Annotated in this window: 46 protein-coding genes (1 of these 46 running past the window's edge); 24 read left to right on the top strand and 22 right to left on the bottom strand. The window is 73.9% G+C overall.

The window, feature by feature from the left end; translation table 11 throughout:
• From OO57_RS15580 to OO57_RS15565, 4 genes are all read left to right on the top strand, one after another.
• Positions 1 to 383, top strand: the end of a protein-coding gene (locus OO57_RS15580) for a discoidin domain-containing protein (RefSeq protein WP_033253054.1). The gene continues 1,567 nt to the left of window position 1, outside the view; the window shows 383 of its 1,950 coding nt (coding positions 1,568-1,950); its start codon lies off the left edge, out of view; the stop codon is at positions 381 to 383.
• 116 nt (positions 384 to 499) lie between these two features.
• Positions 500 to 1,831 (top strand): hypothetical protein, encoded by a 1,332-nt coding sequence (locus OO57_RS15575; protein WP_033253053.1) that lies wholly within the window; start codon positions 500 to 502, stop codon positions 1,829 to 1,831.
• Positions 1,832 to 1,944: 113 nt separating this feature from the next.
• A complete protein-coding gene (locus OO57_RS15570; RefSeq protein WP_033253052.1) occupies positions 1,945 to 3,705 on the top strand; it encodes an ABC transporter transmembrane domain-containing protein in 1,761 nt (586 codons plus the stop codon).
• Complete coding sequence (locus OO57_RS15565) at positions 3,702 to 5,459, top strand: ABC transporter ATP-binding protein (RefSeq protein WP_033253051.1); 1,758 nt, start codon at positions 3,702 to 3,704, stop codon at positions 5,457 to 5,459. Before OO57_RS15570 ends, OO57_RS15565 begins: the two co-directional genes overlap by 4 nt.
• A gap of 122 nt (positions 5,460 to 5,581) precedes the next feature.
• Here OO57_RS15565 and glgP read toward each other — a convergent pair whose 3' ends face one another.
• Entirely contained in the window at positions 5,582 to 8,266 is a 2,685-nt protein-coding gene (gene glgP / locus OO57_RS15560; RefSeq protein WP_033253050.1) for an alpha-glucan family phosphorylase, read from the bottom strand.
• A gap of 1,045 nt (positions 8,267 to 9,311) precedes the next feature.
• Between glgP and OO57_RS15555 the strand changes: the two genes are divergently transcribed.
• From OO57_RS15555 to pyk, 7 genes are all read left to right on the top strand, one after another.
• Positions 9,312 to 11,267: an alpha-1,4-glucan--maltose-1-phosphate maltosyltransferase gene (locus tag OO57_RS15555; protein WP_033253067.1), complete on the top strand. Its 1,956-nt coding sequence runs from the start codon at positions 9,312 to 9,314 to the stop codon at positions 11,265 to 11,267.
• Positions 11,264 to 12,982, top strand: coding sequence for a maltose alpha-D-glucosyltransferase (treS, locus tag OO57_RS15550; protein WP_033253049.1), 1,719 nt, complete (start codon positions 11,264 to 11,266; stop codon positions 12,980 to 12,982). The genes OO57_RS15555 and treS overlap by 4 nt, the downstream gene beginning before the upstream one ends.
• A 335-nt stretch (positions 12,983 to 13,317) precedes the next feature.
• Entirely contained in the window at positions 13,318 to 14,742 is a 1,425-nt protein-coding gene (locus tag OO57_RS15545) for a maltokinase N-terminal cap-like domain-containing protein (RefSeq protein ID WP_033253066.1), read from the top strand.
• Between the two features lie 200 nt (positions 14,743 to 14,942).
• Positions 14,943 to 17,405, top strand: a complete 2,463-nt coding sequence (gene glgB / locus OO57_RS15540; RefSeq protein ID WP_081973696.1) for a 1,4-alpha-glucan branching enzyme — start codon at positions 14,943 to 14,945, stop codon at positions 17,403 to 17,405.
• A gap of 149 nt (positions 17,406 to 17,554) precedes the next feature.
• Positions 17,555 to 19,699, top strand: a complete 2,145-nt coding sequence (pta, locus tag OO57_RS15535) for a phosphate acetyltransferase (protein WP_033253064.1) — start codon at positions 17,555 to 17,557, stop codon at positions 19,697 to 19,699.
• Positions 19,696 to 20,901 carry an acetate/propionate family kinase gene (locus OO57_RS15530; RefSeq protein ID WP_033253048.1) on the top strand — a complete coding sequence of 402 codons (1,206 nt, stop codon included), beginning with the start codon at positions 19,696 to 19,698 and terminating at the stop codon, positions 20,899 to 20,901. Before pta ends, OO57_RS15530 begins: the two co-directional genes overlap by 4 nt.
• A 112-nt stretch (positions 20,902 to 21,013) precedes the next feature.
• A complete protein-coding gene (gene pyk / locus OO57_RS15525) occupies positions 21,014 to 22,444 on the top strand; it encodes a pyruvate kinase (protein WP_033253047.1) in 1,431 nt (476 codons plus the stop codon).
• An 89-nt stretch (positions 22,445 to 22,533) separates the two neighbouring features.
• On the opposite strand, the gene OO57_RS43840 is transcribed toward pyk, so the two are convergent.
• The 4 genes from OO57_RS43840 to OO57_RS15505 all read right to left on the bottom strand — a co-directional run bounded on the left by OO57_RS43840 (position 22,534) and on the right by OO57_RS15505 (position 26,624).
• Positions 22,534 to 23,724 (bottom strand): hypothetical protein, encoded by a 1,191-nt coding sequence (locus OO57_RS43840; protein WP_033253046.1) that lies wholly within the window; start codon positions 23,722 to 23,724, stop codon positions 22,534 to 22,536.
• Entirely contained in the window at positions 23,721 to 24,269 is a 549-nt protein-coding gene (locus OO57_RS15515) for a DUF6114 domain-containing protein (RefSeq protein ID WP_033253045.1), read from the bottom strand. The genes OO57_RS43840 and OO57_RS15515 overlap by 4 nt, the downstream gene beginning before the upstream one ends.
• Positions 24,270 to 24,417: 148 nt before the next feature.
• Positions 24,418 to 25,065, bottom strand: coding sequence for a DUF6230 family protein (locus OO57_RS15510; RefSeq protein WP_033253044.1), 648 nt, complete (start codon positions 25,063 to 25,065; stop codon positions 24,418 to 24,420).
• A gap of 578 nt (positions 25,066 to 25,643) precedes the next feature.
• Positions 25,644 to 26,624: a tetratricopeptide repeat protein gene (locus tag OO57_RS15505; protein ID WP_051777673.1), complete on the bottom strand. Its 981-nt coding sequence runs from the start codon at positions 26,622 to 26,624 to the stop codon at positions 25,644 to 25,646.
• 536 nt (positions 26,625 to 27,160) lie between these two features.
• On the opposite strand from OO57_RS15505, the gene OO57_RS15500 reads away from it, so the two are divergent.
• Positions 27,161 to 27,718 carry a TetR/AcrR family transcriptional regulator gene (locus OO57_RS15500; RefSeq protein WP_051777675.1) on the top strand — a complete coding sequence of 186 codons (558 nt, stop codon included), beginning with the start codon at positions 27,161 to 27,163 and terminating at the stop codon, positions 27,716 to 27,718.
• A 10-nt stretch (positions 27,719 to 27,728) separates the two neighbouring features.
• On the opposite strand, the gene OO57_RS15495 is transcribed toward OO57_RS15500, so the two are convergent.
• Positions 27,729 to 28,601 (bottom strand): sigma-70 family RNA polymerase sigma factor, encoded by an 873-nt coding sequence (locus OO57_RS15495; protein WP_033253042.1) that lies wholly within the window; start codon positions 28,599 to 28,601, stop codon positions 27,729 to 27,731.
• Between the two features lie 94 nt (positions 28,602 to 28,695).
• Here OO57_RS15495 and OO57_RS15490 point away from each other — a divergent pair, with 94 nt between their 5' ends.
• Entirely contained in the window at positions 28,696 to 29,439 is a 744-nt protein-coding gene (locus tag OO57_RS15490; protein WP_033253041.1) for an SDR family oxidoreductase, read from the top strand.
• Between the two features lie 38 nt (positions 29,440 to 29,477).
• On the opposite strand, the gene OO57_RS15485 is transcribed toward OO57_RS15490, so the two are convergent.
• From OO57_RS15485 to OO57_RS15475, 3 genes are all read right to left on the bottom strand, one after another.
• Positions 29,478 to 31,178: an acyl-CoA mutase large subunit family protein gene (locus tag OO57_RS15485; protein ID WP_033253040.1), complete on the bottom strand. Its 1,701-nt coding sequence runs from the start codon at positions 31,176 to 31,178 to the stop codon at positions 29,478 to 29,480.
• 177 nt (positions 31,179 to 31,355) lie between these two features.
• Complete coding sequence (locus OO57_RS15480; protein WP_051777671.1) at positions 31,356 to 31,697, bottom strand: DUF3817 domain-containing protein; 342 nt, start codon at positions 31,695 to 31,697, stop codon at positions 31,356 to 31,358.
• Between the two features lie 77 nt (positions 31,698 to 31,774).
• On the bottom strand, positions 31,775 to 32,314 hold the full coding sequence (locus tag OO57_RS15475) for a MarR family winged helix-turn-helix transcriptional regulator (RefSeq protein WP_033253039.1): 540 nt from the start codon (positions 32,312 to 32,314) through the stop codon (positions 31,775 to 31,777).
• 461 nt (positions 32,315 to 32,775) lie between these two features.
• Here OO57_RS15475 and OO57_RS15470 point away from each other — a divergent pair, with 461 nt between their 5' ends.
• Positions 32,776 to 34,410, top strand: coding sequence for a M4 family metallopeptidase (locus tag OO57_RS15470; RefSeq protein ID WP_033253038.1), 1,635 nt, complete (start codon positions 32,776 to 32,778; stop codon positions 34,408 to 34,410).
• An 82-nt stretch (positions 34,411 to 34,492) separates the two neighbouring features.
• On the opposite strand, the gene OO57_RS15465 is transcribed toward OO57_RS15470, so the two are convergent.
• Positions 34,493 to 34,825 carry a DUF3817 domain-containing protein gene (locus OO57_RS15465; RefSeq protein ID WP_033253037.1) on the bottom strand — a complete coding sequence of 111 codons (333 nt, stop codon included), beginning with the start codon at positions 34,823 to 34,825 and terminating at the stop codon, positions 34,493 to 34,495.
• 176 nt (positions 34,826 to 35,001) lie between these two features.
• Here OO57_RS15465 and OO57_RS15460 point away from each other — a divergent pair, with 176 nt between their 5' ends.
• From OO57_RS15460 to OO57_RS15445, 4 genes are all read left to right on the top strand, one after another.
• Entirely contained in the window at positions 35,002 to 35,778 is a 777-nt protein-coding gene (locus tag OO57_RS15460; RefSeq protein WP_033253036.1) for a DUF2127 domain-containing protein, read from the top strand.
• 135 nt (positions 35,779 to 35,913) lie between these two features.
• A complete protein-coding gene (locus tag OO57_RS15455) occupies positions 35,914 to 36,552 on the top strand; it encodes an AIM24 family protein (RefSeq protein WP_033253035.1) in 639 nt (212 codons plus the stop codon).
• A complete protein-coding gene (locus tag OO57_RS15450; protein WP_033253034.1) occupies positions 36,552 to 37,202 on the top strand; it encodes an AIM24 family protein in 651 nt (216 codons plus the stop codon). Before OO57_RS15455 ends, OO57_RS15450 begins: the two co-directional genes overlap by 1 nt.
• 110 nt (positions 37,203 to 37,312) lie before the next feature.
• Positions 37,313 to 38,170, top strand: a complete 858-nt coding sequence (locus tag OO57_RS15445; RefSeq protein ID WP_063737567.1) for an AIM24 family protein — start codon at positions 37,313 to 37,315, stop codon at positions 38,168 to 38,170.
• Between the two features lie 81 nt (positions 38,171 to 38,251).
• On the opposite strand, the gene OO57_RS15440 is transcribed toward OO57_RS15445, so the two are convergent.
• The 6 genes from OO57_RS15440 to OO57_RS15415 form a co-directional block, all read right to left on the bottom strand.
• The gene (locus tag OO57_RS15440; protein WP_033253033.1) at positions 38,252 to 39,439 is read right to left on the bottom strand and encodes a cytochrome P450; all 1,188 of its coding nucleotides are present in this window, start codon (positions 39,437 to 39,439) and stop codon (positions 38,252 to 38,254) included.
• Complete coding sequence (locus tag OO57_RS15435; RefSeq protein WP_033253060.1) at positions 39,436 to 39,984, bottom strand: GTP-binding protein; 549 nt, start codon at positions 39,982 to 39,984, stop codon at positions 39,436 to 39,438. Before OO57_RS15435 ends, OO57_RS15440 begins: the two co-directional genes overlap by 4 nt.
• A gap of 70 nt (positions 39,985 to 40,054) precedes the next feature.
• Complete coding sequence (locus OO57_RS15430) at positions 40,055 to 40,408, bottom strand: DUF742 domain-containing protein (protein ID WP_033253032.1); 354 nt, start codon at positions 40,406 to 40,408, stop codon at positions 40,055 to 40,057.
• Positions 40,405 to 40,824, bottom strand: coding sequence for a roadblock/LC7 domain-containing protein (locus tag OO57_RS15425; RefSeq protein WP_033253031.1), 420 nt, complete (start codon positions 40,822 to 40,824; stop codon positions 40,405 to 40,407). The genes OO57_RS15430 and OO57_RS15425 overlap by 4 nt, the downstream gene beginning before the upstream one ends.
• Positions 40,821 to 42,248 carry a sensor histidine kinase gene (locus OO57_RS43835; protein ID WP_051777669.1) on the bottom strand — a complete coding sequence of 476 codons (1,428 nt, stop codon included), beginning with the start codon at positions 42,246 to 42,248 and terminating at the stop codon, positions 40,821 to 40,823. The genes OO57_RS15425 and OO57_RS43835 overlap by 4 nt, the downstream gene beginning before the upstream one ends.
• Positions 42,249 to 42,294: 46 nt before the next feature.
• Positions 42,295 to 43,275: an MBL fold metallo-hydrolase gene (locus tag OO57_RS15415; RefSeq protein ID WP_033253030.1), complete on the bottom strand. Its 981-nt coding sequence runs from the start codon at positions 43,273 to 43,275 to the stop codon at positions 42,295 to 42,297.
• A 135-nt stretch (positions 43,276 to 43,410) separates the two neighbouring features.
• On the opposite strand from OO57_RS15415, the gene OO57_RS15410 reads away from it, so the two are divergent.
• A complete protein-coding gene (locus tag OO57_RS15410; protein WP_033253029.1) occupies positions 43,411 to 43,929 on the top strand; it encodes a MarR family winged helix-turn-helix transcriptional regulator in 519 nt (172 codons plus the stop codon).
• 192 nt (positions 43,930 to 44,121) lie between these two features.
• On the opposite strand, the gene meaB is transcribed toward OO57_RS15410, so the two are convergent.
• Positions 44,122 to 45,075 carry a methylmalonyl Co-A mutase-associated GTPase MeaB gene (meaB, locus tag OO57_RS15405; RefSeq protein WP_033253028.1) on the bottom strand — a complete coding sequence of 318 codons (954 nt, stop codon included), beginning with the start codon at positions 45,073 to 45,075 and terminating at the stop codon, positions 44,122 to 44,124.
• 82 nt (positions 45,076 to 45,157) lie between these two features.
• Positions 45,158 to 46,348 carry an acetyl-CoA C-acetyltransferase gene (locus OO57_RS15400; RefSeq protein WP_033253027.1) on the bottom strand — a complete coding sequence of 397 codons (1,191 nt, stop codon included), beginning with the start codon at positions 46,346 to 46,348 and terminating at the stop codon, positions 45,158 to 45,160.
• Positions 46,349 to 46,589: 241 nt separating this feature from the next.
• Here OO57_RS15400 and mce point away from each other — a divergent pair, with 241 nt between their 5' ends.
• The 3 genes from mce (at position 46,590) to OO57_RS15385 (ending at position 52,805) form a co-directional block, all read left to right on the top strand.
• On the top strand, positions 46,590 to 47,024 hold the full coding sequence (mce, locus tag OO57_RS15395) for a methylmalonyl-CoA epimerase (protein ID WP_033253026.1): 435 nt from the start codon (positions 46,590 to 46,592) through the stop codon (positions 47,022 to 47,024).
• A gap of 339 nt (positions 47,025 to 47,363) precedes the next feature.
• Positions 47,364 to 51,767, top strand: a complete 4,404-nt coding sequence (locus OO57_RS15390) for a hypothetical protein (protein ID WP_033253025.1) — start codon at positions 47,364 to 47,366, stop codon at positions 51,765 to 51,767.
• Positions 51,768 to 51,875: 108 nt separating this feature from the next.
• Positions 51,876 to 52,805 carry a cellulose-binding protein gene (locus tag OO57_RS15385; RefSeq protein ID WP_033253024.1) on the top strand — a complete coding sequence of 310 codons (930 nt, stop codon included), beginning with the start codon at positions 51,876 to 51,878 and terminating at the stop codon, positions 52,803 to 52,805.
• A gap of 114 nt (positions 52,806 to 52,919) precedes the next feature.
• Here the strand turns inward: OO57_RS15385 and OO57_RS15380 are convergent, their stop codons facing one another.
• Positions 52,920 to 53,711 carry an alpha/beta fold hydrolase gene (locus tag OO57_RS15380; protein ID WP_033253023.1) on the bottom strand — a complete coding sequence of 264 codons (792 nt, stop codon included), beginning with the start codon at positions 53,709 to 53,711 and terminating at the stop codon, positions 52,920 to 52,922.
• A 96-nt stretch (positions 53,712 to 53,807) separates the two neighbouring features.
• Between OO57_RS15380 and OO57_RS15375 the strand changes: the two genes are divergently transcribed.
• Positions 53,808 to 54,785 carry an ABC transporter ATP-binding protein gene (locus OO57_RS15375; protein WP_033253022.1) on the top strand — a complete coding sequence of 326 codons (978 nt, stop codon included), beginning with the start codon at positions 53,808 to 53,810 and terminating at the stop codon, positions 54,783 to 54,785.
• A 1-nt stretch (position 54,786) separates the two neighbouring features.
• A complete protein-coding gene (locus tag OO57_RS15370; protein ID WP_033253021.1) occupies positions 54,787 to 55,554 on the top strand; it encodes an ABC transporter permease in 768 nt (255 codons plus the stop codon).
• A gap of 7 nt (positions 55,555 to 55,561) precedes the next feature.
• On the opposite strand, the gene OO57_RS15365 is transcribed toward OO57_RS15370, so the two are convergent.
• The 3 genes from OO57_RS15365 to OO57_RS15355 form a co-directional block, all read right to left on the bottom strand.
• Positions 55,562 to 55,876, bottom strand: coding sequence for a hypothetical protein (locus OO57_RS15365; protein ID WP_033253020.1), 315 nt, complete (start codon positions 55,874 to 55,876; stop codon positions 55,562 to 55,564).
• A 124-nt stretch (positions 55,877 to 56,000) separates the two neighbouring features.
• The gene (locus tag OO57_RS15360; protein ID WP_033253019.1) at positions 56,001 to 56,393 is read right to left on the bottom strand and encodes a hypothetical protein; all 393 of its coding nucleotides are present in this window, start codon (positions 56,391 to 56,393) and stop codon (positions 56,001 to 56,003) included.
• Positions 56,390 to 57,178, bottom strand: coding sequence for a hypothetical protein (locus tag OO57_RS15355; RefSeq protein ID WP_033253018.1), 789 nt, complete (start codon positions 57,176 to 57,178; stop codon positions 56,390 to 56,392). Before OO57_RS15355 ends, OO57_RS15360 begins: the two co-directional genes overlap by 4 nt.
• Positions 57,179 to 57,671: the final 493 nt, after the last annotated feature.

Here is a 57,671-nt window from a genome sequence, read left to right as displayed (position 1 = left end):
GCCACACCCAGGCCTACGGCTCCGGCAACGCGGTGGACGGCGACCCGAACAGCTACTGGGAGAGCGCCAACAACGCCTTCCCGCAGTGGCTGCGGACCGACCTCGGCTCCACCCTGCCGGTGCGCCGGATCGTCCTGTCCGTCCCGCCCGCCGCCGCCTGGGCCGCCCGCACCCAGACCGTCGAGGTGCAGGGCAGCACCGACGGCACGGCCTTCACCCGCCTGCTGGCCCCCACCGGCTACGTCTTCGACCCGGCCACCGGCAACAGCGCGACCCTCACCCTCCCGACCGGCTCCAGCACCCGCCACCTCCGCCTGGTCTTCACCGCCAACACCGGCTGGCCGGCCGGCCAGGTCGCCGAACTCCAGGTGTACGCCTCGTAGTCCAGCACCGCTCCCCGCGAGCGGAATTATTCGCTCCGGCCGGTCGATCGTATGCGCTACGCTCCCCGGTGCCCGGGCACACCGCACGTCAGCCCGGGCCTTCCGGAGGGGAATCCATGACGCACACCCCGGCCCGGCGCCTGCGCGCCGGCCTGACGGCGGCCTCCGCCGTCGCCCTGACCCTGCTCGTCCCCGGCACCGCGGGGGCGGTCACCGGCACCCCGCTCACGCCGACCGATCTGCTGAACGGCGGCCGCCCCTGCGCCACCGACCCGGCCGACCCGGCCGTGCTGCACGACAGCCCCTACGGCGGCCCCTCGGTCTCGGGCACCACGCACCACAGCGACCCGTCGGTGCGGCAGTTGGACGAGGAGTTCGCGTACTGGCCGACCGCCGACCCGGCGCAGGTCAACACCCTCGTCCGCCACGGCGCCTGGCCGGATTCGCCCACCACCACCTACCTGCCGCACGTCGCCGACGGCCAGGGCTACGGCTGGCAGGCCCGCACCGTCGACCCGGCCACCGGCGCGGCCTCCGACTGGTCGGCCGCCTGCTACCTGACGGCCGACAACACCGCCCCGGCCACCAAGCCCACCGTCACCTCGTCCAACTACCCGGAGAACCAGTGGACCGCCGGCGGCAGCCCGGTGCGGTTCACCTTCACCGCGAACGGTACGGCCGACGTGGTCGCCTTCCGGTACACCTGGCTGACCGGCCAGTCGGGCACCGTCCAGGCGGACGCCCCCGGCGGCTCGGCCACCGTCGACCTGGTCCCGCCGGCCGGCACCGAGGGCACAACCCTGTTCCGGGTCCAGAACGTGGACCGGGCCGGCAACTCCTCCCTCCCCAGCGACTACTGGCTGCTGATCCTCCGGACCTCGCCGACCGTCACCAAGACCTCCCACTCGCCGATGTTCGGCAAGCCCGCCACCTTCCGGCTCACCCCGGACGCGGGCGTGCAGGCCGTCTCCCCGGTGGTCAGCTACACGGTGACCAACACGACGACGTACGAGACGACCACCGTCCCGGCCGACCCGGACGGCACCGCCGAGCTCACCCTGGCCCTGAAGAGCCCCCGGGGCGACAGCCTGGAGGTCACCTCCACCAGCGCCAACGGCTGGATGAGCAGCCGGGCCAGCTGGTCCGAGGGGATCGACACCACCCCGACGGTCACCTCCGCGGACTTCCCGGAGGAGAACTACGGCGGCGCGGCCGGCACCCCCGGCACGTTCCACTTCGCCCCGAAGATCAAGGACGCCCAGATCGCGAGCTACACCTACCGCTTCGGCTGGTCCGCGGAGTGGACCACCGTCCCGGCCGGTCCGCACGGCGAGGCCGACATCAGCTGGACCCCGCAGTACGGCGACTGGTACGTGCTGGAGTCCTACGCGACCACCAAGGACGGCACCGAGCTCAGCCACGGCAACTACTACTTCGCCGTCAACTGACGCCCCGGCGGGCCCCGGCACCCGCCGGGGCCCGCACCCCGTCCGCCGCCCCTCCCTCCCACCGGCCCCGAATTCGTTCGAGCCGCCCCGGAGCCCGCCGCTACGCTCGCTCCGTGAACGACCCGACCGCCGGCGATCCCGGCGAACCAGACGTCCGCAGCCCGCTGCGCTACCTGGGCTGGCTGGCCACCAGCCAGCTCCGCCGTTCGCTGGCCGGCACCTTCTTCGGCACCGCGTGGATGCTCGGACTGACCGTCCAGCCCTACCTGCTCTCCCGCGCCGTGGACGACGGCCTGCGCGCCGGCCGGACCGGCCCGGTCCTCGGCTGGGCCGCCGCGATGCTCGCCTTCGGCCTGCTCAACCTGCTGCTCGCCTGGCACCGGCACCGCGTGATGACGCTGGTCCGCAACGACGCCACCTTCCGCACCGTCGCCGTGGTGCTGCGGCACAGCACCCGCCTGGGCGCGGAGCTGCCCCGGCAGGTGACCGCGGGCGAGGTGGTCACCATCGGCATCTCCGACGTGGTCCGGATGTCCCTGGCGCTGACCTTCATCGGGCCCGGCGTCGGCGCGGTGGTCTGCTACCTGACGATCGCCGCGGTCCTGCTCACCCTCTCCCCGCTGCTGGCCGCGGTCGTCCTGCTCGGCCTGCCGCTGCTCGGCCTGGCCCTGCGCCCGCTGCTCTCCCGCCAGCAGCGCGCCGAGGACGCCTACCGCGACCACCAGGCCCGCCTGACCGCCCGCTTCGAGGACCTGGCGGGCGGGCTGCGGGTGCTGAACGGCCTCGGCGGCAAGGACGTGTACGCGGCCCGCTACCGGGACGACTCCCAGCGGCTGCGGGCCGCGGGCTACCGGGTCGGCGCCGTCACCAGCTGGATCCAGGCGCTCGGCGCCGGGCTGCCCGTCCTGCTGCTCGCCGCCGTGACCTGGCTCGGCGCCCGCCTGGCCGTCGCCGGGGAGCTGACGCCCGGCCAGCTCGCCGCGGTCTTCGGGTACACGGCCGTGCTGGTCGCCCCGGTCTACTTCCTGCTGGAGAACACCCAGGACATCGGCCGCGCCCTGGTCTGCGCCCGCCGGGTCGTCGACTTCCTCTCGCTCGCCCCCGCGGCCGACCCCGGCACCGCCGCGCCCCCGCCCGGGCAGGCCGAGCTGACCGACCCCGGGTCCGGCGTCCGGCTCGCCCCGGGTGCCCTCACGGTGCTCGCCTCCGCCCGCCCGGCCGAGAGCGCCGCCGTCGCCGAACGCCTCGCCCGGCTCGACGCCGCGACCCGCCCCGGCACCGGACCGGCCGGGCCCGCCGCCGAGTGGGACGGCGTCCCGCTCACCGACCTGCCGCTGACCGCCGTCCGCGACCGGATCACCCTGGCCGAGAACGAGGCCGCCCTGTTCGCGGGCACCCTGCGCGAGACCGTCCGCGGCCGCACCGGCGCCGACGACGCGGCCCTGCTCGCCGCGATCGACGCCGCCGCCGCCCGCGACGTCCACGACGCCCTGCCCGGCGGCCTGGACGCCCCGCTCGCCGCCGACGGCCGCACCCTCTCCGGCGGCCAGCGCCAGCGCCTGCGCCTGGCCCGCGCCCTGACCGCCGACCCCGAGGTGCTGCTGGCCGTCGAACCCACCTCCGCGGTCGACGCCCACACCGAGGCCGCGATGGCCGCCGGCCTGCGCGCCGCCCGCACCGGCCGCACCACCCTGCTCACCTCCACCTCCCCGCTGCTGCTCGACCGGGCCGACACCGTCCACTACCTGGTCGACGGCAAGGTCGCCGCCACCGGCACCCACCGCGAGCTCCTCCGCTCCCACCCCGGCTACCGCACCCTGGTCACCCGCGACGCCGACGCCCGCTCCGAGACCCCCGCCGAGGAAGCCAGTTGAGCACCCTGCCGATCGCCTCCCCCCGCCAGGTCCGGCGGGCCGCCGTCGCCCTGGTCCGGTCCGACGGCCGGGCCTTCGCCGCCGTGCTGGCCCTCAACGCCGCGGCCGCCCTGCTCGGCCTGGCCGGGCCCTGGCTGCTGGGCCGGATCATCGACCGGGTCGCCGACGGGGCCACCACCGGCGACGTCGACCGGTTCGGCCTGCTGCTGCTCGGCTGCGCCCTCGTCCAGGTCCTGCTGAGCCGTCAGGCCCGCTACCTGGCGCACCGGTTCGGCGAGCGCTCCGCCGCCAAGGTCCGCGAGCAGCTGCTCGACCGGGTCCTCGCGCTGCCCGCGGGCACCGCCGAGCGGGCCGGGACGGGCGACCTCACCGCCCGCGGCACCGCCGACTCCACCGCCGTCGGCGAGACCCTGCGGGACGCCGCGCCCGAGCTGCTGGTCGCCTGCGCGCAGATCCTGTTCATCCTCGGCGCGATCCTCACCGTCAGCCCGCTGCTGGGCAGTTGCGGCCTGCTCGGCGTCCTCGGCATCGCGCTCGGCTCCCGCTGGTACCTGCGCCGCTCCCGCCCGGCCTACCTCGCCGACCGGGCCGCGACCGCGGGCCTGGCCGAGACCCTGTCCGCGACCGCGGGCGGCGCCCGCACGGTGGACGCCCTCGGCCTGGGCGCGCAGCGCCTGGCCGCCGGGCGGGCGGCCGTCGCCGGGGCCCGCCGGACCAGGCTGCGCACCCTGCACCTGCGGCTGCGCTTCTTCGCCGCCATCAACCTCTCGTACACCGTCCCGGCCGCGCTGGTCCTCCCGCTGGGCGCCGTCCTGGTCGCGCACGGCACCGTGTCCCTGGGCGCCGCCGTCTCCACCGCGCTGTACCTGCAGCGCATCACGGACCCGCTGGACACCGTGGTCGTCCTGCTGGAGGGCCTGCAGAGCAGCACCGCCGCGTACGCCCGGGTCGAGGGCCTGGCCCCCGCCCCCGTCCACGCCCCAGTCCCCGCCCAGGCCCGCACCGGGGAGCACGCCGGGGAGCACGAGCCCGCCGACGACCGGATCCGGGTGTCCGGCGTCCGCTACGCCTACCCGGACGGGCCGGACGTCCTGCACGGCCTGGACCTCGACCTGACCCCGGGCGAGCGCCTCGCCGTGGTCGGCCCCTCCGGCTCCGGCAAGACCACCCTGGGCCGCCTGCTGGCGGGCGTCGAGCGCCCCCGCACCGGGGCCGTCACGGTCGGCGGCGTCCCGCTCGCCGAGCTCTCGCCGGAGCGGCTGCGCCGCCAGGTCGTCCTGGTCACCCAGGAGCACCACGTGTTCCTCGGCACGCTGCGCGACAACCTGGAGATCGCCGCCCCCGGGGCCGACGACGCCGCGCTGACCGCCGCCCTCGACGCGGTCGGCTGGCAGCACGACCTCCCGGACGGCCTCGACACCGACCTCGGCCCGGCCGCGACCCGCCTGGACGGCGCCCGGGCCCAGCAGCTCGCCCTCGCCCGGGTCATCCTCGCCGACCCGCACACCCTGGTCCTGGACGAGGCCACCGCCCTGCTCGACCCGGCCACCGCCCGCCACACCGAGCGCGCCCTCGCCGCGGCCCTCACCGGCCGCACCGTGATCGCGATCGCCCACCGCCTGCACACCGCCCACGACGCCGACCGCGTCGCCGTCCTGGACCGGGGCCGCCTGACCGCGCTGGGCCCGCACGAGGACCTGCTCGCCGCCGGGGGGCCGTACGCCGCCCTCTGGCACACCTGGCGCACGGCCTGACGCCGCGACGGCACGACGGCACGACGGCACGACGGCACGACGGCACGACGGCACGACGCAGCACGACGGCGGGGCCCGGAGCGACCCACCGCCCCGGGCCCCGCCGCACCGCCGCCGGACGGCTACCTGAGCACGCCCGCGTCCATCCCGCCGGTCTCCGCGGGGGCGGCCAGCAGGCCCAGCTCGGCGACCGAGGCGAGCCTCGGGTGGGTGGGCAGGACGCGGACGGTGTAGCCGAAGGGGCCGGTGCGGGAGAGTTCGAGGTGCCCCTCGTAGCGGATCCGGCCGTCGAGGTCGGTGCCGCCGCCCGCGGGCTTGAGCGCGAGGGTGGTGGCCTCGGAGATCCGGTCGCTCCCGTCGACCCGGCCGGAGACGACCTGCACCTCGACGTCCTCCGGCCGGAGCCGCCCGAGGTTGACCTGGACGCGCAGGGCGAGGGTCGCGCCGAGCTCCTGGGCCTCGCCCGCCCCGTCGGCCTCGACGTGCTCGACCCGCACCGCGGACCAGGCCTCCCGGACGCCCGCCTTCCAGCCCGCGAGGTCGCGCGCGGCCGCGTAGTCGCCGTCCGCGCCCGCCAGCCGGCGCTCGGCCGCGGCGGCGGGGGCGTACAGCCGCTCGACGTACTCGCGGACCATCCGCCCGGCCAGCACCTTGGGGCCGAGGGTGACCAGGGTGTGCCGGACCATGGAGATCCAGCGGTGCGGGAGGCCGTCCGCGCCGCGGTCGTAGAACCGGGCGGCGACCTGGTGCTCGATCAGGTCGTAGAGCGCGGCGGCCTCGATGTCGTCGCGCCGCTCGGCCTCCTTGCTCTCCGGGTCGAGGACGCCCTCGCCGGTGCTGCCGTCGGCGGTGGGGATGGCCCAGCCGTTCTGGCCGTCGTACCACTCGTCCCACCACCCGTCGAGGATCGACAGGTTGAGGCAGCCGTTCAGCGCGGCCTTCATCCCGGAGGTGCCGCAGGCCTCCAGCGGGCGCAGCGGGTTGTTCAGCCAGACGTCGCAGCCGGGGTAGAGCGTCTTGGCCATCGCCATGTCGTAGTCCGGCAGGAAGACGATCCGGTGCCGCACCGCGGGGTCGTCGGCGAAGGCGACCAGCTTCTGGATCAGCCGCTTCCCGCCGTCGTCGGCGGGGTGGGCCTTGCCCGCGATGACGATCTGCACCGGCCGCTCGGGGTGCAGCAGCAGCGCGCGCAGCCGGGCGGGGTTGCGCAGCATCAGGGTCAGCCGCTTGTACGAGGGGACGCGGCGGGCGAAGCCGATGGTCAGCACGTCGGGGTCGAGGACGGCGCCCGTCCAGCCCAACTCGGCTTCTCCGGCGCCGCGTTGGCGCCAGGAGGCGCGCAGTCGGACGCGGGCCTCGTCCACCAGCTGGGCGCGCAGCGTGCGGCGCAGCTCCCAGACCTCGGCGTTGCCGATCCGCTCCAGGCCGGTCCACTGGCCGGTGGTGCCGACGGCCATCGCGTTCTCGGCGCGCTCCTGGCCGATCTCGGTGGCGCCGAGCCGGACGACGGCGGGGTCGATCCAGGTGGGGGCGTGCACGCCGTTGGTGATCGAGGTGATCGGGACCTCGGGCGCGTCGAAGCCGGGCCACAGGCCGCGGAACATCTCCCGGCTGACGGCGCCGTGCAGGGTGGAGACGCCGTTGGCGCGCTGGGCGAGCCGCAGGCCCATCGCGGCCATGTTGAACAGCTTGGGGTCGCCGCCGCCCCAGCTCTCCGCGCCGAGGGCGAGCACCTGGTCGACGGGGACGCCGGGCAGCGCCGCGTCGCCGCCGAAGTGCCGGGCGACCAGCTCGCGGTCGAAGCGGTCGATCCCGGCCGGGACGGGCGTGTGGGTGGTGAACACGGTGCCCGCCCGGACGGCCTCCAGGGCGTCGGCGAAGCCGAGCCCGGGGTGGGCGGCGACGAGTTCGCCGATCCGCTCCAGGCCGAGGAAGCCGGCGTGGCCCTCGTTGGTGTGGAAGACCTCGGGCGCGGGGTGGCCGGTGAGCCGGCAGTAGGTGCGGACGGCGCGGACGCCGCCGATGCCCAGCAGTATCTCCTGCATCAGCCGGTGCTCGCTGCCGCCGCCGTAGAGGCGGTCGGTGACGTCGCGCTCGGCGGGGGCGTTGGCCTCGACGTCGGAGTCGAGCAGCAGCAGCGGGACGCGGCCGACCTGGGCGCGCCAGACCTGGGCGGCGAGGGTGCGGCCACCGGGCAGGGCGAGGTCGATCCGGCAGGGGGTGCCGTCCTCCTCGCGGAGCAGGGTGACGGCGAGCGCGTCGGGGTCGAGCAGGGGGTAGCGCTCCTGCTGCCAGCCGTCCCGGTCGAGGGACTGCCGGAAGTAGCCGTGCCGGTAGAACAGGCCGACGCCGATGATCGGGACGCCGAGGTCGGAGGCGGCCTTGAGGTGGTCGCCGGCCAGGATGCCGAGGCCGCCGGAGTACTGCGGGAGGGCGGCGGCGATGCCGTACTCGGGCGAGAAGTAGGCGATGGCGGCGGGCAGGGCGCCGTCGGGGTCGGCGGGGTCGCTCGCGCCCTGGTACCAGCGCGGGCCGGTGAGGTAGTCGCGCAGTTCGTCGGACAGGTCGCCGAGGCGGCGCAGGAAGCGCCTGTCCGCGGCGAGCGCGGCGAGTCTGGTCGCGGGGACTTCGCCGAGCAGTCGGACCGGGTCCTCTCCGACGGCGGCCCAGACGTCCGGGTCGACGGAGCGGAACAGCTCCCGCGTCTCGGGGTGCCAGGACCAGCGGAGGTTCAGCGCGAGCTCGTGGAGGGGCTGCAGCTGTTCGGGCAGGACGGTGCGGACGGTGAACCTGCGGATTGCCTTCACGCCATGGAGCGTAGACCCGACCGTACGCCTGAAGGGGCGTCAACTGGCGGGCGGCACACCCGTTCGGAGCAGTGTTCAGATCGTTCCGGGCGCGTGGTGGCAAATCGGGGCGCGCAGGGGGCGCACGCTGGGAAAAGACGCGCCGTCAGGTGTGAACTTCTGGGGACGAAGGTGTTTCGGGTGTCCGTCCCACGGTGGCATACCGGCCGAAACCGCGCGCCTACCGGCACGTAGCCCTTGCCGGTGGTGCGAGGATGCAACAAGGTCGTGAGTGCCGCTGGTGCGCGATCGGGTGGTCGCCCCCTGCTGTCTCGGCTGCTGCATGTCTTGTTCGACGAACCCTCACTTTCCTTAGCCCATTCGGCCCCAGTCGCCGCGTCTTCGCGTGTCCTTGTTCCCTGCCCGGTCGTTTTCCGGTGGATTGGGTCACGTGGGGGGCGTGCACCGAGCGACGCGCGCCGGGACACGTGCGTCCGACTCGGCGCGCGGCCGCGACCGGTTGGGCGGGGTTGCCGGGGCCGTCGGCACGGGCAGGCTCCGGTCGCACGTCCTTCCTCACCCAAGTAGTCCTCCCGGTACTCCCTCGGCGCCGCTGCCGCGGGAGCTGCCGCCGATCTCGGGCAGGAGCATTGGCATGCACGGCGACACGCGGGACCAGTCCACGGTGCCGACGGACGACGCACCAGACACCCACGCACAGGCCCCGTCGGCCGGCGAACCGCCGGTACCGGCCCCGCGCACCGGCGCGGCCCGCCGGAAGGCCGCCGACCCGGCCGTGAAGCGCGCCGCGGGCACCCCCCGCAAGGCCGCCGCGAAACGGACCACCACCACCGTCAGGTCCACCACCGACGCCGCCGACGCCGCCGCCGACGCCGCGGCCGGGGCGGTCACCGCGAAGCCCGCCGCCCGCAGACCGGCGCGCAAGACCGCCGCCGCGGCCTCCGCCGAGCCCTCCGCGGCCTCCGAGCCCTCCGCGACCCCCGCGCGCCCGGCTGCCCGGCGTGCCGCCGCCCGTCCCACCCGCAAGACGACAGAGAGCGACACCGTGATCGGCCGCATCCCCGTGCTTGACGTGAACCCGCTCGTCGACGCCGGTCGGCGCCCGGCCAAGGCCGTGGAGGGGGAGCGCTTCCTGGTCTCCGCGACGGTGTTCCGCGAGGGCCACGACGCGGTCGGCGCCAACGTGGTGCTGCGCGACCCGCGCGGCCGCTCCGGCCCGTGGACGCCGATGCACGAGCTGTCCGAGGGCAGCGACCGCTGGGGGGCGCACGTCACGCCGACCGCGCCGGGCCGCTGGTCGTACCTGGTGGAGGCGTGGTCCGACCCGGTGGCGACCTGGAGGAAGCACGCGGCGGTGAAGCTCCCGGCCGGGATCGACACCGCGCTGGTGCTGGAGGAGGGCGCCCAGCTGCTGGAGCGCGCCGCCGCCGGGGTGCCGAAGAAGGACGGCCGGGCCCAGGTGCTGGCGGCCGTGGACGCGCTGCGCGACACCGGCCTGCCGCCGCTGAGCCGCTACGCGGCGGCGCTGGACCCGGAGGTGACGGCGCTGCTGGCCCGCCACCCGCTGCGCGAGCTGGTCTCGGCGACCCGCCCGCAGCCGCTGCAGGTGGACCGCAAGCGGGCGCTGTTCGGCTCCTGGTACGAGTTCTTCCCGCGCTCGGAGGGCGCGGTGGTCGACCCGTCGGGCGTCGAGCCGCCGGTGTCGGGCACCTTCCGGACGGCCGCCGAGCGGCTGCCCGCGGTGGCCGCGATGGGCTTCGACGTGGTGTACCTGCCGCCGGTCCACCCGATCGGCCGGGCCCACCGCAAGGGCCCGGACAACGCGCTGACGGCCGGCCCGCGGGACGTCGGCTCGCCGTGGGCGATCGGCTCCCCGGAGGGCGGCCACGACGCCGTCCACCCGGACCTGGGCACCCTGGAGGACTTCGACCACTTCGTCGCCGAGGCCGCGGCGCTGGGCCTGGAGATCGCCCTCGACTTCGCGCTGCAGTGCTCGCCGGACCACCCGTGGGTGCAGAAGCACCCGGAGTGGTTCAGCCACCGCGCGGACGGCACCATCGCGTACGCCGAGAACCCGCCGAAGAAGTACCAGGACATCTACCCGGTCAACTTCGACCAGGACTTCGACGGGATCGTCCGCGAGACGGTGCGGATCCTGCGGTTCTGGATGGGCCGCGGGGTGCGGATCTTCCGGGTCGACAACCCGCACACAAAGCCGGTGAACTTCTGGGAGAAGGTGCTCGCGGACATCGCCCGCACCGACCCGGACGTGCTGTTCCTGGCGGAGGCGTTCACCCGCCCGGCGATGATGCACACCCTGGGCAAGATCGGCTTCCACCAGTCCTACACGTACTTCACCTGGCGCGACACCAAGGCCGAGCTGACCGAGTACCTGACCGAGCTGACCGGCGAGGCGGCCGCCTACATGCGGCCGAACTTCTTCGCCAACACCCCGGACATCCTGCCCGAGTACCTGCAGCACGGCGGCCCGGCCGCGTTCGCGGTGCGCGCCGTGCTGGCGGCGACGCTCTCGCCGACCTTCGGGGTGTACGCGGGCTTCGAGCTGTTCGAGAACGAGGCGGCGGCGCCCGGCTCGGAGGAGTACCTGCACTCGGAGAAGTACGAGCTGCGCCCGCGCGACTGGTCCCGGCAGGACTCGCTCGCGCCGCTGCTGACCGCCCTGAACCGGCTGCGCCGCCGGCACCCCGCGCTGCAGCAGCTGCGGGACCTGCGCTTCCACCCCGTCGACAACGAGCGGATCCTCGCGTTCTCCAAGACCGCCGTCACCGAGGACGGCCTGGAGGACCACGTGATCTGCGTCGTCAACCTGGACCCGCACCACGTCCAGGAGGCCACCGTGACGCTCGACGCGCCGGGGCCGCTGACGGTGCACGACGAGCTGACCGGCGCGACGTACGCCTGGGGCCGTCACAACTACGTCCGGCTCGATCCCTCTTCCGGGCCGGCCCACCTCCTCACGGTTCGGAGGAACCCGCAGTGACAGTCAACGAGCCCGTCCCCGACACCTTCGCCGACACCCCCGCCCGGGACCGCGACCCCGAGTGGTTCAAACGCGCGGTCTTCTACGAAGTGCTGGTGCGCTCGTTCCAGGACAGCAACGGCGACGGCGTCGGTGACCTCAAGGGGCTCACCTCGCGGCTCGACTACCTCCAGTGGCTGGGTGTGGACTGCCTCTGGCTCCCCCCGTTCATGAACTCCCCTCTGCGGGACGGCGGTTACGACGTCTCGGACTACCAGTCGGTGCTCCCCGAGTTCGGCAACCTGGCCGACTTCGTGGAGTTCGTCGACGCGGCCCACGCCCGCGGCATGCGGGTGATCATCGACTTCGTGGTGAACCACACCAGCGACCAGCACGCGTGGTTCCAGGCCTCCCGCAACGACCCGGACGGGCCGTACGGCGACTTCTACATGTGGGCCGACGACGACAAGCAGTACCCGGACGCCCGGATCATCTTCGTCGACACCGAGTCCTCCAACTGGACGTTCGACCCGGTCCGCAAGCAGTACTACTGGCACCGCTTCTTCAGCCACCAGCCGGACCTGAACTACGACAACCCGCAGGTGCAGGAGGAGGTGATGGCCGCGCTGAAGTTCTGGCTGGACCTCGGCATCGACGGCTTCCGCCTCGACGCGGTGCCGTACCTGTACGCCCGCGAGGGCACCAACTGCGAGAACCTGCCGGAGACCCACGACTTCCTGCGGCGGGTCCGCAAGGAGATCGACGCCAACTACCCGGACACCGTGCTGCTGGCCGAGGCCAACCAGTGGCCGGAGGACGTGGTCGACTACTTCGGCGACTTCGGCTCCGGCGGCGACGAGTGCCACATGGCGTTCCACTTCCCGGTGATGCCGCGGATCTTCATGGCGGTCCGCCGGGAGTCCCGCTACCCGGTCTCCGAGATCCTGGCGAAGACCCCGGAGATCCCCTCGGGCTGCCAGTGGGGCATCTTCCTGCGCAACCACGACGAGCTGACCCTGGAGATGGTCACCGACGAGGAGCGCGACTACATGTACGCGGAGTACGCGAAGGACCCGCGGATGCGGGCCAACGTGGGCATCCGCCGCCGCCTGTCCCCGCTGCTGGAGAACGACCGCAACCAGGTCGAGCTGTTCACCGCGCTGCTGCTCTCGCTGCCCGGTTCGCCGGTGCTGTACTACGGCGACGAGATCGGCATGGGCGACAACATCTGGCTCGGCGACCGGGACGGCGTCCGCACCCCGATGCAGTGGACGCCGGACCGCAATGCGGGTTTCTCGTCCGCCGACCCGGGCAGGCTCAGTCTGCCGCCCATCATGGATCCGGTGTACGGCTTTCAGGTGACCAACGTCGAAGCGCAGCAGAGCAGTTCGAGTTCGCTGCTGCACTGGACGCGTCGCATGATCGAGATCCGCAAGCTCAATCCCGCGTTCGGCCTCGGCAGCTACACCGAGTTGCCCTCCAGCAACCCCGCGGTGCTGGCCTTCGTGCGCGAGTACGAGGGCGACCTGGTCATGTGCGTGAACAACTTCTCGCGGTTCGCGCAGCCGACCGAACTGGACCTGCGGCAGTACGGGGGGCGCTACCCGGTCGAGCTGATCGGCGGCGTGCGCTTCCCCACCATCGGCGAGTGGCCGTACCTGCTGACGCTGGCCGGCCACGGGTTCTACTGGTTCCAGCTGCGCCAGGACCGGACGAAGCCGTCCGGGTCGCGGTAGCGGCCGGAGCCGTCAGCACGTCCACGAAGTAACGATCCCTCAGGCCCCGAACGGGACGTCACCCTCCGCGGGCGCGCGAGAAGCACTCGTGCGCCCCCGGGGGTCTTCGCACCACCGCGTACGGAGAACAGCCCAACGGCCACCCACACGAAGGCGTGACACCGAGCCGCTGCTCGCGTGCCGTCGCCGCCGCGCCGCCGAAATCCGGAAGACTGCTGGGCCCGGCCACGATTCGTCGGGCAGCCGCCCGCTTCCGGGGAAAGGGAGTCATGTCCGAACCCTCCCGTTCTCAAGCCCACGTGCACCGTGAGCCCTCCGACACCGCCACCGGGCCGGTGGGCACGCGCGCACCGGGGGTCCGGAGAACCGCCGCCGGAGTCAGCGAGCTGGTCCAGGCGGCGCTGCCGCTGATCGCCGAGTGGCTGCCCACCCAGCGCTGGTACGCCGGGAAGGGCCGGCCGATCGCCGCGCTCACCCCGGTGGTCGGCACCCCGCTGCAGGTCGGCGACCCCGCCCTGCTGCACCTGCTGCTGCGGGTCGAGCACGGCGGCGCCACCGCCGGGCCGGGGGACGTCTACCAGCTGCTGCTGGGCATCCGCTCGGAGCAGCCCGCGTCGGTCGGCCCGATGGCGGTGCTGGGACGGTTGGAGGGCGGCACCTACGACGGCGCGACGCTGTACGACGCGGTGCACGACCCCGAGCTGACCGGCCGCCTGCTGGAGCACCTGGCCACCGGCGACCGCTTCGGCTCGCTCTCCTTCCGCCGCACCCCCGGCCCGGGCCTGCCGGGCAACCTGCCGGGGCGGGCGTGCACCGCCGAGCAGTCCAACTCCTCGGTGATCTACGACACCGCGTTCATCCTGAAGCTGTTCCGCCGGATCAGCCCGGGCACCAACCCCGACCTGGAGCTCTCGCTGGCGCTGTCCCGGGCCGGCTCGACCCGCATCCCCCGGGTCGCCGCCTGGTTCGAGTGCCGGCTGGAGCGCTCCGAGCCCGCCACCCTGGGGCTGCTGCAGCGCTACCTGGCGGACGCCGAGGACGGCTGGGAGCTCGCCCTCGACCAGGTCGCCCGGCTCAAGGGCGACCCCTCGCCCGGCAACTTCGCGATCGAGGCGCACCGGCTCGGCCGGGCCACCGCCGAGGTGCACCGGGTGCTGGCCCGCACCATGCCCACCGCCCGGCTGGACCGGGCCCGGACCGCCGAGCTGGCCGGGGCGATGGCCGACCGGCTGGACTCCGCGGTCACCGCCGTCCCCGGCCTGATGCGCTACCGCCCGGCGCTGCGCGCCGCGTTCCAGCAGCTGACCGCCGCCCACCTGGACGGGCTGCAGGTCCAGCGCATCCACGGCGACCTGCACCTGGGCCAGGCGATGCGCACCCCGCAGGGCTGGGTGCTGCTGGACTTCGAGGGCGAGCCCGCCAAGCCGCTGGCCGAGCGCCGCCTCCCGCAGCCCGCGCTGCGGGACGTCGCCGCGATGCTCCGCTCCTTCGACTACGCCGCCGCCCACCTGCTGGCCGGCGCCCCCGGCCAGGACCCGGAGCTCGCCCAGCTCGCCGCCGCCTGGGCCGCCCGCAACCGGGCCGCGTACTGCGCGGGCTACACCGCGGGCGGCGGCCTCGACCCGGCCGGGACGCCGGAGCTGATGCGCGCGCTGGAGATCGACAAGGCGGTGTACGAGGTGGTGTACGAGGCCCGGCACCGGCCGAGCTGGCTGCCGATCCCGCTCGCCGCGATCAACCGCCTCGCCGACACCGTCTGACCCGCGCCCGGCCGCCCCCGCGGGGGCGGCCGGGCGAACCGCGTTCCCCCCGCACCGCCCGCACCGCCACCGCCCGCCGGTCCCGCTCCCCCGCGCCGCCCGGCACCGCCCGACCTTCTTCGCCTCCCCGACTCCCGTTTTCCGCAGGCCAGTTCCCCCGCGTCCCCGCGCAAGGCACCCCGATCCTGGAGGATTCCGCCGTGACCCCGCTCGGTCCGCTCGACCCGTCCGCCGACCGCCAACCGGCCGTCCCGGCCACGTTCCGCAGCGGCCCGCGCAGCAAGGCCACCGCCGGGCGGCCCGCTGCGAAGTCCGCTGCGAAGTCCGCCGCGAAGGCCCCCGCGAAGGCCCCGGCCAAGGCTCCCGCGAAGGCCCCGGCGAAGGCTCCCGCGGCGAAGCCGGCCGCCCGGGCGGGGGCGGCGGGCGCCGCTCCGGCCGCGGCCCGGCCGGCGGGCCCCCGGGGCGCGCTGCGGCTGCCGGAGGCCCCGCTGCCGCCCGCCGAGGTGGAGCGGCTGGTGTCCGGCGCGCACCACGACCCGCACGCGCTGCTGGGCGCGCACGAACTGCCGGCCGGCACCGCGATCCGGGTGCTGCGGCCGTTCGCGGAGCGGGTGGTGGTGGAGACCGAGCTGGGCCCGGCGGAGCTGACGCACCAGCAGGGCGGCCTGTTCACCGGCCTGCTGACGGGGCAGCGCTTCCCGCGCTACACCCTGCGGGTGACGTACCCGGGCGGCGAGCCGCTGGTGCAGGAGGACGGCTACCGGTTCGCGCCGACGCTGGGCGAGCTGGACCTGCACCTGATCCGGGAGGGCCGGCACGAGCAGCTGTGGGAGGCGCTGGGCTCGCACCTGCGCACGGTCGACGGGGTGCCCGGCACCGCGTTCGCGGTGTGGGCGCCGAACGCGGTCGGGGTGCGGGTGATCGGCTCGTTCAACCACTGGGACGGCACCGCGCACCCGATGCGCTCGCTGGGCTCCTCGGGCGTGTGGGAGGTGTTCCTGCCGGAGGTCGGCGAGGGCGAGCGCTACAAGTACCAGATCCTCACCCGGCAGGGGCAGCGGCTGGAGAAGGCCGACCCGCTGGCCCGGGCCACCCAGTGCCCGCCGGACACCGCCTCGATGGTGACGGCCTCCCGGCACGTGTGGCAGGACGCCGAGTGGATGGAGCGGCGCGCCCGCGCCGTGCACCACCGCGCCCCGCTGTCGGTCTACGAGCTGCACCTCGCCTCCTGGCGGCCGGAGCTGACCTCGTACCGGGAGATCGCCGAGGTGCTGCCCGGCTACCTGAACGAACTCGGCTTCACGCACGTCGAGTTCATGCCGGTGATGGAGCACCCGTTCGGCGGCTCCTGGGGCTACCAGGTGTCCGGCTTCTACGCCCCGACGGCCCGGCTCGGCACCCCCGACGACTTCCGCTTCCTGGTCGACGCCCTGCACCGGCACGGCATCGGCGTGCTGGTCGACTGGGTGCCCGCGCACTTCCCGAAGGACGACTTCGCGCTGGCCCGGTTCGACGGCGAGCCGCTGTACGAGCCGGCCGACCCGCTGCGCGCCGAGCACCCGGACTGGGGGACGCTGGAGTTCGACTACGGGCGCACCGAGGTGCGCAACTTCCTGGTCGCCAACGCGGTGTACTGGTGCGAGGAGTTCCACGTCGACGGCCTGCGGGTGGACGCGGTCGCCTCGATGCTCTACCTCGACTACTCCCGCGAGGGCGGCGCCTGGACGCCCAACCAGTACGGCGGCCGGGAGAACCTGGACGCGGCCTCCTTCCTCCAGGAGATGAACGCCACCGTCTACCGGCGCTGCCCGGGCGTGCTGACGGTCGCCGAGGAGTCCACCGCCTGGGACGGCGTCACCCGGCCGACCGACAGCGGCGGCCTGGGCTTCGGCCTGAAGTGGAACATGGGCTGGATGCACGACTCGCTGGTGTACATCGCCAAGGAGCCGGTGCACCGCAAGTACCACCACAACGAGATGACCTTCTCGATGGTGTACGCCTACTCGGAGAACTACATCCTGCCGATCTCGCACGACGAGGTGGTGCACGGCAAGCAGGCGCTGGTCTCCAAGATGCCCGGCGACTGGTGGCAGCAGCGCGCCAATCACCGCGCCTACCTGGGCTTCATGTGGGCCCACCCGGGCAAGCAACTCCTGTTCATGGGGCAGGAGTTCGCCCAGGGCGCGGAGTGGGACCACGAGAACGGCCCGCAGTGGTGGGTGCTGGACGAGGGCTGGCCCGCGCACGGCGACCACCGCGGCGTGCAGCGCCTGGTCGGCGACCTGAACCACGTCTACCGGGCGACCCCGGCGCTGTACGAGCAGGACACCGTCCCGGCCGGTTTCGCCTGGCTGGACGGCGGCGCGGCCGAGGACAACGTGCTGTCCTTCGTCCGGTTCGCGGCCGACGGCAGCCCGCTGGTCGCCGTCTGCAACTTCTCCCCGGTGGTGCGGCACGGCTTCCGGGTCGGCCTGCCCCGGCTGGAGGGCGCCGAGCAGCTGTGGGAGGAGGCGCTGAACACCGACGCCGAGCAGTACGGCGGCAGCGGCGTGGCCAACTCCAGCCCGGTGAAGTCCGAGCCCGAGGAGTGGAACGCCCAGCCGCGCTCGGCCGAACTCGTCCTCCCCCCGCTGGCCACCGTCTGGCTCCGCCCGGCCCGCTGAGCTCCGTCCGGCCCGCCGGGCACCGCCCGCGGCTGCCGCCGCCGACCCCGTGCGGCGGCAGCCGCGGTGCCGCAGCGAGTTCCCCGTGTTGTCCGAAGGTATGGTCGGTGTGACCGATGCCCTGGGACGACCGGACGGAGAACTCCACCGTGGCGCGCAGCGTGTACGTGACCGGGATCGACCGGGGGGACGGCCGGCAGGCCGTGGAGCTCGGGGTCATGGAACTGCTCACCCGTCAGGTGGACCGGGTGGGCGTGTTCCGGCCGCTGGTGCACGCGCCGGAGGGGGGCGAGGCGGGCAGTGACCACGTGGTGGAGCTGCTGCGCAGCAGGTACCGGCTGGACCTGCCGGTGTCGGAGCTGTACGGGCTGACGTACGACGAGGCGGCGGCGCTGCAGGCGGCCCACGGGCAGGACGAGCTGGTCTCGGCGCTGGTGGACCGGTTCCACCAGCTGGAGCGGCGCTGCCAGGCGGTGCTGGTGCTGGGCACCGACTTCTCGGAGACCAACATCCCGGACGAGCTGGCGTTCAACGCCCGGCTGGCGAACGAGTTCGGGGCGGGCGTGCTGCCGGTGGTCGGCGGGCGGCACGAGGACCCGCAGGCGGTGGTCGCGGAGGTCCGCAACGCGCACCGGGCGTACCGGGACCTGGGGTGCTCGATCCTGGCGATGGTGGCCAACCGGGTGCGGCCGGGGGCGAAGCAGCAGGTGCAGCGGGCGCTGACCGAGAAGCTGCCGGTGCCGGTGTACGTGATCCCGGAGGAGCCCGCGCTGGCCGCGCCGACGGTGGCGCAGCTGGTGGAGGCGACCGGGGCGACGGTGCTGCTGGGCGACGCGGCGGGGCTCTCCCGGGACGTGCGGAGCTTCGTGTTCGGCGGGGCGATGCTGCCGACCTTCCTGAACGCGCTGACCGAGGGCGCGCTGGTGGTGACCCCGGGCGACCGGGCGGACCTGGTGATCGGGGCGCTGGCGGCGCACGCGGCGGGCTCCCCGCCGATCGCGGGCGTGCTGCTGACGCTCGGTCAGCACCCGGGCCCGAACGTGATGGCGCTGGCCTCCCGGCTGGCCCCGGGGACGCCGGTGGCGGAGGTGACGGAGGGCTCCTGGCTGACCGCGGCGGCGCTCACCCACCTGGAGGGCCGGATCGGCCCGAACAGTCCGCGGAAGGCCGAGATCGCCCTCGGCCTGTTCGAACTGCACGTGGACACCGCCGAGTTGACCAGCCGGATCGAGCTGAGCCGGTCCGAGCGGGTCACCCCGATGATGTTCGAGCACGCGCTGCTGGAGCGGGCCCGCGCGGACCGCCGCCACATCGTCCTGCCGGAGGGCGCCGAGGACCGGGTGCTGCGCGCCGCCGAGGTGCTGCTGCGCCGCAACATCTGCGACCTGACCCTGCTGGGCGACCCGGACGCGGTGCACCGCAAGGCCGCCGCGCTGGGCATCGAGTTCCCGCAGCCCGGCGACGCGGGCGCGCAGGTGCGGATCGTCGACCCGGCGGCCAGCCCGCTGCGCCAGCAGTTCGCCGAGCTGTACGCGAAGGCCAGGGCGCACAAGGGCATGACGGTGGAGCGGGCGCTGGACGTGGTCACCGACGTCTCGTACTTCGGCACCCTGATGGTGCAGGAGGGCATCGCGGACGGCATGGTCTCGGGCGCGGTGCACTCGACGGCGGCGACGATCCGCCCGGCCTTCGAGGTGATCAAGACCTCGCCGGGGGCGGCGATCGTCTCCTCGGTGTTCTTCATGTGCCTGGCCGACAAGGTGCTGGTGTACGGCGACTGCGCGGTCAACCCGGACCCGGACGCCCAGCAGCTGGCCGACATCGCGGTCCAGTCGGCGGAGACCGCGGCCCAGTTCGGGGTGGAGCCGCGGGTGGCGATGCTGTCGTACTCGACCGGCACCTCGGGCTCGGGCGCGGACGTGGACAAGGTCCGCAAGGCGACCGAGCTGGTCCGCGAGCTGCGCCCGGACCTGCTGGTGGAGGGCCCGATCCAGTACGACGCGGCGGTGGACGCGCACGTCGCGGCGACCAAGCTGCCGGGTTCGGAGGTGGCCGGGCGGGCCACCGTGCTGGTCTTCCCGGACTTGAACACCGGCAACAACACGTACAAGGCGGTGCAGCGCTCGGCCGGGGCGATCGCGGTCGGGCCGGTGCTGCAGGGCCTGAACAAGCCGGTGAACGACCTGTCCCGGGGCGCCCTGGTGGAGGACATCGTGAACACCGTGGCGATCACCGCGATCCAGTCCCAGACCGCCGCCGAGACCGAGACCCCCGCCGCAGGAGGCGCGCTGTGACCACCGGTACCCGTGTCCTGGTGCTGAACGCCGGGTCGTCCTCGGTGAAGTACCAGTTGATCGACATGCTGGACGGCGCGAAGCTGGCGTCCGGCCTGGTGGAGCGGATCGGCGAGGCGAGCGGGCGGCTGCTGCACCTGCCGCTGACCGGGGAGCCGCGCGAGACGGTGCGGCGCTTCGGCGGGCACGACGTGGCGCTGGAGGCGGTCGCCGGGGAGCTGGCGGCGGACCTGATGGGCCTGGACTCGCCGGAGCTGGTGGCGGTCGGCCACCGGGTGGTGCACGGCGGGCTGCGCTTCACCCGGCCGACGCTGGTCACCGACGCGGTGCTGGCCGAGATCCGCCGGCTGATCCCGGTCGCGCCGCTGCACAACCCGGCGAACATCACCGGCATCGAGGTGGCCCGGAGGCTGCGCCCGGACCTGCCGCAGGTCGCGGTGTTCGACACCGCGTTCCACGCCACGCTGCCCGAGCACGCGGCGCGCTACGCGATCGACCGGAAGACCGCCGACGAGCACCGGGTGCGCCGCTACGGCTTCCACGGCACCTCGCACCAGTACGTCTCGCGGGCCACCGCCCGGCTGCTCGGCCGGGACCCGGCGGAGCTGAACGTGATCGTGCTGCACCTGGGCAACGGCGCCTCGGCCTCCGCGGTGGCGGGCGGGGTGTGCGTGGAGACCTCGATGGGCCTGACCCCGCTGGAGGGCCTGGTGATGGGCACCCGTTCGGGCGACGTGGACCCGGGCCTGGTGTTCCACCTGCACCGGGTCGGCGGGATGGGCATCGACGAGATCGACGACCTGCTGAACCGGCGCAGCGGCCTGCTGGGCCTGTGCGGGGACAACGACATGCGCGAGGTGGTGCGCCGGGCCCAGGAGGGCGAGGAGGACGCCAAGCTGGCCTTCGACTCGTACGTGCACCGGATCCGGCGCTACCTGGGCGGGTACTACGCGGTGCTCGGCCGGGTGGACGCGGTGGCGTTCACCGCGGGGGCCGGGGAGAACTCCGCCGAGGTGCGGGCCGCGGTCTGTGCCAACCTGGAGGAGCTGGGCATTTCGGTCGATCCGGAGCTGAACGCGGCGCGTTCGCGGGACGCCCGGACGGTTTCGCCGTCCTACTCGCGGGTCGCCGTCGCGGTGGTCCCGACCGACGAGGAGCTGGAGATCGCCCGGCAGGCGTTCGCGCTGGTCCACGCGGTGTAGGTCTCGCGCGGGATGACTACCCGTCAGTATCCCACCCCTCGGAATGTTCGTTGGCGATATCTGACGATTCGAGCTGAATGCACCGATAACACGAACGGATAGACTGACGGATATGCGCCGAGCGAAAATTGTCTGCACCCTGGGTCCCGCGACGGACTCCTACGAACAGCTGAAGGCCATCGTCGAAGCGGGCATGAACGTCGCCCGCCTCAACATGAGCCACGGCTCCCACGCCGAGCACGAGGACCGGTACCGCCGCGTCCGCCAGGTCTCGGAGGACACCGGCCGCACCATCGGTGTGCTGGCCGACCTGCAGGGCCCCAAGATCCGTCTGGCGACCTTCGCCAACGGCCCGGTGACCGTTGACAACGGCGACACGTTCACCATCACCACCGAGGACGTCCCCGGTGACCAGCACATCTGCGGCACCACCTACAAGGGCCTGCCCGGCGACGTGCGGCCCGGCGACCCGATCCTGATCAACGACGGCGTCATCGCCCTGGAGGTCGTCAGCGTCGACGGCCCGCGGGTGAAAACCGTCGTGGTCGAGGGCGGCGTCCTCTCCAACAACAAGGGCATCAACCTGCCCGGCGCGGCGGTCAACGTCCCCGCGCTCTCCGAGAAGGACAAGGACGACCTGCGCTTCGCCCTGCAGCTGGGCGTCGACATGGTCGCGCTGTCCTTCGTCCGCAACGCCGCGGACATCGACGACGTGCACAAGGTCATGGACGAGGTCGGCATTCGCGTGCCGGTCATCGCCAAGATCGAGAAGCCGCAGGCCGTCGAGGCGATGGAGGAGATCGTCCTCGCCTTCGACGCGATCATGGTGGCCCGCGGCGACCTCGCCGTCGAGTACCCGCTGGAGAAGGTGCCGCTGGTCCAGAAGCAGCTGGTCACCCTGGCCCGCCGCAACGCCAAGCCGGTCATCGTCGCCACCCAGATGATGGAGTCGATGATCCACGCCTCGCGCCCCACCCGCGCCGAGGTCTCCGACGTCGCCAACGCCATCCTGGACGGCACGGACGCGGTCATGCTGTCCGCCGAGTCGAGCGTCGGCAAGTACCCGGTCGAGACCGTCAAGACCATGAGCAGGATCGCCGAGAAGGCCGAGGAGGAGCTGCTCTCGCAGGGCCTCCAGCCGCTCAACCCGGGCCGCAAGCCGCGCACCCAGGGCGGCTCGGTCGCCCGTGCCGCGTGCGAGCTGGGCGACTTCCTCGACGGCAAGGCGCTGGTCGCGTTCACCAAGTCCGGCGACACCGCCCGCCGCCTGTCCCGCTACCGCTCGCCGATCCCGGTGATCGCCTTCACCCCGGACGTCGCCACCCGCAACCAGCTCTCGCTGAGCTGGGGCGTCGAGGCGTACGTCTCGGAGCAGGTGGCCACCACCGACGAGATGGTCGAGCAGGTCGACCGCGAGCTGCTCAAGATGAACCGCCTCGCCGAGGGCGACACCGTGATCGTCACGGCCGGCGTGCCGGTCGGCATCCCGGGCACCACCAACATGGTGCAGGTCCACCACCTGGGCGCCCGCTCGGACGGCTGAGCACCCCGCAGCACCGCTTGAACGCCCGAACGCCGCAGGGGCGGGACCCGAGGACCGGGTCCCGCCCCTGCGGCGTTCCGCGGCGGCGGTCAGCCGTCGTACGGCTCCTCGTCGTTGAACAGCCGCATGCCGGGGATGGTCAGGTCGCCGCCGAACTGGCCCGCCTGCACCGCCTTGGCGTTGGTCAGGGTGAGGTCCAGCGGGATCGGCACCGCGCCCAGCAGGTCCCATAGCCACTTCGGCAGGGTGTCCGGGGTGAGCGTGATGGTGCCCAGGTCGATCGGGACGGGCAGGCCGTAGACCGCCGCCAGGTTGCCCGACAGGCTCTCCACGTACATGGTGACCGGGCCGTTGCGCATGGTCGAGGTCGAGCCCTGGCGGCTCTTCACGTGGAAGGTCAGGCCGGGGACCTGGATGGTCGACATGTCCAGGTTCTCGATGTCGACGCTGTCGGTGGTGAACTTCAGCACCCGCTTGGTGCCGCTCTCCGTGGTGACGTCGTAGACGCCGTTGAACACCGAGCCGTGCAGCGCCAGCCGGGTCGAGTGCAGCACCCAGTTCTGGTCCGGCACCACGTGGCCCGCCGGGGCCGCCTTCGCGGCCAGGCCCTCGGTGCTGACCAGGCAGTTCGGGTCCTCCGAGGCCGGGGCCGAGGGGGACGGCGTGCTCCTGGGGGTGCCGCTGCCCTTCGGGGCGGGGGTGCTCGCCGGGGCCGCGGCGGAGGGCGTCGCGGCGGGCGCGGCGGCGGACGCGGCGGGCGCGGACGGGGCCGGGGTGGCCGCGGGGGTGCTCGGGGCGGCGGTGGTGGGTGCCGCGCTCGGCGCCGGGGACGGCGAGGCGCTGGGGTGGACCAGGTTGTTCCACCAGTCGTCGATCGCCCCGGCCTGCTGCACCCCGCCGGTCGCCGCGCCCGCCTTAGGCACGGTGTAGACGGCGGACTGCACGGTGCCGGAGCCGGAGCCGGTGAGGGTCGCGGGCACCGCGGCGGCGCTGCCCGCGGGGGGCCGCCCGGCGGCCGCGGCCCGGGTCGCCGAGGAGTCCGGCTGCACCTTGATCTCGCTCTTCGGGACGGGCGTCTCCTCCAGCACCGTGTCCGGGGCGCAGGTGCCGGCCTGCGGGTCGGCAGCCGCGGCCAGCGTCGGCGCGTAGGCCGCGCCCATCAGCAGCACGGTCGGCACGGCGGCGATCGCCAGCGCCCGTCCGCGCAGGCGGGCCCGGACGCCCTCCCGGGGCACCGCGTGCCGCGGGCCGGGGAGGTTCGGCTGCTCGGGGCCGGTCACTGCTGCTCCCCCTCGGCGGCGGGCCGCGGGGCGGCGCCGTACTCCAGCGGCTGCTCGGCGGCGGCCTGCGCGGGCAGCGCGGCGGCGGGCGCCTCCCCCGGCGCCGCGGCGGCCTGCTCGGCCGCCTCGGGCCGCGCCTGCAGGGGCGCCCAGGACACCAGCAGGCCACCGGCGACCAGGCCCGGGAACAGGCCCAGGCCGAAGCCGCCGAGGTTGGAGACCGGGATGGAGATCAGGGCCAGGATGGTGGTCGCCACGCCGCAGAAGATCCGCACCATGGGCTGGAACCAGGCGGTCAGGCCCAGCACCATCAGCATCAGCCCGATGATCAGCGAACCCGCCCCGGCGGTGGTGGACATCGCCACCGTGAGGCCGCCCAGGCTCAGGTGGGCGTACGGGAAGTACAGGATCGGCACGCCCGCGAGCATCGCGAGCAGCCCGCCCCAGAACGGCCGGGTGCGCCGCCACGTGCGGAAGCCGCGCCGGGTGCGGCCGACCAGACCGGCCGGGCCCTCGGGCCAGGCCTCGACGGTTGCGCTGGACATGGTGCGACTCCTCGATGGTGGGTCCGAGGGGGAATGCGGACGGCCCCGGGCGCGCCCGGGGTGCGGTGGGCGGGGGACGGCGCGCGGCCGTCCCCCACCCCCGTGGCTGTCCTGCCGTCGGGCCCTCAGCGGGGCCCTCGGGTGCGGACTAGTAGCACTCGACGCCGGCGCCGGAGCCCTGGTTGATGTTCAGCTTCAGGCCGTTGAGCGTGAAGGTGCCCGCCGAGGTGGCCCAGGCGGTCTGCTGGACACCGGTCAGGTGCGCGGTCTGGGCGGACTGCGCGAAGCCCTGCGCGCCGGTCGGCACCTTGCCGCCGTCGTTCTTGAGCTTGTCGATCGCGCTGCCCTTGAGGGTGCTGGCGTCCTGGCCGATGTTGATGTTCTTGAACTCGGCGTCCGCGTTCAGCTGGTTGAGGTCGATCAGCAGCTGCTCGGCCTTGACCTGCTTCTTCGGGTCCTCGCTGTTGCCGGCCTTGAGGACCAGGGTCCACTTGCCGAGCGGGCCGAGGTCGGTGACGACCGACTGGCACAGGTTCTTCAGCGTGGCGCTGTCGAAGGCGGAGATGGCCACCGGGTGCGGGTTGCCGTTCGCCTCGACGTCGACGCCGCCGAACTGCGAGAAGTTGTTGCCCTGCAGATCGTCGACGGTGACCTTGAACTGCTGGCCGGAGACCGAGAACGAGGCCGCCAGCGCGGAGTTGGCCAGCGAGACGCCGATCGCGGCGGTGGCCGCGACGCTGGGCACCATCACCAGGGCGAAGCGCTTCCAGCGGGTCTTGCCGTAGGACTGGGACATGCGTGTCCTCCTTCTAGGACGTACATCTCCGGCCGTTCCGGTGCGTCCCGCACGTGGTCAGGCCCGGGATGGGAGAGAGCTACGTCCTCGGTAGCGGAGAGCGCCTGCGGCCGTGGGGACGGCAGCGGCGATCACCCCCGAGCGACAACCGTGCGACCGCGCGGGCTGCGCGGCCGTCGTGAGGCCAGGAACCGCCGCGTGGGATCTGCGGTTACCCCCCTGCCCTCACCCGGTGGGGACCCCTCGTCGCCGAGGGACCGGGCGTCGCCGATCGTTGTCCAATCCAGGGCCGAACACAAGAGGTCCGTTACTGACGGGTAATCCAACAGTGCGCGGGGTCGATCATGGAATCGAAGGCGCAACGACGGAGCGTGACCAAAACCGCATGTCCGGTCGATCCCGACCCGTGGAAACACCGACGAAACACCCCTCCGCCGTCACATGCCGTGACGACGGAGGGGTGTTATCAAGATTTGGTAAACGCGCCCCGAAGGCACCCGAAAGTCGTCAAATCGCCGCCGACACCGCAGGTCATCCGAGGTGCCGCCGGTGTCATCGGGTGCCGCCGGGACGGGGCGTCAGAACAGCACCCGGGCCAGCGCCTGACGGGCCGCCACGGTGCGCGGGTCCTCCGGGCCGATCACCTCGAACAGCTCCAGCAGCCGCAGCCGCGCCGCGTCCCGGTCCTCGCCGAACGTCCGCGCGACGGTGTCGACCAGGCGTCCGAAGGCGTCCTCCACGTGGCCGCCGACCAGGTCCAGGTCGGCCGCCCGCAGCTGGGCCGCCACGTCCTTCGGGTCGGCCGCCGCCTCGGTGCGCACCTGCTGCGGGTCGAGCTGCTCCACCCGCTGCAGCAGCTGGGCCTGCGCCAGGCCGAGCTTGGCCTCGACGTGGCCCGGACGGTCGCTCAGCACGTTCTGGTAGGCCTGCACCGCACCGGCCAGGTCGCCCCGGTCCAGCGCGTCGTGCGCCGCCTCCAGCGCCGGGTCGGCCGGCACCCGCGGCTCGGCCGCCGCGCCCTCGCCGCCGCCCGCCGCACCGCCGACGATGCCGAAGCGCTGCTCGGCCACCGAGATCAGCTGGTCCAGGATCTTGCGGACGTTGGCCTCGTTCTCGGCTCCCTGGAACAGCGGCACCAGCTGGCCCGCCACCACCGCCATCACGGCCGGGATGCCCTGGATGCCGAACTGCTGGGCGATCAGCTGGTTGGCGTCCACGTCGATCTTGGCGAGCACGATCCGGCCCGCGTACTCCTCGGCGAGCCGCTCCAGCACCGGGCTGAGCTGCTTGCACGGGCCGCACCACTCGGCCCAGAAGTCCACCACCACCGGGACCTCGGCCGAGCGCTGGACCACCTCGACCTCGAAGGTCTCCTCGGTGACGTCCAGCACCAGGGGGTACTCCGCGAGCGCCGGGCCCTCGCCCGCCGCCGCCTGCCGGGCCCGCTCGGCCCGGGTCTGCTCGGCCTTCTGGGCGGCCTCGCCGGCCGCCTTGACCGCGGCCAGGTCCACCGCACCGCGCAGGGCGGAGCTGTTGAGACGCGAATTCCGTGACTGCATGGCTCTATCCTCCCCCGTCGGAGCCGGTGCCGGACGCCATCCGGCCGGAAAACACCGGAGCGGACCTCCCGCCTCCCCGGCGGGGCCCGAACCGTTCGACGCGGGTCCCCACCCGCGCCGCACGCCCGCCCGATCCCAGAGGGCGGGGCGCGATCGGTCGTCGCTCTTTCGCTACTGGTCGTAGCGTATCTGCCTCCCGGGCTCCCCCCGCAAGCCCCCCGCCCCCTCCCGGAGGGTGAGCTGTCCCACTTTCCGGTGCGGGGCGGGTGCCGGTCGGGGCGGTCGGTCGCTACCGTGGGACCAGCAAGTTACTTCTGAGTAAACAACCTGGAGGCGCGGTGGCCCCCACCACCCGGCAGCCCGCCGAGCAGCCGCACCCGCCGGACGACGGGGCCCCGCCCGTCGCGGCCGCGGACACCCCGGCGGCGGGCACCGCAGCCGCGGGCACCGCAGCCCCCGCGGCCGGGGCCCCCGCCGCCGGGGCCCCGCTCGTCCGCGGCAAGGGCCGCCCCCGCAGCGCCACCGCCGACCAGGCCATCCTGGACGCCACCCGCGAGGCCCTGGCCGAACTCGGCTGGGGCGGCCTCACCATGGGCGACGTCGCCCAGCGGGCCGGGGTCGCCAAGACCACCCTCTACCGGCGCTGGCCCTCCAAGAGCGAACTCGTCGTCGACGCCATCGCCAGCCTCTTCGACCAGCTGGAGTGCACCGACCGCGGCAGCCTGCAGGCCGACATCGAGGCCGTGGTCGCCCGCTTCGCCGAACTGCTCACCCTCCCCGAGACCCAGGCCGCCCTGCTCGCCCTGTTCGCCGAGGGCTCCCGGGACCCGCAGCTGCGCCTGCGCATCCGCGAGCGGATCGTCCAGCCGCAGAAGGTGCTGGTCGAACTCGGCCGGGCCAACGCCCAGGCCCGCGGCGAGATGGACCCCGACCGCGACCCGGCCGCCGCCGCCGAGGAGATCGGCATCATCTTCGACACCATCGCGGGCACCGTCGAGCACCGGCTGCTGGTGAGCGGCGAACCCGTCACCGCGGACTGGATCCGCCGCTTCACCACCCTGCTGCTGGGGCCCTTCCCCGGCCTGCTGCGCTGAGCCCTCCCGGTCAGCTCGGCAGCGCGAGCGCCGCCAGCCGGCCCGGGTCGAGCAGCACGTCGATCTGCGCGACCCGGCCGTCCACCACGGTGAACGCCATCACCGACACCGGCTCGCCGTCGATCACCGTCAGCACCCCGTAGGCGCCGTTCACCAGCACCAGGCGCGCGAACGGCGCCAGCCTGCGGGCCTGCTGCGCCGAGGACGCGATCGCGCTGCCGCCGCGGATCACCTTGCTGAGCGCGGCCATCGCCGCGCCGCCGTCCGCCCGCAGCACCGCGTCCGGGGCCAGCACCGCCACCAGGCCCGCGAAGTCGCCCTCCCGGGAGGCCGCCAGGAACGCCTCCACCGCGGCCCGCTGCGCCGCCGGGTCCCGGTCCGGCTCGGGGGCCCGCTCCTTGACCCGCTTGCGGGCCCGGCTCGCCGCCTGCCGCACCGCCGCCGGGGTCCTGTCCAGCAGCGGCGCGATGTCCTCGAACGGGACGGCGAACAGGTCGTGCAGCACGAACGCCAGCCGCTCCGCCGGGCCCAGCGTGCCCAGCACCACCTGCAGCGCCAGGCCGACCCGGTCGCCCAGCAGCGCCAACGCCTCCGGGTCGTCCCGCTCCGGCGCCGCCAGCACCGGGTCCGGCACCTGGGTGTCCAGCTCGTCCTCGCGCCGCCGCTCCCGGCTGCGCAGCTCGTTCAGGCACACCCGGGAGGCGACCGTGGTCAGCCAGCCGCCCAGGTTGTCCACCTCCTCGGCGTGCCGGTCCAGCCGCAGCCAGGTCTCCTGCACGACGTCCTCGGCCTCGCCCAGCGAGCCCAGCATCCGGTACGCCACCGCCCGCAGCCGCGGCCGGTGCGCCTCGAACCGCTCGGCGAGAAGGGTTCCCCCACCCATCTGTCACATCCCTTTCCCCGTCGGGGTCAACACAGCAGACACCAACTGTGGCAGGCCGGACGACCGTTCCGGCAGCCGGAACGGAGCGGACGCCATGAAGATCCTCGTCACCGGTGGCACCGGGACCCTCGGCCGCCACGTCCTGCCCCGCCTGGTCGGCCCGGGCCGCGAGGTCCGCGTGCTGACCCGCCGGGCCCGCCCCGACACCGCCGACGTCGCGTACCGGGTCGGCGACCTGGTCGCCGGGACCGGCCTGGACGGGGCCCTGGAGGGCGTCGACACCGTGCTGCACCTGGCGGGCGGCGCGAAGGGCGACGACACCGCCGCCCGGCACCTCGCCGCGGCGATGGCCCGGGCGGGCGGCGTCCGGCACGTCGTCATGGTCTCGGTGATCGGCGCCGCGACCATGCCGCTCGGCTGGTTCCGCGCCAAGCGGGACGCGGAACTGGCGGTCGCCGACAGCGGCGTCCCCTGGACGGTGCTGCGCGCCGCCCAGTTCCACGACCTGGTCCGCGACGTGGCGGGCAAGGTCGGCAAGCTGCCCGTCCTGCCGGCCCCGGGCGGCCTGCGCTTCGAGCCCGTCGACGCCCGGGACGTCGCCGACCGCCTGGTCGCCCTCACCCTGGCCGCCCCGGCCGGCCTCGTCCCCGACCTGGCGGGCCCCCGCGACTACGCCTTCGCGGACCTCGTCCGCAGCACCCTGAAGCGCCGCCGCCCGACCCTCCCCGTCCCCCTGGCGGGCAAGGTCGGGCGCGCCTACCGCAACGGCGAGAACCTCGCCGGGGCGGACGCGGTGCGCGGCACCCGGACGTGGGAGGACTTCCTCGCCGGGCGGTGAGCGGGCGGGCCCGGGCCGGGGCCGGGCCCGGTCGCGTCCTAGAAGCTGGCGTTCTCCCGGTAGGTGCCCCACTCGTCGCGCAGGGCGTGGCAGATCTCGCCGAGGGTGGCCTCGGCGCGGACGGCCCGGAGCATCGGCTCGATCATGTTGGCGCCGGAGCGGGCCGCCGCGAGCATCTCGTCCAGGCCGGCCCGGACGGCGGCCTCGTCGCGCCGCGCCCTGCGCTCGCCCAGGGCGCGGACCTGCTCGCGTTCGACCTCGTGGCTGACCCGGAGGATCTCCAGTTCGGGGGTGACGCTGCGGGGGTGGCAGTTGACGCCGACCACCCGCTTGTCGCCCTTCTCGACGCCCTGCTGGTAGCGGAAGGCGGCCTCGGCGATCTCGCCGGTGAACCAGCCCTCCTCGATGCCGCGCAGGATGCCGGAGGTCATCGGGCCGATCGGGTGCTCGGCGCCGCCCTTGCCGCGGCTGCCCTTGTCCAGGATCTGCTGGAAGATCGCCTCGGCCTGGGCCTCGATCCGGTCGGTGAGCGCCTCCACGTACCAGGAGCCGCCGAGCGGGTCGGCGACGTTGGTGACGCCGGTCTCCTCCATGATCACCTGCTGGGTGCGCAGCGCGATCTCGGCGGCCTGCTCGCTGGGGAGGGCCAGCGTCTCGTCGAGGGCGTTGGTGTGCAGCGAGTTGGTGCCGCCGAGGACGGCGGAGAGCGCCTCCACCGCGGTGCGGACCACGTTGTTGTACGGCTGCTGGGCGGTCAGCGAGACGCCCGCGGTCTGGGTGTGGAAGCGCAGCCACTGCGCCTTCTCGGTCTTGGCGCCGAAGTGGTCGCGCATCCAGCGGGCCCAGATCCGGCGGGCGGCGCGGAACTTGGCGATCTCCTCGAAGAAGTCGAGGTGGGCGTCGAAGAAGAAGGACAGGCCGGGGGCGAACACGTCGACGTCCAGGCCGCGGGAGAGGCCGAGCTCGACGTAGGCGAGGCCGTCGGCGAGCGTGTAGGCGAGCTCCTGGGCGGCCGTGGCCCCGGCCTCGCGGATGTGGTAGCCGGAGACCGAGAGCGGCTTGTAGGCGGGGATGCCCGCGGCGCAGTGCTCCATCAGGTCGCCGATCAGGCGCAGGTGGGGCTCGGGGGCGAAGAGCCACTCCTTCTGCGCGATGTACTCCTTGAAGATGTCGGTCTGCAGGGTGCCGTTGAGGACGGCCGGGTCGACGCCCTGCCGCTCGGCGGCCACCAGGTACATGCAGAAGACCGGGACGGCCGGGCCGCTGATCGTCATCGAGGTGGTGACCTCGCCGAGCGGGATGCCGCGGAACAGCACCTCCATGTCAGCGGCGGAGTCGATGGCGACGCCGCAGTGGCCGACCTCGCCGAGCGAGCGGGCGTCGTCGGAGTCGTAGCCCATCAGGGTCGGCATGTCGAAGGCGACCGAGAGGCCGCCGCCGCCCGCCTCCAGGATCATCCGGTAGCGCTCGTTGGTCTGCTCGGCGTTGCCGAAGCCCGCGAACTGGCGGATGGTCCAGGCCCGGCCGCGGTAGCCGGTGGGGTGCAGGCCGCGGGTGTAGGGGTACTCGCCGGGCCAGCCGATCCGCTCGAAGCCCGCGACGTCCTGCCCGGGCGGCGGCCCGTAGACCGGCTCGACCTCCTCCCCGCTCAGCGTGGTGAAGTCCGCGTCGCGCTTGCGCGCCCGGTCGTACCGCTGCTGCCAGCGCTGCCGCCCGGCCTCGATCTGCTCGGCGTCCATCGGCTCCGACTCCCGCTCCGTGCGGCCGCTCCCGGTGGGGGCGGCAGAACTACTTGGATGTCCTAGCAATTTACTCGGACGTCCTACTACCTGTCGACGGCCGTCGGCCGGACGGGCCGGAAAACGCCGCACGCCCCTCCCCCGGCGGGCCGGGGGAGGGGCGTGCGGAGGGGCGGGTCAGACGCCGGCGGTCTCGCGGGCGGCCTGGGCGGGGACCAGCTTGGTCCGGGCCTCGGCGACCGCCTTGCGCTCCGCGACGAAGGAGGCGAACGGGATGCAGCCGGCGGCCAGGAAGGCCACCATCCGGCCGAGCGGCCACTTGAGCTTCTGGCCCAGCAGGAAGGTCACCACGAAGTAGCCGATGTAGAGGTAGCCGTGCACCATCGCGACGTACGTGGTGGCGTCGGCGCCCGCGTCGAAGCCGTACTTGGCGACGATGAACCCGCAGAACACCAGGAGCGCGACACCCGTCGCGATCGCCAGGCCCCGGTACCAGCCCAGCAGGGGGGTCGCCTTCATCTCTTACCTCGCCTCGATCGGCCCGTCCGTGGGTCGCGCCCACCTCGGGCGCACCGCTCGTACGAGGGTAACCGCCCCTACGCGTCGCCCCGGTCGGGGCCCTCCTCGGCGGGGGCCGTGAAGTCGCCGGCGGCGATCCGCAGCGGGCGGAGCAGGTCGAACACCTCGGCGCAGGCGTCGGCGTCGTAGCCGTCCAGGCCGAACTCGACGGCGACGAGTTCGCGGGTGGCCTCCTCGACGACCCGGCGGCCGCGGTCGGTGATGGCGGCGAGGACGCCGCGGCCGTCGAGCGGGTTGGGGCGGCGGGTGACCAGGCCGGAGCGCTCCAGGCGGTCGACGGTGTTGGTGACGCTGGTGGGGTGGACCATCAGGCGCTCGCCGATCTTGGAGAGCGGGAGTTCGCCGGAGCGGCTGAAGGTGAGCAGCACCAGGGCCTCGTAGCGGGCGAAGGTGAGGCCGTAGGGCTTGACCACCGCGTCGACCCGGGCCAGCAGGATCTGGTGGGCGCGCATCACCGAGGTGATCGCCGCCATGGACGGCACCTTGCCCCAGCGGCGGGTCCAGAGCTGGTCGGCGCGGGCGATCGGGTCGAAGTCGAGGGCGAGGGGCTTGGGCACGCCCCTTACCGTACCCGCGGGCGTCGGCGGGGGTAGCAGGTGTCCACGATGGTGGACAAGCCGCCCGCTTGGCGGGATCACGCCAAACAGACGAGAACGGCCCGACGGCGGCTCTTTACCGTGCATATTCCGGCAATATTCAGTGATTGCACCGGAGTTGGGCCTCTGCGCAGCCCGCACGGCATGGTTCGCAGCGAAACCTCCGATTTCCCGGACCCCCCGTTGCCGTCCCGCTGGCGAGAGTTTGCCAATAGTTGCCGGACCGCTTCTCCCGGCCGCCGCCGCCTCGTCATGCTTCTGGCCAGCCCCGTTCGACACTGCCGGCCCACCCCACCGGCAGCTGTCCCCTGACCGCACGGAGCTGCACGTCAGCACCCGTTCCGCCCCAGCAGGCACTGACCCCGGTGCCCCGGAGCGAGGTGCGACCGCGCACACGCGGTTGATCCGGAAGGAACCCGTACGTGAAGCGAAAGCTCGCTGTCGGAGCCGTTCTCTCTGCCTCGGCCCTGCTGGCCGGTGCGATCCAGGTGAGCGCCGGCATGGCGTACGCCGCACCCAACCCGGCCTCCCTCGGCCGGGCCGACCAGCTCGCCCTGGCCGCCGCCCAGGCGCCCGCCGCCGCCAAGGCGCTGGGCCTGGGCGCCCAGGAGAAGCTGGTCGTCAAGGACGCCGTCGTCGACGCCGACGGCACCCGCCACTTCCGCTACGAGCGCACCTACGGCGGACTGCCGGTGCTCGGCGGCGACCTGGTCGTGCACCAGGCCGCCAACGGCAAGGTGAAGTCCACCGACAAGGCCGTGTCCGGCAGCCTGGCCCCCGCCTCGCTGAGCCCGAAGCTGACGGCCGGCCAGGCCGCCGCGAAGGCGACCGGCGCGGTGCAGGCCACCGTCGGCGTCGCGAAGGACGCCGACGAGGCCGCCCTCACCTCGGTCTCCGGCAGCAGCGGCAGCGCCCAGCTGGTGATCTGGGCCGCCGACGGCGCCCCGCGGCTGGCGTACCGCACCACCGTGGAGGGCGTCCGGGCGGACGGCACCCCGAGCCGGCAGCTGCTGGTCACCGACGCCGACAGCGGCGCGGTGCTCTCCGTCCACGAGCAGGTGCAGACCTCGAACGCGACCGGCTCCGGCAACGGCGTGTTCGTCGGCAGCGTGACGCTGACCACCAACTACACCGGCACCGCGTACCAGTTGAAGGACGCCACCCGCGGCAACCAGTACACCACCACGCTGGCCAACAAGACCTCGGGCAAGGGCACCCTCTACTCGAAGTCCACCAACACCTGGGGCAACGGCCTGGCCTCCAACGGCGAGTCCGCGGCCGTCGACGCCCAGTACGGCGCGGCCGCCACCTGGGACTTCTACAAGAACACCTTCGGCCGCAGCGGCATCCGGGGCGACGGCGTCGGCGCGTACAGCCGGGTCCACTACGGGCGCAACTACGTCAACGCGTTCTGGGACGACAGCTGCTTCTGCATGACCTACGGCGACGGCGCCTCCAACACCCACCCGCTGACCGAGCTCGACGTCTCCGGCCACGAGATGAGCCACGGCGTGACGTCCAACACGGCCGGCCTGAACTACTCGGGCGAGTCCGGCGGCCTGAACGAGGCCACCTCCGACATCTTCGGCACCATGGTCGAGTTCTACGCCAACCTGCCGAAGGACAACCCGGACTACCTGATCGGCGAGCTGATCGACATCAACGGCAACGGCACGCCGCTGCGCTACATGGACAAGCCGTCCAAGGACGGGGCCTCCGCCGACTACTGGTCCTCCACCGTCGGCAGCAAGGACGTCCACTACTCCTCGGGCGTCGCCAACCACTTCTTCTACCTGCTGGCCGAGGGCAGCGGCGCCAAGACGGTCAACGGCGTCAGCTACAACTCGCCCACCTACAACGGCGCGGCGCTGACCGGCATCGGCCGGGCCAAGGCCGCCCAGGTCTGGTACCGGGCGCTGACCGTCTACATGACCTCGACCACCAACTACAAGGGCGCGCGCACCGCGACCCTGAGCGCCGCCGCCGACCTGTACGGCTCCGGCTCCGCCGAGTACAACGCGGTCGCGGCCACCTGGGCCGCGGTGAACGTCAACTGACGCCGACCGGCTGACGAAAAGCCCGCGGCGGCCGGGCCTCCCACGAAGAGGCCCGGCCGCCGCGCACCACGTTCCGGACGGGTCAGGCGGTGGCGGCGGGCGCCGGGGCGTCCAGTTCGCCGCGCTCCTCCTTGGCCAGCATCCGCTCGGCGAAGAAGCCGCCGGTGGGCAGCACCGAGAGCACGAACAGCACCAGGGTGCGCTTGGGCTCCCAGCGGCGGGCCTGGTGCGCCTGCACCAGGAACACCACGTAGAGGACGAACAGCGCGCCGTGCACCGCGCCCATCACCGGGACGCCGTTGAAGCTGGTGGTGCGCTTGAGCACCGAGCAGATCAGCAGCAGGATGAACGACAGCCCCTCGGGGCCGGAGACCAGGCGCAGGCGGTGGACGGCGGCGACGCTCTTCACGGGGATTCCTCACGGGGGCACGGCGGACGGCTGGGCTCGCGAACGGCCCGGCTTGTGAACGGATGCACAAGCCGGGCCTATTATCACCGACCCGACACCGGCGCCGACCGGGGACCCCCTATCCTGCTGTGCTGCGCGCGCTCCGACCGCCGGAGCGCGCCGACCCACGGGGGGAACGCACCATGCTGAAGCGGGACTGGGACCGCCACACCTGCGCCAGGCGCGGCCACACCACCTACGCGCCGGACGAGCCCGAGCTGCGCGAGCGGCTGCACACCGCCACCGCGGTCGGCACCGCCTGGCGCTGCCTGCGCTGCGGCGACTTCGCGCTCGGCGAGCCGCACGACTCCGGCCCGGCCGGGGACGCGCCGCTGGTGCCCCGCGGCAAGGCCCTGCGCGACCTGTTCATCCTGCGCTTCCTGGCCGTCGAGCGGTTCCTGCGCGGCCTGCTGATCGTGGTCGTCGCCTGGGGCGTGTGGAAGTTCTCCAACAGCCAGGACGCGGTGCGCCGGGTCTTCGACGAGAACCTGACCGTCCTCAAGCCGGTCACCGAGCACTTCCACTGGGACCTGGAGCACTCGCCGATCGTCGACACCATCCGCAAGACCTTCGACTACAAGCACTCCACCCTGGTGTACGTGGCGGTCGCGCTGGTGGTGTACGCGCTGGTCGAGGTCGTGGAGGCGTTCGGCCTGTGGTGGGGCCACCGCTGGGCCGAGTACCTGACCGTGGTCGCCACCGCCGCCTTCCTGCCGCTGGAGGGCTACGAGCTCACCGAGCACGTCAGCGTCCTGAAGGTCTGCACCCTGCTGCTGAACATCGCCGCGGTGCTCTGGATCATGCTCTCCAAGCGCCTGTTCGGCCTGCGCGGCGGCCGGGCCGCGTTCGAGGCCGAGCGGCACTCGGCCTCGCTGCTGGAGGTGGAGGCCGCCGCGGGGGCGCTGCCGCAGCCGGCCTGACCTCCGGCCCGGCCCGACCTTTTGCCCGGTATGTCCGGCTGACGCCGCGTCCGATGTACGGGTTTCGTACCGAACGGGTACCAGCGGGCCCGAACCCCCTCCCCGCCCGGGGAGGGGGCCGCTAGATTCCCGGACGTGGCACAGTTCCGACTCCAGGGGTCAAAGGTCCTCGCCGTCGATCTCGCCGGGGACACCGTCAAGGCACGCAACGGCTCGATGGTCGCCTACACCGGGCAGATGGGCTTCAAGAAGCTCTCCGGTGGCGGCGACGGCCTGCGCGGCATGGTCACCCGCCGGCTCACCGGCGAGCGCATGGAGGTCATGGAGGTGAAGGGGCAGGGCACCTGCTACTTCGCCGACAAGGCCACCGAGATCAACCTCGTCCGGCTGAACGGCGAGACGCTGTTCGTCGAATCCGACAACCTGCTCTGCACCGAGGCGTCCCTGCGCACCGGCACCTCCTTCACCGGGCTGAACGGCATGGCCAGCGGCAACGGCCTGTTCACCACCAAGGTCGAGGGCCAGGGCTGGGCGGCGGTCACCTCGCACGGCCCCGCGGTGATCCTCCGGGTCTCCCAGGGCCTGCCGCTGCGGGTCGACCCGGGCGCGTACATCGCGCACACCGGCAACCTGCACCGGGCGCTCAAGTCCGGGGCGGGCTGGAGCACGCTGATCGGCGAGGGCGGCGGCGAGGCGATGCAGGTCGAGTTCACCGGCGAGGGCCTGGTCTACGTCCAGCCCTCCGAGCGGATGACGCTGGGGGGCGAGGTCTGATGGCCTTCACCAGGATCAACAACAAGATGGTCTCCGCCAAGGTGGTGCCCGGGCAGCGGATCCTCTCCCAGCGCGGCTCGATGCTCGGCTACACCGGCGAGGTCTCCTTCCAGCCCAACCTGATGGGCGGCCAGGGCGGCGTGATGTCGATGATCGGCCGCCGGGTCGCCAACGAGGACACCCCGCTGATGACCGTCGAGGGCCACGGCACCGTGATGTTCGGCCACGGCGGCCACCACGTGAACGTGGTCGACCTGGTCGGCGACACCCTCTACGTGGAGGCCGACCGGCTGCTCGCCTTCGAGGGCAGCCTCCAGCAGTCCACCATGTTCATGGGCCAGCAGGGCGGCCTGATGGGCGTGGTCCGCGGCCAGGTCACCGGGCAGGGCCTGTTCACCACCAAGCTCACCGGCCACGGCGCGGTCGCCGTGATGGCCCACGGCGGCGTCATCGAGCTGCCGATCTTCCCCGGCCAGCCCGTCCACGTCGACCCGCAGGCGTACGTCGCCCACCGCGGCGAGGTCACCAACAAGCTCTCCAGCGCCCTCGGTTGGCGCGACATGGTCGGACGCGGCTCCGGCGAGGCGTTCCAGCTCGAACTGTCCGGGCAGGGCACGGTGTACGTCCAGGCCAGCGAGGTGAAGCTCTGATGTCCTACCCCCCGCAGAACCCCTACGGCCAGCAGCCCTACGGACAGCAGCCCCCGCCCGGGTACTCCCAGCAGCAGTACGAGCAGTCCCACCAGGCCACCCAGGCCGGGATGCCGCTCCCCCCGCAGGCCCCGCCCTACCAGGCCGCCCCCGCCGGGCAGTTCGGCGCCCCGCTGTTCCAGCCGCCCGGCGGCGAGGGCCCCCAGCTCTGGGACGCCGGGACGCTGCCCGCGAACGACAACGTCAACCCGTACTGCTTCTCGGTCGACCTGAACGGCGCGTACTACCTGCAGAAGGGCAAGATGATCGCCTACTACGGCGAGATGCGCTTCTCCGGGATCGGCCGCGGCGCGCTCGACCAGCTGCTGGAGCGGAACTTCAACTCCCCGCTGCACGCCTCCGACTGGGTGGTCGCCGAGGGCCGCGGCAAGCTGCTGCTCGCCGACCGGGCCTACGACCTCAACTCGTACGACCTGGAGGACGGCAACCTGACGGTGCGCTCGGGCAACCTGCTGGCCTTCGAACCCACCCTGCAGCTCAAGCAGTCCATCATCCCCGGGTTCCTCACCCTGATCGGCACCGGCAAGTTCGTCGCCGCCTCCAACGGCCCCGTGCACTTCGTCGAGCCCCCGGTCCGGGTCGACCCGCAGGCCCTGGTCGGCTGGGCCGACTGCCCCGCGCCCTGCCACCACTACGACCACGGCTACCTGCACGGCGTCCTCGGCGGCCTGCGGCACCTGACCGGGATCGGCGGCGCCAGCGGCGAGGAGCACCAGTTCGAGTTCATCGGGGCCGGGCAGGTCCTGATGCAGTCCTCCGAGGCCCTGATGGCCGACCGCTCCGTCGGCGTCATCGGCGCGGAGCCGGGCATCCCGGGCGCCGGCGTCCCGCACCAGCAGCAGCAGCACGGCGGCGGCTTGCAGGGGCTGGGCAACCTGGGCGACCTCGGACGCCGCTTCGGCCTGTAGCCGGAGGACGCGCGACCAGGAAGCGCAGTCAGGGGCGCGTCCTGGTCGCGCGCGCGTCCTCCCGGCGCGCGTCCAGCGCTCTCACACGGCGGTGAACTCGACCGGCAGGGCCGTCAGGGCCCGGTGGATCGGGCCCGGGCGCCAGAGGACGTCCGCGGTGGGGACGGCGAGGCGGAGGTCGGTGAGGCGGCTGATCAGGTACTCGATGGCGGTGACGGCCATCAGGACGGCGGGCTGGCGGGCCGGGCAGCGGTGCGGTCCGGCGCCCCAGGCGAGGTGCGCGTAGGAGCCGCCGAGGGACTCGCTCTCGGCGGGGGTCAGCGCGGCCTGGGCGTTGGCGGAGGCGTAGGAGACCAGGACGGGCTGCTCGGGGGTGAGCGGGGTGCCGTGGAAGACGATCTCGTGCCGGGGGTAGTGCGGGGAGAAGTTGGACAGCGGCGGGTCGTTCCAGAGCACCTCGTTGACCGCGTCGTGCGCGGTCATCGCGCCGCTGTGCAGCGAGCCGGCGTAGCGGTCGTCGGAGAGCATCCGCAGCAGCGCGCCCGCGATCAGGTTGGCGGTGGGCTCGTGCCCGGCCATCAGGGTGAGGGTGATGTGCCGGACGACCTCGTCGTCGGCGAGCTGCGCGGGGTGGCCGAGGAAGGCGGAGATCAGGTCGTGCCGGGGTGCGGTGCGGCGGTCGGCGACCTGTTCGGTGATGACGGCGACCAGGTCGGCGTACGCGGCGGCGGCGCCGGAGGAGGTTTCGAAGGCGCGGTTCATCGCGGTGCTGATCCGGTCGATGTCCGGGTCGGGGACGCCGTACCAGGAGGTGAGGATGAGCAGCGGCAGCCGGTAGGCGTACTCGGCGAGCAGGTCGGCCTTGCCGGTGCCGGCGAACTCGGCGATGAGCTGTTCGGCGACGGCGGTGGTGTCGCGCTGCAGCAGGTGGGGTTCGAGGATGCCGACGCTGTCGGTGATGACCTGGCGGTAGCGGGCGTGGGCGGGGCCGTCGGAGAAGAGCGCGGTGGGGCGCCAGCCGAACAGCGGGAGGATCGGGGAGTCGGCGGGCTGGGTGGCCTGCCAGCGGCGGGGGTCGCGGGTCCAGGTGTCGGTGTCGCGGAGGATCTCCAGGGCGACGTGGTAGTCGGTGACCAGCCAGGCGTCGACGCCGGGGGCGAGGGCGACGGGGGCGAGCGGTCCGCGGTCGCGCAGCCGGGCGTAGTGGGCGTGCGGGTCGGCGGCGAACTGGGCGCCGTACAGGGCGGTGCGGGGGGTGTGGGCGGTCACGGGGCGCTCTCCTGGGGCAGGCGGTCCAGGACGTGCTGGGTGAGGGCGATCAGGGCGTCGACGCAGCCCTCGCGGACGCGGGCGTCGAGTTCGACCAGCGGGGTGGCGGGGTCGAGGTCGAGGGCGGCGCGGACGGCGTCGAGGGCGATCGGCGGGGTGTCGGGGAAGCGGTTGACGGCGACGGTGTAGGGCAGCCCGGCCTCCTCGATCAGGTCCATCGCGTCGAAGGCGTCGGCGAGGCGGCGGGTGTCGACCAGGACGAGCGCGCCGAGGGCGCCGCGGGCGAGGTCCTCCCAGAGCGGGAGGAAGCGGCGCTGGCCGGGGGTGCCGAACAGGTAGAGGACGAAGTCGCCGTCGGCGAGGGTGAGCCGGCCGAAGTCGACGGCGACGGTGGTGGCGGTCTTGCCGGGGGTGCGGCTGACGTCGTCGACGGGGGCGCCGGCCGCGGTCATGGTCTCCTCGGTGTGCAGGGTCGGGATCTCCGACAGGGTGCGCACGAAGGTGGTCTTGCCGACCCCGAACGGCCCGGTGACCATGAGCTTCATCAGGATCGGGTCGGTCGGCGGCAGGTAGGCCGGGGCCCCGGCGGGTCCGTCGCCGAGCAGGGCGGCGTTGCTACTTGAGGGCGCGAAGTCCACTGAGGAGCCTTTCGGCGAGGTCCCGGTTGACCGGCTGGGCGGAGGGGATGGGCGCGCGGACGGAGAGCGCGCCGCGCTCGGCCAGGTCGGCGGCGATGAAGACGGTGGCGCTGACGGGCAGCCGGAGGTGGGCGGCGGCCTCGGCGAGGGTCAGGGCGCCGGGGCGGACCAGTTCCCATAACTGGCGGTGCTCGCCGCCGAGCCCGGCCGGGAGGTCGGCGGCGGCGTGCAGCACGCTGAGCCGGTCCAGGGGGCGGGTGCCCGCGGCGGCGGTGCGGCCGTGGGTGGCGAGGTAGGCGGGGACGAGGCGGCGGCGCGGGGGTGTGGTCATGTGCGGCTCGCTTCCCGGGCGGGGCTGGCCAGGGCCCTGGCCAGCGCGGCGACCTGGACCTGCATCTGGTAGGCGATGGTGCCGAGGTCGGCGCCGGGGACGGCGAAGACGGCCAGCGAGGAGTTCTCGCCCGCGGGGGTGACCACGGCGTAGCCGTGGTCGGACTCGACCACGGTCTGGTTGAGGGCGACCTTCTCGGCGCCGGTGAAGGCGGTGGTGAAGGCGCGGGCGGCGGCGTGCAGCGAGGCGGTCATCGCGGCGACCCGGTCGGCGCCGTCCCGGCCGAGGTCGGCGGAGTGGCCGGTGACCAGGCCGTCGCCGGTGGCGATGACGGCGTTCTGCACGCCGGGCAGGTCGAGCAGCGGGGTGAGGACCCAGGAGAGGTCCTCGGTGTGGCGGCGGAGCGGGGCGGTCACGGGGTTTCGACTCCTTCGGGTGCGGCGGGTCCCTGGGGGCTCGCGGGCTGGTCGGCGGCGCTGCGTCCGGCTGCGGTGCCGGACTGGAGTGCCGACCACGCGCTGCGGGCCCGGTCGGGGGTGGTGCCCGCCGGGGCGGGGAGGGGGGAGGGTGCGTCCTGCCGCTGGGTGCGGGGGGACGGTGCGTCCTGCTGCGGGACGCGGGGGGTGCGGCGCTTGCGGGTGGGCAGGGCGTCGCCCGCGTCGAACACCGGGGCGCCCTGGGTGATCGGGCGGGGGGCGAGCGCGGAGAGCGGGGCGGCCGGGTCGGTGAGGGTGAGCAGGTCGGCGGGCAGCCGCAGGATGGCCCGCACGCCCCCGTACGGGGAGGGTTCGACCCGGCAGCCGAAGCCGAACTGGCGGCAGAGCAGGCCGATCACCGCGAAGCCGGCCTGCGGCGGGTCGCCGAGTTCGGTGAGCAGCACCTCGGCCTGGCCGTCGAGCAGGTCGCCGGCCCGTTCGAGCTGGTCGGGTTCCATGCCGACGCCCATGTCGTCGACCACCACGAGGGCGCCGGAGCTGCCCTGCTCGATGGCGACCACCACCCGGGTCTCGGGGTGGGAGTAGGCGGTGGCGTTGCCGAGGATCTCGGCGAGCGCGATGGCGACGGGCTCGGCGGCGCGGGCGGCGACCGCGAGCCGGGGTTCGCGCAGGTGGTTGGTGATCTCGATGCGGGCGTACCCGGCGACCCGGGACTGCGCGCCGACGCAGAGTTCGGCGAGCGGGGAGTCCTCGCGGGTCATGCCGGGCCAGGAGCCGGAGAGCACGGCGAGGGACTGCACCCGGCGCAGGGTGAGTTCGTTGCGGAAGTCGAGGGCGAGCAGCCGGGGGTCGTCGACGGAGAGCTGGATCTCCTCCAGCAGCGAGCGGACCTGGATCAGCAGCGCCTGGATCTTGGAGGCGGCGCCGCGCAGGGCGGCCCGGGCGGCGGCGTCGGTGCGTTCGCGCTCGGCGAGGGCGGCGCGCAGGGCGGCGCCGAGGACGGCGTCCAGGGCGCGGTGCAGTTCCTCGTTGCCGCCGGTGGTGTCGAGCGGCCCGGGGACGGGGGTGCGGGGGTGGGTGAGGGCGGTGGCGGCGGCGGGGAGGCGTTCGTGCGCGAGGTGGGTGAACTCGCGGACGGCGGCGGCCAGTCGGGCCTCGGCGAGGGTGTGCCGGGCTTCGGCGGCGTGGGCGCGGGCGTCGGCGGAGCGGGCGTGCTCCTCGCCCTCGCGGGCGCGGGTCTCGGCGGTCCTGGCGCGGGCCTCGGCGCCCTGGGCGCGGTTGTCCGCCTCGGTGGCGCGCCGGGTGGCGGCCCGGGCGGTGCCGGCGGCGCGCCGGGCGGACCACAGCAGGGGTCCGGCGGTGAGGGCGGCGCCGGCCAGCAGGGCGAGCACGATCTCGACCATGGGGTCCTCGGGGGGAGTCGTCGCGGCGGGGGCTGGTGCGCTCGGTTCAGGCGGTGCGGGCCTCGCGCTGCCGGGCGAGGTGGGCCATCCGGCCGACGACCTCCAGCATGGCGGGCGGCTCGGTGCCGTCGAGGTGCCGGTACTCGGTGCCGATGGTGACCAGCAGGCGCTCGGGGAGGCCGAGTTCGGGGTAGCGGGCCTCGTCGATGACGGCCCGGGCGGCTTCGGCGGCGGTGCGGCCGGCGGCGTGCAGGGCGTGCGCGCGGTCGCGGACGTAGCGCAGGTACCCGGCGTGGGCGCGCAGGTCGGCGCGGGTGAGCAGCGGCCCGTGGCCGGGGACGACCGTCTCGGCGCCGGTGTCGAGCAGCCGCTCGACGGCGTCGATGACGTTGCCGAGCGGTCCGGCCCAGTGCACGGGGTGGTCGCCGGGGTGCTCGGCGGTGGAGCCGAAGACGACGTCGCCGGTGAAGACGGTGGAGCGGGTGGGCAGGTGGACGGTCAGGTCGCCGCTGGTGTGGGCCGACGGGAGGCTGCTGACCTGCACCGGGATGCTGCCGACGCGCAGTTCCAGTTCGCCGGTGAAGACGGTGTCGGGGACGACGGGCGGGGTGTCGGCCCAGTTGAAGCAGCCGAAGTGCTCGTGCAGGTAGGCGCCGGTGTCGCCGTCCTTGTCGAGGGTCTGCAGCAGGGCCTGCTGCTGCTCGGGGGTCGGCTCGTAGGCGATGTGGTGCAGCGCCTCGCGGGTGGTGATCACCTCGGCGTCGGGGAGGACGCCCGCGCCCCACAGGTGGTCGCCGTTGGCGTGGGTGACGACGATCCGGTCGACCTCGGTGCCGGGGGCGAGGACGGCCCGGGTGCGCCGCAGGAACTCGCCGGCCAGGGTGCGGTCGTACGGGGTGTCGATCCAGAGCGCGCGGCCGCCGTCGGTGACCAGGCCGCAGTTGGCGAGGCCCCAGCCGCGTTGCTGCGGCTGCCACGCGTATATACCGTCGGCTATCGAATGGAAGTTCGCGCTCCGCGTCGTCATGGGCGCGATTATGCCCAACGCTGTGTCACCGTTTGACTCCGGCCCAGGAATTGGACATGACCGGCGTGATCCGGCCACCCGGCGGGCAGTTGTGAATTCGTACAACATTGAACAACTTCGGCTATACTCGGCCGCATGGACACCCCAGAGACCGAAGCGCCCGAGGTCTCCCCCTCCCCGCGGGGAGCGGCGGACACCCCGTGGCTCGACGCGCGCGAGCAGCGCTTCTGGCGCGCCCACCTGGAGGTCGGCAAGCTGCTCGACCACCAGCTGAGCCGGGAGCTGCAGAGCCACAACCTCGCCATCAACGACTACGAGATCCTGGTCGTGCTCTCCGAGTCGCCCGAGCGCCGGATGCGGATGACCGACCTGGCCACCGCCACCCTGCAGTCCAAGAGCCGCCTCTCGCACCAGATCACCCGGATGGAGACGGCCGGGCTGGTGCTGCGCCAGGAGTGCCCGGGCGACCGCCGCGGCCTGTACGCGCACCTCACCGAGCACGGCTGGGAGACGCTGCGCAAGGTCGCCCCGGACCACGTCCGCAGCGTCCGCGAGCACTTCATCGACCGGCTCACCGACGAGCAGCTGGACGCGCTGTACGCGGCCCTGGCCCCGATCGCCGAGCACCTGCGCGGACTCCGCGGCCGGGGCTAGGCCTCCCGTCCCGGCGGCTCCGCGGGAAGGCGCCCCGCGGGAACGCGCCCCCGCGGGAACGCGGCGGGTGGCAGGCGCCGTCGAGCAGCTCGCGCCTGGCGGCCTCGTAGTCGGCCGGGGCCCGCGGCCCCTGGTCGAAGCAGTCGTTCCAGGAACCGGGGCGCTGCCCGCGGGCGGGCCCCGGCCCCGGTCTCAGGAGGTCAGTTCGGCCACCAGCCGGTCCGCCGCCGCGTACGGGTCGAGCTCGCCCGCGGCGACCTGGCCGGCCAGCGCGTCCAGGTGCCGGTCGCCGCGCAGGTCGCCGATCCGGGCGCGCAGCGCGGCCAGGGTGATCGCCTCGACCTCCTGGGCGGCCCGGCGGCGGCGCCTGGCGTCGAGCTCGCCGGTCTCGGCGAGCCAGCCGCGGTGCTTCTCCAGCGCGTCGACGAGTTCGTCCACGCCCTCGCCGCGGGCGGCGACGGTCTTGACGATCGGCGGCCGCCAGTCGCCGGCCTGCCGTGACTCCCCCAGGCCGAGCATGTGGTTGAGCTCGCGGGCGGTGGCGTCCGCGCCGTCCCGGTCGGCCTTGTTGACCACGAACACGTCGCCGATCTCCAGGATGCCCGCCTTGGCGGCCTGGATGCCGTCGCCCATGCCGGGGGCCAGCAGCACCACCGCGGTGTCGGCCTGCGCGGCGACCTCCACCTCGGACTGGCCGACGCCGACGGTCTCCACCAGGATCACGTCGCAGCCCGCCCCGTCCAGCACCCGCAGCGCCTGCGGGGCGGCCCAGGCCAGGCCGCCGAGGTGGCCGCGGGTGGCCATCGAGCGGATGAACACCTCCGGGTCGGTGGCGTGCTCCTGCATCCGCACCCGGTCGCCGAGCAGCGCCCCGCCGGAGAACGGCGAGGACGGGTCGACCGCCAGCACCCCGACCCGCCTGCCGAGCCTGCGGTAGGCGCTGACCAGCGCCGAGGTGGAGGTCGACTTGCCCACCCCGGGCGAGCCGGTCAGACCCACCGTGTAGGCCCGCCCGCTGTACGGGGCGAGCGCCGCCATCACCTCGCGCAGCTCGGGCGCGGCGTTCTCCACCAGCGTGATCAGCCTGGCCACCGCCCGGGGACGGCCCTGCCGGGCCTGCTCGACCAGCGTCGCCACATCGGCCATCGGAAATCGCTCCTCGCAGCAGAAAGACGGACGCCCCGCCGGACCGCGCGGGGCGGTCCGGCGGGGGTCCCGGGACGTTCGGTCAGCCCTGCGCGGGCACCTTGACGATCAGCGCGTCGCCCTGACCGCCGCCGCCGCACAGCGCGGCCGCGCCGACGCCGCCGCCGCGGCGCTGGAGTTCCAGCGCCAGGTGCAGCACCACGCGGGCGCCGGACATGCCGATCGGGTGGCCGAGCGCGATCGCGCCGCCGTTGACGTTGACGATCTCGTCGCTGACGCCGAGGTCCTCGGTCGACTGGTGGGCGACGGCGGCGAACGCCTCGTTGATCTCGATCAGGTCGAGGTCGCCGACCTCCAGGCCCTCCTTGGCGAGGGCGTGCCTGATCGCGTTGGACGGCTGCGACTGCAGCGAGTTGTCCGGGCCCGCGACGTTGCCGTGCGCGCCGATCTCGGCGATCCAGCTCAGGCCCAGCTCCTCGGCCTTGGCCTTGCTCATCACCACGACGGCGGCGGCGCCGTCGGAGATCTGCGAGGAGGTCCCGGCGGTGATGGTGCCGTCCTTGTCGAAGGCCGGGCGCAGCCGGGCCAGGCCCTCGACCGTGGTGTCGGCGCGGATGCCCTCGTCCTGGGAGAACAGCACCGGGTCGCCCTTGCGCTGCGGGATCGCGACCGGCACGATCTCGGCCTCGAACACGCCGTCGGCCTGGGCCTTGGCGGCGCGCTGGTGGGAGGCGGCGGCGATGGCGTCCTGCACCTCGCGGGTGATGCCGAGGCGGGTGTTGTGCTTCTCGGTGGACTCGCCCATCGGGATGTTCTCGTAGGCGTCGGTCAGGCCGTCGTGCGCCATCGAGTCGAGCATCCCGACCGCGCCGTACTTGAAGCCCTCGCGGGACTTCGGCAGCAGGTGCGGGGCGTTGGTCATGGACTCCTGGCCGCCGGCCACCACGACGTCGAACTCGCCGGCCCGGATCAGCTGGTCGGCCAGCGCGATCGCGTCCAGCCCGGAGAGGCAGACCTTGTTGACGGTCAGCGCCGGGACGTTCATCGGGATGCCCGCATTGACCGCCGCCTGCCGGGCCGGGATCTGGCCCGCGCCGGCCTGCAGCACCTGGCCCATGATCACGTACTGGACCTGGTCGCCGGTGATGCCGGCCCGCTCCAGCGCCGCCTTGATCGCGAAGCCGCCGAGCTCGGCGCCGGAGAATCCCTTGAGCGAGCCGAGCAGCCGTCCCATCGGGGTGCGGGCGCCTGCGACGATCACAGAAGTAGTCATGGACGAGCCCCTTCGCGCGTCGGACCAGAGGGTATGGGGATGCCGTCAATGTACTGACCGGTCACCTCTGCGTCACCGCCGCAACGGTGTGATCAGCGCTACTGGCACTGTCCAGTGAACACCGTGCCGTGCCGGACCGGGGCCGTGTGAGCAGACTCGCAGGACGGCCCGCTGGCGCCCGGCCGCCGGGATGCGCTGCACTGGGTGCCATCCGTCGCCCGTCCCGCCACCGGAGGACACCGTGCTGACCCGCATCGACCACATCGGCATCGCCTGCTTCGACCTGGACAAGACCGTCGAGTTCTACCGCGCGACGTACGGCTTCGAGGTGTTCCACAGCGAGGTCAACGAGGAGCAGGGCGTCCGCGAGGCCATGCTGAAGATCAACGACACCGGGGACGGCGGCGCCTCCTACCTGCAGCTGCTGGAGCCGACCCGGGAGGACTCGACGGTCGCCAAGTGGCTGGCCAAGAACGGCGAGGGCGTGCACCACATCGCCTTCGGCACCGCCGACGTGGACGGGGACGCGGCCGCGATCGCGGGCAAGGGCGTGCGGGTGCTGTACGACGAGCCGCGGCGCGGTTCGATGGGCTCGCGGATCACCTTCCTGCACCCCAAGGACTGCGGCGGCGTGCTGACCGAACTGGTCACCAGTGCGGATCCGTCCGAACACTGACCGGTTCCGGTACGCAGCCTGCACGGAAGCGGACCGACCGGTAACGAACCGGTCGGTAACTTCCGAAAAGCACCTCGCCCCCATTCCCCCGGGAGCGGCTCCCACTACAATGCCCAGGTGCGCTGGTACCACCGGTCCGCGCACCGCAGGGGAGTCCACGACGCGGGCACGGCCGGACGGTCGCCGTTCGGATCTGTCACCATTCTCCAGAGGCAACATTTCGCTCAGGAGTCCACCCGGACGGTGGAGCGATTGCAAGGACCAACCGATCCGCCCGCGAACCCGCGCGGCGGAACGGCCGGGTCGAGGACGCGACCAGGAGATGGATGGGACCGCGGAGTGCGGGGCTACGACCGCTACGAGGTTGAGGATCACCTCTCCAAGTTCGAGGCCGAGCTGGAGAAGGCCCGCAAGGAGCGGGACAAGACCATCGAGCACGCCGACGACCTCGCCTACCAGGTGGAGGTGCTCCGGGCCAAGCTGCACGAAGCCCGTCGGCAGCTCGCTCAGCCGCGCGCCTTCGACTCCGTCTCCGGCCAGGCCGAGCAGCTCCTGCGCAACGCCGAGATGCAGGCCGAGGCGCTGCGCGCCGACGCCGAGCGCGCCGTGCGCGAGTCCCAGGCCGCCACCCAGCGGATGATGGCCGAGGCCGCCGAGCGGACCGCCCAGCTGGAGGCCGAGTTCAACACCCGGCGCCGCCGGCTGGAGGAGGAGCTCGCCGAGTTCCGGGCCGCCGCCGAGCGCCACGTCAACGAGAACGTCAACTGGGCGGAGCAGACCCGCGCCGGCACCGAGCAGGAGGCCCAGCGCCTGCTCCAGGAGGCCCGCGCCGAGGCCGACCGGATGATGGCCGCCGTCCGCGCCGAGGCCGCCGCCCTCGCCGACCAGGCCCGCGCCCAGACCGCCGCCGACGTCGACGCCGCCCGCGGCGAGGCCCAGGCCCAGGCCGAGGCCGCCCTGCTGCGCGCCCAGACCGACGCCGAACGCCTGCTGCGCGCCGCCTCCGAGCAGGCCCAGCAGACCGGCGCCCAGGCCGAGGAGCACCGCGCCGCCGCCCTCACCGCCGCCCAGCAGCAGCTCGCCGACGCGCACTCCGCCGCCGAGCAGAAGCTCGCCGCCGCCGAGGCCGAGATCACCGCCCTCAAGCGGCAGGCCCTCGCCGACCAGGAGCGCGCCGAGGCCGCCCTGGCCGGCGCCCAGGCCGAGATAGAGCGGCTGCGCGCCGAGGCCCTGGCCGAGACCGAGCGGGCCCGCGCCGAGGCCGCCCGGATGCGCGAGGAGGCCACCGCGGCCGCCCAGCGCCTGCAGGCCGAGGCCACCAGCGAGGCCGAGCGCAAGGTCGCCGACGGCGCCGCCGCCAGCGAGCAGCGCTCCGCCACCGCCCGCGCCGAGATCGCCAAGATGGTGGCCGCCGCCACCCGCGAGGCCGACCTGATCCGCTCCGCCGCCGCCACCGTGCAGGCCGAGGCGGACGCCGCCAAGGCCGCCGCCCGCGAGGAGAGCGAGCGCCTGCGCGGCTCCGCCGAGGCGGTCGCGGGCGAGCTGCGGGCCGAGGCCGAGGCGGAGATCGCCGAGCGCCGGGCCGCCGCCGAGGCCGAGGCCGCCGCGCTGCGCGAGGCCGCCGCCGCCGAGGCCGAGCGGATCCGCACCGAGGCCGAGGAGGCCGGCCGCGCCGAGGGCGCCAAGGACGCGGCGATGCGGCTGGCCCGCGCCGCCAAGCAGGCCGAGGAGGTGCTCGCCCGGGCGGGCACCGACGCCGAGTCGACCCGCGGCGAGGCCGCCGCCGAGGCCGAGCGGCTGGTCGAGCACGCCAAGTCCGAGGCCGGGACGCTGCTGGAGCAGGCCCGCGAGGCCGTCGAGCAGGCGCAGAACGCCGCCATGGAGGACGCCGCCTCGATCCGCGAGCAGCTGGAGCGGATGCAGGCCGAGGCCGCCCTGGCCCGCGAGCAGGCCGAGGAGCAGCGCGCCGCCGCCGAGGCCGAGGCCGAGCGGGTCCGGGCCGAGGCCCGCCGCCAGGCCGCGGTGCAGGTCGAGGAGTCCGCGAAGCAGGCCGAGGAGCTGCTGACCACCGCCAAGTCCGACGCGGACGCGCTGCGCTCCGGCGCGGGCGAGGAGGTCGAGCGGCTGCGCACCGAGGCCCGCGAGCAGGCCGCCGCCGTCCAGGGCCGGGCCGAGCAGACCCTCGCCCGGGCCCGCGCCGAGGGCGAGAAGATCACCGGCGCCGCCGAGCAGGCCCGCACCGAGCTCCTCGCCGCCGCCGAGGCCGCCGCCGAGGAGACCCGGGCCGCCGCGCAGCGGCACGGCGCCGAACTGCGCGAGCAGGCCGCCGCCGCGGCCGACACCGTCCGCGCCGAGGCGGCCGCCGCCGCCGAGGCACTGCGTGCCGACACCGCCCAGTGGGCCGAGCAGCACCGCGCCGAGGCCGAGGAGGCCGGCCGGGCCGTGCGCGCCGAGGCCGACGAGGCCGCCCGCGCGGTCGCCGAACGGGCCGAGGCCGCCGCGCAGGCGCTGCGCGAGGAGGCCGCCGCCGCCCGCGAGGCCGCCCGCGCCGACCTGGAGCGCGACCGGGCGCAGGCCGCCGAGCAGCTGGCCGAGGCCGCCGCCATCCGGGCCGCCGCCGACGGCGAGGCCGAGCAGGTCCGCGGGGCCGCGGCCGCCGACGCCGCGCAGACCCGCGAGGCCGCCGAGGCCTACGATCGCGAACTGCGCGCCGAGGCCGAGCAGGCCCTCGCCGCCGCCCGCACCGACGCCGGGGCGCTGGGCGCCGAGGCCGCCGCCGACCGGGCCGAGGCCGCCCGGCTGCGCGAGCAGGCCGACGCGTACGACCGCGAACTGCGCGCCGCCGCCGAGCAGGAGACCGCGGAGCTGCGGGCCACCGCCGAGCGCGAGAGCGCCGAACAGCGCGAGGCCGCCGACGCGTACGACCGCGAACTGCGGGCCGCCGCCGAGCAGGAGACCGCCGAGCTGCGGGCCACCGCCCAGCGCGAGAGCGCCGAACAGCGCGAGGCCGCCGAGGCGTACGACCGCGAACTGCGCGAGCGTGCCGACCGCGAGACCACCGAGCTGCGGGCCGCCGCCGAGCGCGAGAGCGCCGAGCTGCGCGAGCAGGCCGACGCGTACGACCGCGAGCTGCGGGCCACCGCCGACCGGGAGACCGCGGAGCTGCGCGAGCGGGCCGAGCACGCCGCCGAGCAGCTGCGGGCGAACGGCGAGGCGCGGGCCGCCGAGCTGGTCGCGGCGGCCGAGCAGGAGGCCGCGGAGGTCCGCCAGTCGGTGGCGGGCCTGCACGAGAAGGCGACCGGCCAGATCGCCGAGCTGCGGGCCGCGGCCGAGCGGGAGACCGCGGAGCTGCGCGAGCGGGCCGAGGCGTACGACCGCGAGCTGCGGGCCGCCGCCGACCGGGAGACCGCCGAACTGCGGGCCGCCGTGGCCGAGTTCGTGCAGCAGCAGCGGGCCGAGGCGGAGGCCGGGGCGCAGCGGGTGCTGGCCGAGGCGGACGAGTTGGCGGCGGCGGCGCTGGCGGAGGCCGAGGAGCGGGCGGACGCACTGCGTTCGGACGCCGAGGAGTACGCGCTGGCGACCCGGACGCTGGCGGAGGAGTTCGACGCGGACGTCCGCGCCCGGGCCGAGTCCTTCGACCGGGAGACCCGGGAGGCCGCCGAGTCGTACGACCGGGCGACCCGCGAGCAGGCGAAGTCGGTGCTGGAGAAGGCGTTCGCGGACGCCGAGCAGCTCGGCGAGCAGGCGCAGGCGGAGGCGCTGGCGGTGGCCGCGGCGGCCGAGGAGCAGTCCGACGCGATGGTGTCGGCGGCCCGCCAGGAGGCGGAGCGGCTGCGGGCCGAGGCCGAGGCGCAGGGCAAGGCCGAGGTGGAGCGGGCCCGTTCGGACGCGGACGCGCTGCTCTCGGAGGCCCGGCGGGACTCCACGGCGATCCGCGAGCGGGCCGAGGAGCTGCGCGAGCGCACCGACGCCGAGATCGAGGCGCTGCACGAGCGGGCCCGCAAGGAGAACGCGCAGGCGATGAAGTCCGCCGGCGAGCGGGTGGACGCGCTGGTGACGGCGGCCCAGGAGCAGCTGACCGAGGCCGAGGAGCAGGCGCAGGCGCAGGTCGCGGAGGCCGAGGAGCGGGCGGCGGAGCTGATCGCGGCGGCCGAGTCGCGGGCGTCCGAGCTGACGTCGGAGGCGTCCGCGGAGGCGGGCCGGGTGCGGATCTCCGCGGTGCGCAAGGCCGAGACGCTGCTCAAGGAGGCCGAGAACAAGCTCGCGGACTCCACCACCCGCGCCGAGGCGCTGATCATCAAGGCGGAGGCGAAGCTCAAGGCCGCCGAGATGGAGTCCGAGGAGCAGTTGGAGGCCGCCGCCGACGAGGCCGCGTCCCGGCTCAAGCGCGCCGACGACGAGGCCGAGAAGCGCGTCCGGCGGGCCGGTTCGGACGCCGAGGAGCAGCTGCGGCTGGCCGCCGAGGAGGCGGAGCGGCTGCTCGCCGAGGCCCGCTCGGAGGCCAAGCGCGTGACCGACGAGGGCCAGCGGGAGTTGGACGAACTGGTCCGTCGGCGCAAGGACATCAACACCGAGATCTCTCGGGTCCAGGACGTGCTGTCGGCGCTGGAGGCCTTCGAGGCACCCGCTCCGTCGGCCCACGGCAACGGGGGAAGCAAGAAGGACGGAGGGCCCAAGGCAGGTGCCGGGGTGGGCTCTCCGCGGTCGGGAGGCAATCGCTCCGGGGGCGCGCCACCCGATTGAGCGGACATTGTCCGCGAACCAACGGTGTTTCGCCGTTGACACTCCGGTACCGTGTCAGGATTCCCTCAACCATCTCAGCGGTTTGACGACAGGAAGCCCAGAAATCCCATGAGCGACAGTCACTCCCCGCACGGCTTCGACCTGGTACGCCGTGGGTACGAGCGCGCCCAGGTCGACGAGCGGATCGCCAAGCTGGTGGCCGACCGGGACAGCGCCCTCTCCCGGATCAGCGCGCTGGAGAAGCGCATCGAGGAGCTCCACCTGGAGACCCAGACGGCCCAGGCCGCGGTCACCGAGTCGGAGCCCTCCTACGCCGGTCTCGGCGCCCGCGTCGAGAAGATCCTCCGCCTCGCCGAGGAGGAGGCGAAGGACCTGCGCGACGAGGCGCACCGCGCCGCCGAGCAGCACCGCGAGCTGGCCGAGGCCGCCGCGCAGCAGGTCCGCACCGAGGCCGAGAACTACGCCAAGGACCGCAAGGCCAAGGCCGAGGACGAGGGCCTGCGGATCGTCGACAAGGCCAAGTCGGACGCGGCCCAGCTGCGCGCCGAGGCCAACAAGGACGCGCAGAACAAGCGCGAGGAGGCGGACGCCCTCTTCGAGGAGACCCGCACCAAGGCCGCCCAGGCCGCCCTGGAGTTCGAGACCAACCTGGCCAAGCGCCGGGAGCAGTCCGAGCGCGACCTGGCGGCCCGCCAGGCCAAGGCCGAGAAGCGCCTGGCCGAGATCGAGCACCGGGCGGAGCAGCTCCGCCTGGAGGCGGAGAAGCTGCGCACCGACGCGGAGCGCCGTTCCCGCCAGACCATCGAGACGGCGCAGCGCCAGGCCGAGGACATCGTGGCCGACGCCAACGCCAAGGCCGACCGGGTCCGCAGCGAGTCGGAGCGCGAGCTGGCGGCGCTCACCAACCGCCGCGACTCGATCAACGCGCAGCTGACCAACGTCCGCGAGATGCTGGCCACGCTGACCGGTGCGGCGGTCGCGGCGGCCTCGCTGCCGACCGACGACTCGCTGGGCGTGCCGGCGCAGCAGTCGCGCTGACGCCCGGCCGCGCGTCGGCCCTGTTCGGGACACCGCTGAAGTCCTGGAAGTGCCCGAAGGGGCCCGGAGCTCTCGCTCCGGGCCCCTTCGGCGTCCCCGGCCCGCCCGGCGCGACTACTTGACGCGCTTGAGCAGGGCCCGGACGGCGGCGTTGAAGGTCTCGGGGGCCTCCAGCGAGGAGAGGTGGCCGACGGCCGGGATGACGGTCAGTTCGGCGTCGGAGAGCGCCTCGGCCATCATCCGGGCCTCGCTGAGCGGGGTGACGGTGTCGAGCTCACCGACGATGACCGCGGCGGGCACCTCCAGGGCGGCCAGTTCGTCCAGCGAGTCGGGGCGGGCGGCCATCGCGCGCTGCGCCCAGGCGACCGCCGCCGGGCTGGCTTCGGCGATCATCTGCCGTACGGCGTCGGTGAGTTCGGGTTCGGCGCCGGGGGCGAGCAGGTTCTCCGCCATCCGCTCCTCCAGCAGCAGGTCGACGCTGCCGCGCTCCAGGACGGCGGCGGCGATGCGTTCCCGGTTGGCGCGGGCGGCGTCGGTGTCGGTGGTGGCCTTGGTGTCGGCGAGGACGAGTCCGGCCAGCCGTCCGGGGTGGCGGCGGGCGAAGGCCATCGCGACGTAGCCGCCCATCGACAGTCCGGCCAGGACGGCGCGTTCGACGCCGAGGGAGTCCAGCAGGTCGGCGAGGTCGTCGGCGGCGGTGTCCAGCGAGGGGGGCAGGTCGCCGAGCGGGGCGGTGCCGAAGCCGCGCTGGTCCGGTGCGATCACCCGGGCGTCGTCCCCGGCCGGGCCGGGGACCCGCTCCAGTTGGACCTCCCACATCCGCGCGGGGAGCGGGAAGGCGTGCAGCAGGACGAGCGGGGTGCCGGTGCCGTTCTCGCGGACGGTCGGCGCGCTGGACGAGGTCATGGTTCCACCGTAGGGCCCGGCGGGCACGCCCCGGACGCAGGTTGTCCGATTCATCCGCTTTTTGCCATAACCTGGCCGCAGACCAAGGAGCGGCAGATGATCGAGTTGCACCACCTGACGAAGCGTTACGGCGACAAGTTGGCCGTCGACGATCTGAGCTTCCGGATCCCGGAGGGCGTGGTCACCGGCTTCCTCGGCCCGAACGGCGCGGGCAAGTCCACCACCATGCGGATGATCCTCGACCTGGACCGCCCCACCAGCGGCGAGGTCACCATCGGCGGCCGGCACTACTCCGGGATCCAGGACCCGCTGCGCCGGATCGGCGCACTGCTGGAGGCCAAGGCCGTGCACCCCGGCCGCACCGCGTACGACCACCTGCTGTGGCTGGCGCAGTCCAACCGGGTGCCGCGCGCCCGGGTCGACGAGGTGCTCGACCTGGTGGGCCTGACCGCGGTCGCCAGGAAGCGCGCCCGCGGCTTCTCGCTCGGCATGGGCCAGCGCCTGGGCATCGCCTCCGCCCTGCTGGCCGACCCGCAGACCCTGATGTTCGACGAGCCGGTGAACGGCCTCGACCCCGAGGGCATCCTGTGGATCCGCAACCTGATGAAGCGCCTGGCCGCCGAGGGCCGCACCGTCTTCGTCTCCTCCCACCTGATGAGCGAGATGGCGCTGACCGCCGACCACCTGGTGGTGATCGGCCGCGGCCGGCTGCTCGCCGACCTGCCGATGGCCGAGTTCATCAAGCGCAACTCCCGCTCGTCCGTCCGGCTGCGCACCCCGCACCAGGAGCAGCTCCTGCACGCCCTGCACGGCGCGGGCCTGACCGCCGAGGCCGGCCCGGACGGCTCCTGGGAGGTGGTCGACGGCGACCCGGTCGTCCTCGGCGACCTGGCCGCCGCGCACGGCGTCACCCTGCACGAGCTGAGCCCGCAGCAGGCCTCGCTGGAGGAGGCGTTCATGCAGATGACGGCGTCCTCGGTGGAGTACCACATGGGGGCCGGGGCGGCCCCCGAGCAGCCGCCGCCCGCCTGGGGCGCCGACTGGGACGGGCGCAAGTCCGGAAAGGAGAGCTGAGATGGCCGCGTTCCCCGCCGTCGCGCAGTCCGAGTGGACGAAGATCCGCAGCGTCCGCTCCACCGTCTGGTCGCTGGTGTCGGTCTTCCTGATCACCGTCGCCCTCGGCCTGGCGATCAGCCTGGTCGCCCGGAACAACGTCTCGGACTTCACCGAGGACGGCAGGCCGTTCGACGCCACCGCCGTCTCGTTCATCGGCGTCGGCTTCGGCCGGCTCGCCATCGTGGTGTTCGGCGTGCTGGCCGTCGGCAACGAGTACAGCAGCGGCATGATCCGGGTCTCGCTGGCCGCCGTCCCGCAGCGCGGCACCCTGCTGGCGGCGAAGACCGCCGTGCTGGGCGCGCTGGCCCTGGCCGCCTCGCTGGTGACGGTGTTCGTCGCCTTCTTCATCGGCCAGGCCGCGCTCGGCGGCGGGCTGTCGACCACGCTGGGCTCGGAGAACGTGCTGCGCGCGGTGTTCGGCACCGCGCTCTACCTGACCCTGCTCTGCCTGCTCTCGGCGGGCGTCACGGTGATGGTGCGGCACCAGATCCTGGCGCTGGCGATCCTGGTGCCGTTCATCCTGCTGGTCTCGCCGATCCTGTCGATCGTCCCGGTGGTGAAGAACGTCGTCCGGTACTTCCCGGACCAGGCGGGCTCGGCCATCACCCAGGTCTTCCCGACCGACGACCTGCCGTACGGCCCGTGGGCCGGCCTGCTGATCTGCGCGGCCTGGACGGTCGCGGCACTGCTCGGCGGCTACCTGGTCCTGAAGAAGCGCGACGCCTGAGGCGCCGTCAGTACTTCGGAGCGCCGCGGCCCCGCTGGATGTTGGAGCCGCGGCGCTCCCGCGCTCCCCAGCAGGCCCGGTGCCAGTGCCGCCGGTCGTCCACGCCGCTTCCGTAGCCGGGCCAGGCCACCAGGTGGCCGACGCCGGGCGGGATCTCCTGGTCGCAGCCCGGGCACCGGTAGTACCGCCCGGCCGTCCCGGCCACGGTCTGCACCACCCACTCCTCGCCCCGGTACTCCTCGGTCCGCCGCAGCGAACTCCCCATCGGTGCGCCGCTGCCGCGGTCCTCGGGCTTGTCGATCCGGTTGCGACGCGGTGACACGGGGCTCCCTCTCCATCGGCGCGCTGTCCTCCCAGGGTACGGGCCGCCGGGCCGGACGGACGACGGTGGCACCGACCCCCGATCGAGGGCCGGTGCCACCGCTGCTGCGTGACCTTCTACGGGCTCACTCCCGCGGCATCAGCCAGGCGCCGAAGGCGACCTGGATCACCACCAGGACCAGGACGCCCGATCCGCCTCCCCCTGCCAGTACGAGCAGGATCGGCAGGAGGAGCGCGGCGGTCGCCACCGGCCGGAAGGACTCACGCTTGCGGAGCCTCCCGACCAGCGGGATGACGACCAAGGACGGGGCCCCCACCAGGCAGAAGATCAGTGCCCCGAGAAGGACCAGGCCCAGCTCGTCCCGGGTGGACGCGTAGTGCACCTCCCCGGTGGTCAGCAGGCTGGCCAGACTGCCACCACTGACCCACAGAACGGCGAACAACAGGACGTAGCGGATCGCGGACCGCAGGAACCAGCGTCCGGTTCCAGGACGCGTTCCGGGAGTCGTGCTGGTCACTTGTCCTGCCATCCGTCGGTCCAGTGGCTCTCGCGGTTGGGGAATACTGGTGCGGCGTTCAACCCCGATTCGAGGATGCCCATGTCACGCTCGCGGTCCGTCGCGACGGTACGCGGCGCCTGGCCCCTGCGGTACTGGACCACCTCCATGCTCGGGTAGGCGTCCCCGGAGCGTCCCACCTCGATGGACCCGCTGTCCCTGACGTCCACCTTGATGTGGGTGTCGACCGCGAAGACCGGCAGCAGGCTGTTGAGGCCGTGGACGTCCACGTTGAGCCCGCCGGGTCCCACCCAGTTGGCATTGATGTTGTTCTGGGCGTTCATGTTGATGCTCGAGTTCATGGGCCCCTCCACGATGTCCCTCGCCGGGATCATCCTTGACGGCTGGCCCGGGCGCGGCGCGTCCCCACAGCCCGGGCAGCCCGGATCCCCCAGGGTCGGCGTCGTGTGGGTCGGCGAGACGGTGAACGACACCTCTCCGGTCGCGGTGTCCCAGAAGAGGTCCATCCGGTAGGCGGCGTTCGGGTCGTCGGACCAGTCCCGGTTGTCGCCGTACAGGTTGCCGAAAACCGCCTTCTCGCCCCGGATGAAGAACCGCACCATGATGATGCCGTTGTCCGGGGGCGCCTGGTAGCCGGTCTTGTAGCGATGGTGGGGGTAGACCCGCTTGGCACCGTCCTCCAGGTCTCCCCAGCCCCGGTCCTTCGCGTCGTCGTAGCCGTCGTAGCACAGGCAGTTGTCGTCGTCCCCGCTGTCGTCGCCCGTGTCGTACGCCGAGCTGCACATCCCGCCGCACGGCGGCGGCGGCCCCGCCGGGGGTTCGCCCGGCTCGACCGGGGCGCGGCTCAGGCCGGTCGGGTCGCTGTGGGTGGTCGGGTTGCCTGGTGGAGTCGGGCCAGTTGGTGCTGGTGCCGCGGGTCTGCCCGTAGGGCTTGTACTGCTTGCGGCTCACCGCCTGGCTGGTGGTGTCGACGGCCAGGGTGGCGGTGTCGTGCGGGTCGGCGATCAGGTAGTCCACCCCGCCGCCGGGCAGGTTGGAGACCATGGCCATCGCCTTGCCGCCGGCCTGGTAGGTGCGCACCGCGCCGAGCAGGGTGTTCGGGGCGACGGAGGTGTTGACCACGACCTCGGTGTCACCGGTGAACAGCGTGGTCCGGCCCGAGCCGATGTCGCGGCGGATGAGCAGGTTGCCGTCCGCGTCGTAGACGTACTTGGTGACGGCGCTGCCCTGGGTGATGGTGTCCACCCGGCCCTCGGGGGTCCAGGTGAGGACCTGTCC

It is taken from the genome of Kitasatospora phosalacinea (genome assembly GCF_000717185.1).
GTDB classification, from domain to species: Bacteria; Actinomycetota; Actinomycetes; order Streptomycetales; family Streptomycetaceae; genus Kitasatospora; species Kitasatospora phosalacinea_A.
The sequence above is the reverse complement of the archived record's forward strand: the minus strand, read 5'-3'. Positions and strand labels throughout refer to the sequence as shown.

Coding starts and splice junctions, on each gene's coding strand:
- OO57_RS15575 (WP_033253053.1), top strand. CDS start 500: ATGACGCACACCCCGGCCCGGCGCCTGCGCGCCGGCCTGACGGCGGCC.
- pyk (WP_033253047.1), top strand. CDS start 21,014: ATGCGCCGAGCGAAAATTGTCTGCACCCTGGGTCCCGCGACGGACTCC.
- OO57_RS15515 (WP_033253045.1), bottom strand. CDS start 24,269: ATGTCCAGCGCAACCGTCGAGGCCTGGCCCGAGGGCCCGGCCGGTCTG.
- OO57_RS15510 (WP_033253044.1), bottom strand. CDS start 25,065: ATGTCCCAGTCCTACGGCAAGACCCGCTGGAAGCGCTTCGCCCTGGTG.
- OO57_RS15505 (WP_051777673.1), bottom strand. CDS start 26,624: ATGCAGTCACGGAATTCGCGTCTCAACAGCTCCGCCCTGCGCGGTGCG.
- OO57_RS15495 (WP_033253042.1), bottom strand. CDS start 28,601: ATGGGTGGGGGAACCCTTCTCGCCGAGCGGTTCGAGGCGCACCGGCCG.
- OO57_RS15490 (WP_033253041.1), top strand. CDS start 28,696: ATGAAGATCCTCGTCACCGGTGGCACCGGGACCCTCGGCCGCCACGTC.
- OO57_RS15485 (WP_033253040.1), bottom strand. CDS start 31,178: ATGGACGCCGAGCAGATCGAGGCCGGGCGGCAGCGCTGGCAGCAGCGG.
- OO57_RS15480 (WP_051777671.1), bottom strand. CDS start 31,697: ATGAAGGCGACCCCCCTGCTGGGCTGGTACCGGGGCCTGGCGATCGCG.
- OO57_RS15460 (WP_033253036.1), top strand. CDS start 35,002: ATGCTGAAGCGGGACTGGGACCGCCACACCTGCGCCAGGCGCGGCCAC.
- OO57_RS15450 (WP_033253034.1), top strand. CDS start 36,552: ATGGCCTTCACCAGGATCAACAACAAGATGGTCTCCGCCAAGGTGGTG.
- OO57_RS15445 (WP_063737567.1), top strand. CDS start 37,313: ATGCCGCTCCCCCCGCAGGCCCCGCCCTACCAGGCCGCCCCCGCCGGG.
- OO57_RS15435 (WP_033253060.1), bottom strand. CDS start 39,984: ATGAAGCTCATGGTCACCGGGCCGTTCGGGGTCGGCAAGACCACCTTC.
- OO57_RS15430 (WP_033253032.1), bottom strand. CDS start 40,408: ATGACCACACCCCCGCGCCGCCGCCTCGTCCCCGCCTACCTCGCCACC.
- OO57_RS43835 (WP_051777669.1), bottom strand. CDS start 42,248: ATGGTCGAGATCGTGCTCGCCCTGCTGGCCGGCGCCGCCCTCACCGCC.
- OO57_RS15415 (WP_033253030.1), bottom strand. CDS start 43,275: ATGACGACGCGGAGCGCGAACTTCCATTCGATAGCCGACGGTATATAC.
- OO57_RS15410 (WP_033253029.1), top strand. CDS start 43,411: ATGGACACCCCAGAGACCGAAGCGCCCGAGGTCTCCCCCTCCCCGCGG.
- meaB (WP_033253028.1), bottom strand. CDS start 45,075: ATGGCCGATGTGGCGACGCTGGTCGAGCAGGCCCGGCAGGGCCGTCCC.
- OO57_RS15400 (WP_033253027.1), bottom strand. CDS start 46,348: ATGACTACTTCTGTGATCGTCGCAGGCGCCCGCACCCCGATGGGACGG.
- OO57_RS15385 (WP_033253024.1), top strand. CDS start 51,876: ATGAGCGACAGTCACTCCCCGCACGGCTTCGACCTGGTACGCCGTGGG.
- OO57_RS15380 (WP_033253023.1), bottom strand. CDS start 53,711: ATGACCTCGTCCAGCGCGCCGACCGTCCGCGAGAACGGCACCGGCACC.
- OO57_RS15375 (WP_033253022.1), top strand. CDS start 53,808: ATGATCGAGTTGCACCACCTGACGAAGCGTTACGGCGACAAGTTGGCC.
- OO57_RS15370 (WP_033253021.1), top strand. CDS start 54,787: ATGGCCGCGTTCCCCGCCGTCGCGCAGTCCGAGTGGACGAAGATCCGC.
- OO57_RS15355 (WP_033253018.1), bottom strand. CDS start 57,178: ATGTGCAGCTCGGCGTACGACACGGGCGACGACAGCGGGGACGACGAC.